General features: G+C 40.5%; 58 protein-coding genes and 1 riboswitch (1 of these 59 cut by a window edge). Of the genes, 21 read left to right on the top strand and 37 right to left on the bottom strand.

All coding sequences use genetic code 11. The features are described from left to right. The 4 genes from IEV27_RS09985 to IEV27_RS09970 all read right to left on the bottom strand — a co-directional run. Positions 1 to 486: the 5' portion of a glycoside hydrolase family 32 protein gene (locus tag IEV27_RS09985; RefSeq protein ID WP_188377313.1), read on the bottom strand. It extends 978 nt beyond the left edge of the window; only the first 486 of its 1,464 coding nucleotides appear in the window; it begins with the start codon at positions 484 to 486; the stop codon falls past the left edge of the window. 82 nt (positions 487 to 568) lie between these two features. After that, positions 569 to 1,063 (bottom strand): PTS sugar transporter subunit IIA, encoded by a 495-nt coding sequence (locus IEV27_RS09980; RefSeq protein ID WP_188377312.1) that lies wholly within the window; start codon positions 1,061 to 1,063, stop codon positions 569 to 571. A gap of 121 nt (positions 1,064 to 1,184) precedes the next feature. After that, positions 1,185 to 2,360, bottom strand: coding sequence for a methionine gamma-lyase (gene megL, locus IEV27_RS09975; RefSeq protein WP_188377311.1), 1,176 nt, complete (start codon positions 2,358 to 2,360; stop codon positions 1,185 to 1,187). Between the two features lie 292 nt (positions 2,361 to 2,652). Beyond that, a complete protein-coding gene (locus tag IEV27_RS09970) occupies positions 2,653 to 3,903 on the bottom strand; it encodes an EAL and HDOD domain-containing protein (RefSeq protein ID WP_188377310.1) in 1,251 nt (416 codons plus the stop codon). Between the two features lie 130 nt (positions 3,904 to 4,033). Between IEV27_RS09970 and IEV27_RS09965 the strand changes: the two genes are divergently transcribed. Together IEV27_RS09965 and rarD are read left to right on the top strand one after the other, a co-directional pair. Then, on the top strand, positions 4,034 to 5,626 hold the full coding sequence (locus IEV27_RS09965) for an FAD-dependent oxidoreductase (RefSeq protein ID WP_188377309.1): 1,593 nt from the start codon (positions 4,034 to 4,036) through the stop codon (positions 5,624 to 5,626). Positions 5,627 to 5,994: 368 nt separating this feature from the next. Continuing rightward, positions 5,995 to 6,897: an EamA family transporter RarD gene (gene rarD / locus IEV27_RS09960; RefSeq protein ID WP_188377308.1), complete on the top strand. Its 903-nt coding sequence runs from the start codon at positions 5,995 to 5,997 to the stop codon at positions 6,895 to 6,897. Positions 6,898 to 6,968: 71 nt separating this feature from the next. Here the strand turns inward: rarD and IEV27_RS09955 are convergent, their stop codons facing one another. From IEV27_RS09955 to IEV27_RS09945, 3 genes are all read right to left on the bottom strand, one after another. Next, on the bottom strand, positions 6,969 to 7,466 hold the full coding sequence (locus IEV27_RS09955; protein ID WP_188377307.1) for a lactoylglutathione lyase family protein: 498 nt from the start codon (positions 7,464 to 7,466) through the stop codon (positions 6,969 to 6,971). A gap of 73 nt (positions 7,467 to 7,539) precedes the next feature. Beyond that, positions 7,540 to 8,481 (bottom strand): NAD(P)/FAD-dependent oxidoreductase, encoded by a 942-nt coding sequence (locus IEV27_RS09950; protein WP_188377306.1) that lies wholly within the window; start codon positions 8,479 to 8,481, stop codon positions 7,540 to 7,542. A 42-nt stretch (positions 8,482 to 8,523) separates the two neighbouring features. After that, positions 8,524 to 8,736, bottom strand: a complete 213-nt coding sequence (locus IEV27_RS09945) for an efflux RND transporter permease subunit (protein ID WP_188377305.1) — start codon at positions 8,734 to 8,736, stop codon at positions 8,524 to 8,526. Between the two features lie 71 nt (positions 8,737 to 8,807). Here IEV27_RS09945 and IEV27_RS09940 point away from each other — a divergent pair, with 71 nt between their 5' ends. Further along, positions 8,808 to 9,653 (top strand): TetR/AcrR family transcriptional regulator, encoded by an 846-nt coding sequence (locus IEV27_RS09940; protein WP_188377304.1) that lies wholly within the window; start codon positions 8,808 to 8,810, stop codon positions 9,651 to 9,653. Positions 9,654 to 10,042: 389 nt separating this feature from the next. Here the strand turns inward: IEV27_RS09940 and IEV27_RS09935 are convergent, their stop codons facing one another. The 3 genes from IEV27_RS09935 to IEV27_RS09925 all read right to left on the bottom strand — a co-directional run bounded on the left by IEV27_RS09935 (position 10,043) and on the right by IEV27_RS09925 (position 12,016). Then, a complete protein-coding gene (locus IEV27_RS09935; protein ID WP_188377303.1) occupies positions 10,043 to 10,492 on the bottom strand; it encodes a hypothetical protein in 450 nt (149 codons plus the stop codon). 18 nt (positions 10,493 to 10,510) lie between these two features. After that, entirely contained in the window at positions 10,511 to 11,725 is a 1,215-nt protein-coding gene (locus IEV27_RS09930; protein WP_188377302.1) for an NAD(P)/FAD-dependent oxidoreductase, read from the bottom strand. Positions 11,726 to 11,818: 93 nt separating this feature from the next. Next, positions 11,819 to 12,016: a DUF2188 domain-containing protein gene (locus tag IEV27_RS09925; RefSeq protein WP_188377301.1), complete on the bottom strand. Its 198-nt coding sequence runs from the start codon at positions 12,014 to 12,016 to the stop codon at positions 11,819 to 11,821. A gap of 156 nt (positions 12,017 to 12,172) precedes the next feature. Continuing rightward, a riboswitch (SAM riboswitch) is annotated at positions 12,173 to 12,283 on the top strand. Positions 12,284 to 12,366: 83 nt separating this feature from the next. Between IEV27_RS09925 and metX the strand changes: the two genes are divergently transcribed. Beyond that, entirely contained in the window at positions 12,367 to 13,440 is a 1,074-nt protein-coding gene (gene metX, locus IEV27_RS09920) for a homoserine O-acetyltransferase MetX (RefSeq protein WP_188377300.1), read from the top strand. Beyond that, on the top strand, positions 13,430 to 14,401 hold the full coding sequence (locus tag IEV27_RS09915; RefSeq protein ID WP_229735085.1) for a homoserine dehydrogenase: 972 nt from the start codon (positions 13,430 to 13,432) through the stop codon (positions 14,399 to 14,401). Before metX ends, IEV27_RS09915 begins: the two co-directional genes overlap by 11 nt. A gap of 87 nt (positions 14,402 to 14,488) precedes the next feature. Here the strand turns inward: IEV27_RS09915 and IEV27_RS09910 are convergent, their stop codons facing one another. The 11 genes from IEV27_RS09910 to IEV27_RS09860 all read right to left on the bottom strand — a co-directional run bounded on the left by IEV27_RS09910 (position 14,489) and on the right by IEV27_RS09860 (position 24,203). Next, complete coding sequence (locus IEV27_RS09910; RefSeq protein WP_188377299.1) at positions 14,489 to 15,208, bottom strand: hypothetical protein; 720 nt, start codon at positions 15,206 to 15,208, stop codon at positions 14,489 to 14,491. A 100-nt stretch (positions 15,209 to 15,308) separates the two neighbouring features. Next, complete coding sequence (gene kynA / locus IEV27_RS09905; RefSeq protein ID WP_188377298.1) at positions 15,309 to 16,145, bottom strand: tryptophan 2,3-dioxygenase; 837 nt, start codon at positions 16,143 to 16,145, stop codon at positions 15,309 to 15,311. Positions 16,146 to 16,159: 14 nt separating this feature from the next. Beyond that, entirely contained in the window at positions 16,160 to 16,804 is a 645-nt protein-coding gene (locus IEV27_RS09900) for a DUF4166 domain-containing protein (protein WP_188377297.1), read from the bottom strand. A gap of 87 nt (positions 16,805 to 16,891) precedes the next feature. Further along, positions 16,892 to 18,418 carry an RQC-minor-2 family DNA-binding protein gene (locus IEV27_RS09895; protein WP_188377296.1) on the bottom strand — a complete coding sequence of 509 codons (1,527 nt, stop codon included), beginning with the start codon at positions 18,416 to 18,418 and terminating at the stop codon, positions 16,892 to 16,894. An 84-nt stretch (positions 18,419 to 18,502) separates the two neighbouring features. Then, positions 18,503 to 19,204, bottom strand: a complete 702-nt coding sequence (rpiA, locus tag IEV27_RS09890) for a ribose 5-phosphate isomerase A (protein WP_188377295.1) — start codon at positions 19,202 to 19,204, stop codon at positions 18,503 to 18,505. Between the two features lie 231 nt (positions 19,205 to 19,435). Next, the gene (locus IEV27_RS09885) at positions 19,436 to 20,068 is read right to left on the bottom strand and encodes a response regulator (protein ID WP_188377294.1); all 633 of its coding nucleotides are present in this window, start codon (positions 20,066 to 20,068) and stop codon (positions 19,436 to 19,438) included. Further along, positions 20,065 to 21,108, bottom strand: coding sequence for a sensor histidine kinase (locus IEV27_RS09880; RefSeq protein ID WP_188377293.1), 1,044 nt, complete (start codon positions 21,106 to 21,108; stop codon positions 20,065 to 20,067). The genes IEV27_RS09885 and IEV27_RS09880 overlap by 4 nt, the downstream gene beginning before the upstream one ends. Beyond that, on the bottom strand, positions 21,105 to 21,821 hold the full coding sequence (gene liaF, locus IEV27_RS09875) for a cell wall-active antibiotics response protein LiaF (RefSeq protein WP_188377292.1): 717 nt from the start codon (positions 21,819 to 21,821) through the stop codon (positions 21,105 to 21,107). The genes IEV27_RS09880 and liaF overlap by 4 nt, the downstream gene beginning before the upstream one ends. Before the next feature lie 80 nt (positions 21,822 to 21,901). Then, positions 21,902 to 22,546: a PspA/IM30 family protein gene (locus IEV27_RS09870; protein WP_188377291.1), complete on the bottom strand. Its 645-nt coding sequence runs from the start codon at positions 22,544 to 22,546 to the stop codon at positions 21,902 to 21,904. 15 nt (positions 22,547 to 22,561) lie between these two features. Then, positions 22,562 to 22,912, bottom strand: a complete 351-nt coding sequence (locus IEV27_RS09865) for a lmo0954 family membrane protein (RefSeq protein WP_188377290.1) — start codon at positions 22,910 to 22,912, stop codon at positions 22,562 to 22,564. A 190-nt stretch (positions 22,913 to 23,102) separates the two neighbouring features. After that, positions 23,103 to 24,203 (bottom strand): M24 family metallopeptidase, encoded by a 1,101-nt coding sequence (locus tag IEV27_RS09860; RefSeq protein ID WP_188377289.1) that lies wholly within the window; start codon positions 24,201 to 24,203, stop codon positions 23,103 to 23,105. A gap of 165 nt (positions 24,204 to 24,368) precedes the next feature. Here IEV27_RS09860 and IEV27_RS09855 point away from each other — a divergent pair, with 165 nt between their 5' ends. Further along, positions 24,369 to 24,767: a hypothetical protein gene (locus IEV27_RS09855; protein ID WP_188377288.1), complete on the top strand. Its 399-nt coding sequence runs from the start codon at positions 24,369 to 24,371 to the stop codon at positions 24,765 to 24,767. Positions 24,768 to 24,804: 37 nt separating this feature from the next. Here IEV27_RS09855 and IEV27_RS09850 read toward each other — a convergent pair whose 3' ends face one another. From IEV27_RS09850 to IEV27_RS09835, 4 genes are all read right to left on the bottom strand, one after another. Next, the gene (locus tag IEV27_RS09850) at positions 24,805 to 25,878 is read right to left on the bottom strand and encodes a PQQ-dependent sugar dehydrogenase (RefSeq protein WP_188377287.1); all 1,074 of its coding nucleotides are present in this window, start codon (positions 25,876 to 25,878) and stop codon (positions 24,805 to 24,807) included. A gap of 87 nt (positions 25,879 to 25,965) precedes the next feature. After that, positions 25,966 to 26,556 (bottom strand): biotin transporter BioY, encoded by a 591-nt coding sequence (locus IEV27_RS09845; RefSeq protein ID WP_188377286.1) that lies wholly within the window; start codon positions 26,554 to 26,556, stop codon positions 25,966 to 25,968. 85 nt (positions 26,557 to 26,641) lie between these two features. Continuing rightward, entirely contained in the window at positions 26,642 to 27,901 is a 1,260-nt protein-coding gene (locus IEV27_RS09840) for an L-lactate MFS transporter (RefSeq protein ID WP_245345375.1), read from the bottom strand. A gap of 181 nt (positions 27,902 to 28,082) precedes the next feature. After that, the gene (locus tag IEV27_RS09835) at positions 28,083 to 30,341 is read right to left on the bottom strand and encodes an ATP-dependent DNA helicase (protein ID WP_188377285.1); all 2,259 of its coding nucleotides are present in this window, start codon (positions 30,339 to 30,341) and stop codon (positions 28,083 to 28,085) included. 243 nt (positions 30,342 to 30,584) lie between these two features. Between IEV27_RS09835 and IEV27_RS09830 the strand changes: the two genes are divergently transcribed. The 3 genes from IEV27_RS09830 (at position 30,585) to cysK (ending at position 33,230) form a co-directional block, all read left to right on the top strand. Beyond that, positions 30,585 to 31,529 (top strand): SGNH/GDSL hydrolase family protein, encoded by a 945-nt coding sequence (locus IEV27_RS09830; protein ID WP_188377284.1) that lies wholly within the window; start codon positions 30,585 to 30,587, stop codon positions 31,527 to 31,529. 18 nt (positions 31,530 to 31,547) lie between these two features. Continuing rightward, positions 31,548 to 32,204 carry a YpmS family protein gene (locus IEV27_RS09825; protein ID WP_188377283.1) on the top strand — a complete coding sequence of 219 codons (657 nt, stop codon included), beginning with the start codon at positions 31,548 to 31,550 and terminating at the stop codon, positions 32,202 to 32,204. Positions 32,205 to 32,300: 96 nt separating this feature from the next. Beyond that, positions 32,301 to 33,230 (top strand): cysteine synthase A, encoded by a 930-nt coding sequence (cysK, locus tag IEV27_RS09820; RefSeq protein WP_188377282.1) that lies wholly within the window; start codon positions 32,301 to 32,303, stop codon positions 33,228 to 33,230. A gap of 35 nt (positions 33,231 to 33,265) precedes the next feature. On the opposite strand, the gene IEV27_RS09815 is transcribed toward cysK, so the two are convergent. Next, complete coding sequence (locus IEV27_RS09815; protein ID WP_188377281.1) at positions 33,266 to 33,877, bottom strand: trimeric intracellular cation channel family protein; 612 nt, start codon at positions 33,875 to 33,877, stop codon at positions 33,266 to 33,268. Between the two features lie 287 nt (positions 33,878 to 34,164). Here IEV27_RS09815 and IEV27_RS09810 point away from each other — a divergent pair, with 287 nt between their 5' ends. The 3 genes from IEV27_RS09810 to IEV27_RS09800 all read left to right on the top strand — a co-directional run bounded on the left by IEV27_RS09810 (position 34,165) and on the right by IEV27_RS09800 (position 35,939). Beyond that, the gene (locus tag IEV27_RS09810; RefSeq protein WP_188377280.1) at positions 34,165 to 34,692 is read left to right on the top strand and encodes a helix-turn-helix domain-containing protein; all 528 of its coding nucleotides are present in this window, start codon (positions 34,165 to 34,167) and stop codon (positions 34,690 to 34,692) included. A gap of 18 nt (positions 34,693 to 34,710) precedes the next feature. Further along, positions 34,711 to 34,866 carry a sporulation histidine kinase inhibitor Sda gene (gene sda, locus IEV27_RS09805; RefSeq protein ID WP_188377279.1) on the top strand — a complete coding sequence of 52 codons (156 nt, stop codon included), beginning with the start codon at positions 34,711 to 34,713 and terminating at the stop codon, positions 34,864 to 34,866. Between the two features lie 119 nt (positions 34,867 to 34,985). Continuing rightward, positions 34,986 to 35,939 carry a ring-cleaving dioxygenase gene (locus IEV27_RS09800; protein ID WP_188377278.1) on the top strand — a complete coding sequence of 318 codons (954 nt, stop codon included), beginning with the start codon at positions 34,986 to 34,988 and terminating at the stop codon, positions 35,937 to 35,939. A 36-nt stretch (positions 35,940 to 35,975) separates the two neighbouring features. Here IEV27_RS09800 and IEV27_RS09795 read toward each other — a convergent pair whose 3' ends face one another. Further along, complete coding sequence (locus IEV27_RS09795) at positions 35,976 to 37,925, bottom strand: aconitate hydratase (RefSeq protein ID WP_188377277.1); 1,950 nt, start codon at positions 37,923 to 37,925, stop codon at positions 35,976 to 35,978. Between the two features lie 341 nt (positions 37,926 to 38,266). On the opposite strand from IEV27_RS09795, the gene IEV27_RS09790 reads away from it, so the two are divergent. After that, positions 38,267 to 39,550: a helix-turn-helix domain-containing protein gene (locus IEV27_RS09790; RefSeq protein WP_188377276.1), complete on the top strand. Its 1,284-nt coding sequence runs from the start codon at positions 38,267 to 38,269 to the stop codon at positions 39,548 to 39,550. Positions 39,551 to 39,829: 279 nt separating this feature from the next. Here IEV27_RS09790 and IEV27_RS09785 read toward each other — a convergent pair whose 3' ends face one another. The 6 genes from IEV27_RS09785 to IEV27_RS09760 form a co-directional block, all read right to left on the bottom strand. After that, positions 39,830 to 41,236 (bottom strand): MBL fold metallo-hydrolase, encoded by a 1,407-nt coding sequence (locus IEV27_RS09785; RefSeq protein WP_188377275.1) that lies wholly within the window; start codon positions 41,234 to 41,236, stop codon positions 39,830 to 39,832. Between the two features lie 159 nt (positions 41,237 to 41,395). Further along, entirely contained in the window at positions 41,396 to 41,899 is a 504-nt protein-coding gene (locus IEV27_RS09780; RefSeq protein WP_188377274.1) for a DUF6933 domain-containing protein, read from the bottom strand. A 120-nt stretch (positions 41,900 to 42,019) separates the two neighbouring features. Further along, positions 42,020 to 42,733 (bottom strand): trehalose operon repressor, encoded by a 714-nt coding sequence (gene treR / locus IEV27_RS09775; RefSeq protein WP_188377273.1) that lies wholly within the window; start codon positions 42,731 to 42,733, stop codon positions 42,020 to 42,022. Positions 42,734 to 42,757: 24 nt separating this feature from the next. Further along, positions 42,758 to 44,443: an alpha,alpha-phosphotrehalase gene (gene treC, locus IEV27_RS09770; RefSeq protein ID WP_188377272.1), complete on the bottom strand. Its 1,686-nt coding sequence runs from the start codon at positions 44,441 to 44,443 to the stop codon at positions 42,758 to 42,760. Between the two features lie 27 nt (positions 44,444 to 44,470). Further along, positions 44,471 to 45,880: a PTS system trehalose-specific EIIBC component gene (gene treP, locus IEV27_RS09765; protein ID WP_188377271.1), complete on the bottom strand. Its 1,410-nt coding sequence runs from the start codon at positions 45,878 to 45,880 to the stop codon at positions 44,471 to 44,473. A 17-nt stretch (positions 45,881 to 45,897) separates the two neighbouring features. Next, positions 45,898 to 46,386, bottom strand: a complete 489-nt coding sequence (locus tag IEV27_RS09760) for a PTS sugar transporter subunit IIA (protein ID WP_188377270.1) — start codon at positions 46,384 to 46,386, stop codon at positions 45,898 to 45,900. Positions 46,387 to 46,665: 279 nt separating this feature from the next. Between IEV27_RS09760 and IEV27_RS09755 the strand changes: the two genes are divergently transcribed. From IEV27_RS09755 to trhO, 3 genes are all read left to right on the top strand, one after another. Then, complete coding sequence (locus IEV27_RS09755; RefSeq protein WP_188377269.1) at positions 46,666 to 47,850, top strand: MFS transporter; 1,185 nt, start codon at positions 46,666 to 46,668, stop codon at positions 47,848 to 47,850. 58 nt (positions 47,851 to 47,908) lie between these two features. After that, positions 47,909 to 48,457, top strand: coding sequence for a cysteine hydrolase family protein (locus IEV27_RS09750; protein WP_188377268.1), 549 nt, complete (start codon positions 47,909 to 47,911; stop codon positions 48,455 to 48,457). Between the two features lie 146 nt (positions 48,458 to 48,603). Beyond that, positions 48,604 to 49,545 carry an oxygen-dependent tRNA uridine(34) hydroxylase TrhO gene (gene trhO / locus IEV27_RS09745; RefSeq protein ID WP_188377267.1) on the top strand — a complete coding sequence of 314 codons (942 nt, stop codon included), beginning with the start codon at positions 48,604 to 48,606 and terminating at the stop codon, positions 49,543 to 49,545. 26 nt (positions 49,546 to 49,571) lie between these two features. On the opposite strand, the gene IEV27_RS09740 is transcribed toward trhO, so the two are convergent. The 3 genes from IEV27_RS09740 to thiD are packed head-to-tail and all read right to left on the bottom strand — an operon-like array spanning position 49,572 to position 51,510. Continuing rightward, positions 49,572 to 50,018 (bottom strand): regulatory YrvL family protein, encoded by a 447-nt coding sequence (locus tag IEV27_RS09740; protein WP_188377266.1) that lies wholly within the window; start codon positions 50,016 to 50,018, stop codon positions 49,572 to 49,574. A 5-nt stretch (positions 50,019 to 50,023) separates the two neighbouring features. After that, complete coding sequence (locus tag IEV27_RS09735; protein ID WP_188377265.1) at positions 50,024 to 50,689, bottom strand: Type 1 glutamine amidotransferase-like domain-containing protein; 666 nt, start codon at positions 50,687 to 50,689, stop codon at positions 50,024 to 50,026. Between the two features lie 17 nt (positions 50,690 to 50,706). After that, entirely contained in the window at positions 50,707 to 51,510 is an 804-nt protein-coding gene (gene thiD / locus IEV27_RS09730) for a bifunctional hydroxymethylpyrimidine kinase/phosphomethylpyrimidine kinase (protein WP_188377264.1), read from the bottom strand. A gap of 94 nt (positions 51,511 to 51,604) precedes the next feature. Between thiD and IEV27_RS09725 the strand changes: the two genes are divergently transcribed. The 4 genes from IEV27_RS09725 (at position 51,605) to IEV27_RS09710 (ending at position 55,023) form a co-directional block, all read left to right on the top strand. Beyond that, positions 51,605 to 51,907, top strand: a complete 303-nt coding sequence (locus IEV27_RS09725) for an MGMT family protein (RefSeq protein WP_188377263.1) — start codon at positions 51,605 to 51,607, stop codon at positions 51,905 to 51,907. 1 nt (position 51,908) lies between these two features. After that, a complete protein-coding gene (locus IEV27_RS09720; RefSeq protein ID WP_188377262.1) occupies positions 51,909 to 52,853 on the top strand; it encodes a PD-(D/E)XK nuclease family protein in 945 nt (314 codons plus the stop codon). 71 nt (positions 52,854 to 52,924) lie between these two features. Next, positions 52,925 to 53,557, top strand: coding sequence for an SDR family oxidoreductase (locus IEV27_RS09715; RefSeq protein ID WP_188377261.1), 633 nt, complete (start codon positions 52,925 to 52,927; stop codon positions 53,555 to 53,557). 203 nt (positions 53,558 to 53,760) lie between these two features. After that, positions 53,761 to 55,023 carry a helix-turn-helix transcriptional regulator gene (locus IEV27_RS09710; protein WP_188377260.1) on the top strand — a complete coding sequence of 421 codons (1,263 nt, stop codon included), beginning with the start codon at positions 53,761 to 53,763 and terminating at the stop codon, positions 55,021 to 55,023. A 33-nt stretch (positions 55,024 to 55,056) separates the two neighbouring features. Here IEV27_RS09710 and IEV27_RS09705 read toward each other — a convergent pair whose 3' ends face one another. Next, positions 55,057 to 55,935, bottom strand: coding sequence for a 5'-3' exonuclease (locus IEV27_RS09705; RefSeq protein WP_188377259.1), 879 nt, complete (start codon positions 55,933 to 55,935; stop codon positions 55,057 to 55,059). 199 nt (positions 55,936 to 56,134) lie between these two features. Between IEV27_RS09705 and exaC the strand changes: the two genes are divergently transcribed. Continuing rightward, positions 56,135 to 57,655: an acetaldehyde dehydrogenase ExaC gene (gene exaC / locus IEV27_RS09700; RefSeq protein ID WP_188377258.1), complete on the top strand. Its 1,521-nt coding sequence runs from the start codon at positions 56,135 to 56,137 to the stop codon at positions 57,653 to 57,655. Positions 57,656 to 57,671: the final 16 nt, after the last annotated feature.

Genomic DNA, 57,671 nt, shown 5'->3' with positions numbered 1-57,671 from the left:
ATCACGAAAATTACTCGTGTACCCTTCTGGCACATAGATGACCGGACCTTTTTTCTCAAAGTGAAGACCATCTTTAGACGTGGCTACACATTGGTATTCCTCTTGTTCCCCTTCTTCATTAAAAACATTTCCCGTGTAAAATAAATAGAGCTGATCTTCATGAATGATCGCACTGCCTGAATAACAACCATCTTTGTCATACCATTCAGATGGAGTAAGCGCTATTCGCTCGTGTCTCCAATTAACAAAGTCTTCCGATATGTAATGCCCCCAAAACTTCTCTCCGTGATCGGTCTTAAATGGCATCCACTGATAAAATAAATGATACTCGCCCTTCCATTGCACCAATCCATTAGGGTCATTCATTAAACCTACGGGCGGCATATGGTGAAAAGAAAGCCGGTAAGGATCTGCTTCCACTTGTTCTCGATGCTTTTCCACTTCCACAGCTGCCGCTTCTCTTAATTGCTCATCCCTCTTACTCAATGCTTTTCCTCCTTTAATATAGAAGTTACCCCTATTCTAAAAGAACCTAACGCGCTCATAACGTTAGGTCCTTTGGGTCTTATTATTTAGTTTGAAGAGTAATCACTGTTGTTTCCCCAGCATCTGCCGCATCACTATAAGACGCATCAAATTGTTCAACGATGTCATCATAGTTTGTGATCACAACGGGGGTAATTGTACTTTTGGCTTTTTCATTTACTAAATCTGTATCAAACGTAATCAGTGCATCTCCAGCTTTAACCGTATCGCCAGTAGTGACGTGACCCTCGAAGCCTTCCCCTTCCATAGCTACAGTTTCAAGACCGATGTGTACAAGTACTTCAACACCAGATTTTGTTTTAATACCTACCGCATGATTTGTAGGGAAAAGCTGAACAACTTCTCCGTCTACCGGACTTACCACTTTCCCATTGCTCGGTTCAATAGCAATGCCGTCTCCCATCATACGCTGACTAAACACAGGGTCTGGTACTTCATCAAGAGAAACGACCTTCCCGCTTAATGGGGCTACGATATTCTCCTCGACGCTCTTTTTGCCAAATAGTTTCTTTAACATGTGTATCCTCTTCCTTTCAATGGATTTCATTTATTCAAAGTTTAATGATACCATTCAATTTCCCTTATTCGATATCAGTAAACCTTATCATATGTAGGGCCGGAGATCTCATCCAGCCATCTTAGAGTCGATTTAAGGCCTGCTCCAAGTCTTTCCAAACATCTTCCCACGCTTCTAACCCAACTGATAAGCGTACCATAGAATCATTTACTCCCATTTTCTCTCGTTCACTAGGAGGAATGGTCGAATGAGTCATGGTGGCAGGGTGTTGAATTAATGTCTCAGCGTCTCCAAGACTAACAGCAATTTTTACTAAGTTCAAATGATTCATCATGCTCATCGCCTCTTTTTTAGAGCCTTTTATCGTAAATGTAACGACTCCCCCGCCTTCGGTCATTTGCTTCATAGCAATTGATTGATCTGGATGAGAAGCATCGGTCGGATAAAACACCTCTCGTATACGTTTATGCTGCTTTAATTGATCAACAATTTGTTTGGCATTGTAACAATGACGCTCCATACGAACATGAAGGGTTTTTAACCCTCTCAATAATAACCAAGCATCAAAAGGGGCCATCGTCCCTCCTCCATCTTTACGAACCGTCTTCCCTACTTCATCCATAAATGATTGCTTCCCAACAGCTACACCGCCGATGACATCTCCATGACCGTTTAAGTACTTCGTGGCACTATGAACAACTACGTCACACCCAAGGTTTAATGGCCGCTGTAAATAAGGGGAGGCAAACGTATTATCTACCACTACAGGTAAGTTATGTTCGTGAGCCAAATCAGCAATCATTTTTAGATCAATAATCCTCATCGTAGGATTAATAGGCGTTTCGATAAAAATACATGAGGTGTTAGGCTGAATTCGGTTTGCAATCTCCTGCGGTTCTCTCATATCCGAAAAATCATGAGTAATATTATATTTTTCCTTTAATAAACTTAACAAACCGTACGTGCAGCCGTAGATTCCGTTGGAACAAAGAATATGACTTCCTGCTTTCGTAAGCGATGTAAGAATAGCGGAAGTTGCCGCCATACCTGAAGCGAAGGCTAGTCCTTTTTCTCCCCCTTCTGCAGCGGCAATCCTTTCTTCTAAAGCTTGTACCGTTGGATTGCCTAAACGAGAGTAAATATAACCTTGTCCTTCACCAGCAAACCTCCTCTCACCTTCTTCTGCGGTCGAAAATGAAAAGGTAGATGTTTGATAAATAGGAAATGACAAGCTTCCATGAAACTCAGTGTGTTGAGCTTTTCCGTGAATATACAATGTTTCTGGATGATCTTTCACTTTAAATTCCTCCTTCCTCTACAACCTATGCAATTTTCTATATATGTACGCTTGATTCCTAATATAAAAAAAGTACACTTCTTTTAAGAAGAGTACTCAGGCTGTCGAAAAAGCTTAGACGAATATAATAGGGGACTATATGGTTGTTCCTTCATTTTGTCGGTAGAAAAGGAACAGGAAAAAGTGCCGCTTTCCGCGGGGCATGACGGAAAGCGGCACTTTTTCCGTTCCTTTATCCCAATGGGCTTTGGAACCACCATCGTATGAGTGCCCTGTTGCAAACTCTGTTATGCTAACCATGTACCTCTTCTAAGTGTAAATGACGATTATACAACTGCTCTGTCCAAGCAATAGCCTGCCCATAGATCTCTAATAGTTCACTTAAACGAAGGTCCATTTTTTCAAGAATAGGTTCCAGCCGATCAAAATCCGCCTGCTCAATCGCCACTACGATATCAAGGATAAAACGATGCATATTCTCTTCCCCATTCAACGCTTCGTGAATAGCTGCATCTAAAGGAAGAGTATTCATCACTTCCTCAGGAGAACACTGCATCATCACATCCACGGAAGATAATAAACCGGTGAGGAAATATTGTTCTCCTAAGCGATTGTGACCAATACTAATTCCAATTTGCTCACACATCTTTGCTCGTTGTAAACTCGATTTCATTGTTTCTTGAGACGCAGGAGCTGGGCTTTCTTCCTCCACCGTAAACACATACATCCATTTCTTTAAAGGTTCCACACCAAACAACTGTACAGCTTGTTTAATCGATTGCACAGGCATTGACAGCGTTGAGGAAAAATTAATTAAACGAAGAAGCTTATAGGTAAGAGCTAAATCCCCTTCAAAGATTTGAATGACTCGATCTAAATTAATGTGTTCCTCTTCAACAGAAAGCTCTTTAATAATTTGAAAGTAGGACGAACGATAAAGAGGAATGTCCACAGCTGAAACAATGACAGGACGGCTAATATAGTACCCTTGAAACAGCTCAAACCCTTCCTTCATACATTGATTAAACTCTTCTGCCGTTTCTACTTTTTCGGCTAGCAGAGTAATATTTTTGTCTTGTGCGATTTTCCCAATTTCTGCCCGGATCGTCTCCGATGATTGGCGAATATCTACTTTTAAAATATCTACATATGTAAGAAGTTCATGAATGTCCGTTTGCTCTATACTCATTACATCATCTAATGCGATAGAAAATCCCTTTTCTTTTAATTCACGGCAAACTTTGATTAAATCACCGTTCCAATTCACATCTTCTAAGATCTCCACGATTAATTTACTTGGATCGAAATATTCCGGTACCTTATCCATTAATAACTCTTCCGTGAAATTTATAAAGCAAGGATGATTTTGAGACAATCGTTCAAGACCAATTGTTAAAAAGCTGTTAATTAAAACCTCTCGTGTCGCTTTATTACCATCGGTCTGAGGGAATGTATTTTCTTTACTATTTCGATATAAAAGTTCATAACCACAAATATCATTACGCCCATCGACAATAGGCTGTCTAGCAACAAATACTTCCACTCATCATTCCCCCTTTAGTAGATGGCTTTTTTTATTAGTATACTACATTGAAAATCTGATGTTAATTTCACTTACATGAATTTCCTCCTATAGGACAAACTGAAAAAAAGCGATTATTAGGAGGTTGGTTATGGATAAAAAATTGGATTGGACTCACCCAGAACCTTTATGGACTAAAGAAGCATCTCTTCCCTCTTTCGACCAGTTAACTGAATCACTAGATACAGAAGTCGCCGTCATCGGTGGAGGGATAACAGGGATAACAACAGCCTACTTATTAGCAAAGGAAGGAAAAAGCGTTACACTCCTTGATGCCGATCGTATTCTAAATGGCACAAGTGGTCACACGACCGCAAAAGTAACCGCTCAACATGGATTAATCTATCACGAACTAATGAATCATTTCGGGGAAGACCACGCGGCCTTATATTATAAAGCCCAATCGGACGCCATGACTTCTATGGAAGAAACGATGAATGAATTAAATGCTCAATGTGAATGGTCTAAGCAGGATGCTTACCTTTATGCCACTACGAAGGAAGGGGCAAAAAAATTAGAAAGGGAGCGGGAAGCCTATGGGCGTTTAAATATTCCTCAAGCCTCTGATTCACCATTACCTTTTGATGGCGATTCGACAGCCGTTTTGTCTATGGCTGATCAAGCTCAATTTCATCCTCTTCTCTATTTATCGACGATCGTAGAGGAATTCTTAAACTTAGGAGGAACCGTTTACGAAAACACCACGGCTGTAAAAGTAAACGAAGGCGAACGAATTGAAGTAAGTACGAACCAAGATGCCACTCTCTCTTGTGACCAATTGGTTATTTGCACCCACTTCCCTTTTTATGATGGAAGAAGGTTATATTTCAGCAGGATGTATGCCGAACGCTCGTATGTGATAGCCATTGAACCGGAAAAAGAGTGGCAAGGAGGCATGTACTTATCGATTGATGAACCAAAGCGCTCCATTCGCTCAGCTAAATATCAAGGTAAGAACATTCTTCTTATAGGCGGAGAGAGTCACCGTACAGGTGAAGGCGGAGAAAGTTTATTCCATTACAACGCCCTAGAAGAGTTTGCTGCTCGGACGTTCGGGATTAAAGCAAAGCTTTTTCAATGGTCAGCACAGGATTTGACTACCTTAGACAAGGTCCCTTATATCGGCCCGATTCGTAAAAATGACAAACGTGTTTTTCTAGCCACTGGTTTTAGAAAATGGGGAATGACCAACAGTCGAGTTGCTGGTGAACTTTTAACCGACTACGTCATGGGACGTGACTCGCTTTATCAATCATTATTTACTCCATCCCGATTTAAAGCTGACCCAAGCATGAAGGAATTCCTAAAAAATAATTCAAATGTAGCCGCTCACCTAATGGAAGGAAAGATCGAACTCGTAGGAACACGTCCTGAAGCCTTATTAAAAGGCGAAGGTGCTGTTATTCAGTGGAAAGGTGAACGAGCGGGAGCTTACAAAGATGAGAACGGAGAGCTTCACGTATTAGATACAACCTGTACGCATATGGGGTGTGAAGTAGAATGGAACAGTGCCGAACATAGCTGGGACTGTCCGTGTCATGGATCACGTTTCTCGTTCGACGGAGAAGTTATGGAAGGACCCGCTAAGAAGCCGCTAAAGAAAATTGCTTACAGTGATACAGATGAAGTCCGTCACATCCCTTATGAGGACGAAAACTATGAAGAACCAACTGATCAACCGTAACAGGCTGGGACAAAACTGAATAAAGCATAAAATCATCCGAACGATTCTGTAGAAATCAGTTCGGATGATTTATATTCAAGAGAGAATTCACCCCCTCGCTCCGTCAGAATACTTCGTTTTCAATGGGCACGGCCTCAGCTCCCTCAGAAAGCAAAGAGCGCTTTCCTCCGGGATCTTCGACTCGCGCTGTTTCCACAGAAGTCTTAGATTTTGACTACGCTAATGATCTGGGGTTATACGATCGTTCGTTTTTTGACATCACTGCTTTACTTATGTCTCGGCCTTTTTCCATTTTAAAACATATCTCTTTCCATCTATGCTTTAGTTGGCTAAAATAGCATTAGAAATAAGAGAGAGGAATTTGGCTTATGCTCGAAGAAAATAAATTAGGGGTTCTATATACAACAGGAGCATATGTCTTATGGGGATTTCTTCCGATTTATTGGAAGCTTATGCAGCATATCCCCCCATTTGAGATCCTGGCTCATCGCATTATATGGTCAGCTGTTTTCATGACCTTGATTATTGTAGTGCTGAGGAAAAGACATCAATTCTTTGAAGAAGTGAAACAAGTTTGGAAGAAAAAGCGAAGTTTGATTGGAATTACGTTAGCTTCCATCATGATTAGTCTTAACTGGCTTACTTACATATGGGGAGTAAACAACGCACACGTCGTCGAAGCTAGTCTTGGCTACTACATTAATCCACTCGTCAGTATTTTACTTGGCATGATTGTCCTGAAGGAAACATTCAGCCGTCCTCAATGGATTGCTTTCGCATTAGCAGGAAGCGGGGTCGTTTATATGACGGTTCATTTCGGTTCTGTTCCCTGGATTGCCTTGTTGTTAGCTTTCAGTTTCGGCACCTACGGATTACTGAAAAAATTAGTACCACTAAACGCCATGTTTGGCCTCATGATCGAAACGTTAATTGTTTCTCCCATTGCTCTCATTTACTTAGTAGGTATACAGAAAACTTATGAACAAGTCGATTGGGTCTCATGGAATACGGTTCTCGTTTTCGGTGCTGGGGTGGCCACAGCTATTCCGCTACTGTTATTTGCAGCCGGAGCCAAACGTATTCCCCTATCGATGGTCGGTTTTTTACAATATTTCGCCCCAACGATCATGCTTATCTTAGGTGTTTTTCTTTACGAAGAACCTTTTACAGAAGTGCATGCTGTCTCCTTCACACTCATTTGGGCAGGGTTAGCTGTATACACTTTTTCGCGTATGAAACGATTAAGGAAATATGAAGCCCGTGCCAGTTAGTGATGGAAAGACCATTTCACCTCATTCATAGCAAAAGGCGGACATCTTGTAGATTAGATGGCCGCCTTTTATTAATAAGCTCCGTCAGAATACGTGAGCTCATAACTATGGCTGTAAATTTCAACTAAATTACCGAATGGGTCTTCGCAGTACACCATGCGGTACGGTTTTTCACCAGGGTAATATTCGCGTACCGGCATGCGCTGTTTGCCGCCATGAGCTTTAATTTTCTCGACCAGTCCTTCTAGATCTGGATCTTGGACGCAATAATGAAAAATACCCGTCTTCCAATATTCAAAATTATCCTCGGGATCTTCGTTATTAGGAAACTCAAATAATTCGATGCCAATTTTGTCTGATGTGGATAGGTGAGCAATTCTAAATTTCTCCCATCCCTTACCAAAAACATCCTTGCACATCACACCGATTGGACTGTCATCCTCCACAACCTCTGACGGCTCCATGATGACGTACCATCCCATGACTTCTTTGTAAAATTCAACCGCTTTATCTAAATCCGGGACCGAAAGCCCTATATGTGAAAATGAACGTGGGTAAGTATGACTCATATTTACATTCCTCCTATTTCAAGATTCCATGCAAGAGTATAATATAAAGCTCTCCCCTTTAATAAGATCATGCTCATTTCATTACAGCTTTCGCTACATCTATGCCTGAGATAAACGCACTTTCAAAACGCGTACGTCCCGAGGCATCATTCGGCCTTAAAAATGCATCTCCCGCTACAAAAACAGATCCCGTTACCGCTTTATAGGAACGAGAGTGTGTAGCAGCCGCCTGGGCATAGCGCCATTTTTTTAATTGCTCAGATACTGCGTCACCAAATGTAAGATACCCGTTTACGATTTCTTTAATACGGTCTAAAACGTCATTTTCCCCATAATGTTCGGTTGACCATTCAGCCGTCATGTACACACTGACCACAACGTCCTTCGAAATTCCTTTTTTGTAGTGGTCGACGATCCGCTCCACACCAGCCGGAAGTTGCTTGTCAATATGTCCTGTTGGAGGTAAGTTTGTAGGTTTTTCAAAATGAAAAATCCCCACGTACGTAGGTTGAAATGTTATTCTTTCTAACGCTCCCGCTTCAACTCCACTGTTTTCTAAAAGGGCTACAGCTTGAGGAACGGGAGTGGTAACAATGATTTTCTTGCTTCGCCATGTTGAGGAATCATTGGCTGTAATCGTGTATCCTTCACCGTATTCCCTCCAATGATCCACTTTTGTATGAGTTCTTACATTTAATCCATTCGCTATGTGCTTCGCTAAGCCATTCATTCCATCTATAGCGGTATAGCGAGGATAATCTTCTCCAAACCAATGTTTAATCCAACCATTTTTAATCCATTGATCAACTTCTTGTTGCAGCTCATTTGTTCGCACTGTAAAAAATTGAGCACCGTGATCAGCTTTTCCCTCCGCCACACGTCTCGTTGCTAACCGCCCCCCTACACTTCTTCCTTTATCAACGAGAAGTACATCTTTACCAGCAGAGTGAAATTTCCGGGCAGCTGTTAAGCCTGTTAAACCAGCCCCAATGATGGTGATATCGTAGTGATTCATTAAACGGGCCTCCTTTTTATTTCATTCAAGAACATTCCCTTTTTATCGAAAAAGAACACCTTCTATCACTTCTTTCAGAGTGGCTCCAGGGAACGTAGTGTTTGCAATGATTTCAGGAGACTCAATATCCGGAATTGTTTCTAATTTCATATTTAATCCTGCATATAAACCTGCTATGGTTATAATAATGGACATAAACCATATAACGAATATATTTTTCATTGAAAAATGAACGATTGATTTAATAACGGCCATCCCCTAATTAACCAAATAATCATAAGTCAAGGGATACCTTTTACTATGGAAAAAATGAAGGAGCTTTCACGATGGAAGATAAAAAAATAAATATCATACAACAAGCCATTAAACTGTTTGCCCAAAAAGGGTTTAGTACGACTTCTGTACAAGAGATCGCTAATGAATGCAATATCTCTAAGGGAGCTTTTTACCTTCATTTCAAATCGAAAGACGAATTACTGCTTGCTATCTTTACTCACTATTCTAAGGAAATCGAACAAAAAACTGCCGCCATTGAATCGATGGACCTAGATCCCCGCACTAAATTTGTAAAGCAGTTAACGGTTACCTATCAAGAAATCATTAAACATCGAGACTTTATTATTATGCAAATCCGGGAACAAGCCATCCCTTTTAACGAGGATATTGAATCCTTTCTTCAACACATGCGCTTCCACTCTTACTTATTCTATAAAAGAAGTCTTCTTGCCATCTATGGAAAAAAGATTGATCAAACCATATGGGAAGTGACGCTGTTAATGCAAGGCATGTTTAAAGCTTACATGGATCTCATCATTATCGAAGAAGTTGAATTTGATATTGAGAATCTGTGTAAAGCAATTTTAAAGCGAACAGACTATTTGGTTGAAGGATTTAACCGTAACGATGATCAACCAGTCATAACTGATCAATTAATGAATGAAATTATTCCTGGAGATTTTTATTACAACCAGCTCGACACCATAGTTCACACATTAGAAGAAATAAAAGAAAAAGCATCGGGCGATATTGAAGTCACAATTACTGTACTTCTTGAAGAGATTCAGAAACCCTCTGCTCGTCCTGCAGTTATAAAAGGGATGCTTTCTAACTTAGAGGAGGAAGAATCCTTTAAAGGGATCACAGGCCAAATCCGAACTTTTTTCCAGCTATAAAAAAGAAACCTCTTTTTCCAAAAGAAGGCCTCTCCAGGCTGTCGAAAAAGCTTAGTCGGATTTAATATGCGTCTATAGGATGGTTCCTTTCTATTGGTATGGAGAAATGGAACAGGAAAAAGCACCGCTTTCCGCGGGGCAAGACGGAAAATCTCCTCGGTCTGCGACCTGCGGGGCTTCTCCTGTCTGCTCGTCCCGCAGGAGTCGGCACGTCCTGTGCCAACATCGAACGCCCCCACGTCGTATGGGGCCATGAAAAGGGAGTCGTTATTTAAAACCATTTATTCTAACGAACGATAGAAACTTTCCCCTTCCTAAAAAATGTAGAGAAAAACAAGGTTTCTCTATAAGCCGAGAGACCTCTTTTTCAAAAAAGGAGGTCTCTCGTTTTATTCATCTTCCACAATTTCATCTAATAGAGGGTAAACGGACTCTACCCCTTCCTGTGCTACTAGACAGGCTACACCTAGTGTTGTCGTCCAAAAAGAATCAGGAATATACGGATTTTTTAAACCGGCTGGCTGAAAAAGGGCTCGATAAATTCGATTCAGATGCCTTTCTGTTTCGTTAGGATCGGTCTCCTTCTCTCCTCTGGCGATGAGAAATACATAGCGCATAGATTGGAACAGATTATCTCCTGGCATAAATGTATACTCTTTAAACAACTTAAGCTGCTTCTCCGCTTCCTCTTTCATTCCCTTCTTTACAGCCAAGTCATCTAAATGCTCGTAAAGATGCCGATAAACTTGCTGAAAGATTCTACGTTTCTCGTCCTGCATCACCTTATCGGTATAGATGTCTTGCAATTTAGCAAACGCTGTCTTTTTAGTCCAAGTCATAGATTTCCCCTCTTTCATTTAGTACTCAAAACCAAAACTCTTTGCTTCATGCTCCACTGATCCATACAGTTCAGGCATGTGTTGGGACTGCTGCTTAAGCAACTGAGGCAAATGGGGAACCACTTTATTCCACACCATTGGGTTTGCAGCCATCGCTTGAAACAAAGATTCTTCCTGTGACGTAAGCGCTCTGCGAGATTGAATATAGTCTAATGTTAAACGGTAGCCTGGACCTAAATTTTCATCCCTTTGCTTTTGAAAACGTTTGATGAGCTCGCGCCACGAGCCACCGTTATCCCAAGCCTCAATCGCTTCTGCTAAAAGGAAAGACTGCATCAGAGCGTCATTCATTCCTAAACCAGTACTCGGATCTTTACTATGAGCTGCGTCACCTACTAAGGCCCATCCGTTTCCTCCAGCCTCTCTATAGAAATTCGGCATACCCGTCGTACCAATGATCCTGCCTTGAAGCGAAGCTTGAGCTAACCGACTTTCCATTCCGTAAAACTGCCGGTAAATTTCTTCGAATCTTTCAGGGTTTTTCGCTATCTCAGAAAACTCATAGGGAAGTACTTCCAACCCTAAGCAGTCCACCCCCGGCTCCATAGGAAATAAAAATCCGATTCTTCCTTTATTTAAAAATATTTCTGTCGTCGGTTCCACTATAGGCTGCACATTATGATAGTATCCATAAAATACAGGGCGGACAGGAGACTGTTCGTTATATTTTTTGGCCCCCGCCTCTTGAGCGATGAATGAATTCTTCCCGTCTGCTCCTACGACAAGGGAGGCTTTAAATTCATGAACGTTTCCTTTTTTATCTTGTGCTTTAACACCTTGGACACGATCATGAGCTTTTAAAATATCGTTAACTATGTAGCCTTCCTTCAAATCGACGGTTGGATAAGATAATGCTTTCTTTACTAACACGTGATCAAATTGATCTCTTCTTGGAATCAGAGTATACGAAGCACGTGGCCCTTCTATAAAACTATCTCCTATGTAGGTACGCATACGGTTGATTTTTCGTAACCCTGAAGCTTCTACCTCTTCTAATACATCAAGTTTTTTTACATATTCAAGGTGAGAGAGATGATGAGTTGAAAGCGTATCGCTAGGAAAAGCTGCTTTATCTAACAATAAGACCTTCTTCCCCATTCTTCCTAATAAGATCGCAAGGCTTGCCCCAGCTACACGAGCCCCGACGATAATAACATCTGGATTTGAATTCATACGTTGCGCACACCCTTATCGTTGTTATCTTCAGCGTAACGCTTTTACTTCATTATTTCTATAAAAAAAACTCCCGCTTGGGAGCTTTTTTGACTAATATTTGATTTCTTCTTCTACTTCGTGATTCTGATCTAAAATTAAAAGACGGCTCGGCTTATTTTCTTGAGCCATTTCTTTAGCTTTTTCTACAGCTGTATCTCGCTCATCATATTCGTCCGTTGGAGCGATATCCTCAATTTTTACAATCCATCCTGTTACATCTTTATTTGGTGCTACACTATATTCCTTCATGATTGATTCTCTCCTTTTTTCTTGGTCTTGGTAAGTACTTTCCCAACGTCCTTCCCTTTCAAACGTACTAGTGGATTTTCACAAATAGTTTGACATTACGTACGTGTCATTCTATAATTCGTACCATACCTTTTAACGCAACGATTAATTAAATAACTCTTATCTAGAGTGGCAGAGGGACTAGGCCCTGTGACGCCCGGCAACCTTCAAGTAACGACTTGAAAAGGTGCTAATTCCTACAGATCTCACCGATCTGACAGATAAGAGGAGGAACCTAACGAACCGCCCTCTTCTTATTTCAGAAGAGGGCTTTTTTATATGCCGTCAATTTAGTAAGGAGGGCAACGTGCATGTCCATTAAAAACGTTATCAGTCAACAGGCCCATACGAAGGTTTCGATTGGAAGCTTCACTTTAGAGTCCGGTGAGACACTTCAAGACGTCGAGTTAGCGTATGAACGCTACGGCCCTGAGAATGCTCCAGTCATTCTTATTTGTCATGCCTTAACAGGAAACCAGCATGCCGTAGGTTCTTCAGAGAACCCAGGTTGGTGGAATGGTCTTGTTGGGGATGGTTGTGCCATTGATACGACAGCGTTTCAAGTCGTTACGTTCAATGTTCTAGGGGGTTGCCACGGTTCCACAGGCCCAGCCAGCATTAATCCGGAAACGAAAGAACCGTACCGTCTGAATTTCCCTAAAATAACGATTCGAGACATCGTGCACTCCCAATATGAAGCTTTAAAATTACTAGATATTCATGAAGTTCATGCCGTAGTCGGAGGGTCTTTAGGAGGCATGCAAACTCTTGAATGGGGACTTCTCTATCCTACATTCATGAAGCAGCTTTACGCTCTTGCCGCCACACCTTACTTAAGTGATTATGGCATCGCGTTTAATCATATTGGGGCCAGGGCGATTCAGGATGACCCTGCTTTTTCAAATGGAAACTATGATAAAAATGAGCAGCTTCATGGTTTCGAAATTGCTCGGATGGCTGGCATGGTCACCTATCGAAGCGGGACGCTATTTCAGAAGAGATTTGACCGACATCAAAGTGAATCATTGTATGATATTCAATCTTATATGGATTATCAAGGGGAGAAAATTAAAGAGCGATTTGATGCCAATAGCTATCTTTATTTACTAGAAGCGATGAACCATCACGATATCCGTCGAAGTCGCGGCACCCTGCAAGAAGCTGCCACACAATACCAAGTTCCGCTTTTCACAGTGAGCTTCGAGCATGACTTACTCTATCCAAAAGAGCTCATTAAACCGTTTAGTCAGTTAGCCGCAAACAGTGAGCATCTGCACGTCCAGACCGATTATGGGCACGATGGATTTTTAGTCGAATTCAATCAGTGGGGATCGTGGCTTTACCATAAACTTAACGAAGGAGCAGTGAATCATCATGACAATTAAAGCAGCAATCCTAGGCTTCGGCACCGTGGGGCAAGGGATTTATCAAATTTTACAGACAAAGAGCAGCCAGCTTCATAAGCTGCTTGGTGACGAAGTAGAAGTAACAAGTGTACTCGTCCACAATATTCATAAAGAAAGGTTCTTACCTGAGGATGTTTATGTCACCGACCGTTTTGACGACGTTTTAAATCATAACCCAGACGTCATCTTTGAAGCTACCGTCGGAGTAGAACCAAGTTATTCCTATTTAAAACAGGCCATTGATCAACACATACATGTCGTTACCGCCAACAAGGTAATGTTTGCGGCCTACGGTCACGAGCTAATAAAACGTGCAGGGCAAGGGACCGGTGTTGGTTACGAAGCTACTACAGCTGCAGGTATCCCTATTATTGGTACACTCACTACCCTACTGCAAACGAATAATATAACAAAAGTACAGGGGATATTAAACGGCACGAGCAATTATATTTTGACAGCCATGCAAGAACAAAATAAATCGTTCTCTGAAGCGCTTCAGGAAGCTCAAACAAAAGGCTATGCGGAAGCAGATCCTACGAACGATATAGAGGGACATGACGCTTTTTATAAACTAATGATTTTAAGCCAATTGCTTTACGAAAAGCAGCCAGAATGGTCAGAGGTTCCATTAACAGGAATATCAAATCTTACCGAAAGCGATTTGAAGTCCGCGAAAGATAAAGGAGAGAAAATTCGCCATGTCGCTACTCTAGAGCTCGTGGATGGAGAATTAAAAGGGACAGTCAAGCCCCTTTCCCTTCCACCTACACATGGATTATTCGGAATAGAAGAAGTAGACAATGCCATTAACGTAACGGGAGACTTAGTTGGGTCCATAACCTTAAGGGGGCCTGGCGCTGGTCAATTACCAACCGCAAGTGCCATGATTGAAGACTTTGTTCAAATTTGGCAGACAGCTCCTATAAAACAATTCATATAACTTTCAAGACACACAAAAAAGCCTAAGCTTCTCTTATTGTAATCCTGATACAGGAAAACGCAAGAAACGCTTAGGCTTTTATTATAATTATTCGTCGACCCACGAACTACGAATTTCGGCATAACGTGGTCTCATCATATCTTCTAAGTCTGTTTTAGAAATGAAAATGCGATCCGACTCCGCTCCTACCTTTTCTTGTTCTTGAGGCGTTAAGTGTACTTCTATTCGATTCCCTTTTAGAGCAAGATTCCGAAAATTATCTTCAGCTGTAGATTCTTCAAAACTTCCTTTTACTTTTTCATTAGCCAGCTTTGTTAATGTTTCTAAATACTGAGCGTCTTCAGTGAAGATGTGATTGAGATCTAATCGCTTACCGTTTGATTTATCAAAATTCAATACCGTTTGCGATTCCCGAGAAACATTCTCACCCATCTCCATTACTTCTGTAAACTTCACAACAAAAACTTGCTCGTCCTCAAACAGCACGTCATAGCCCACAGCTAAACTATGCTTTTGGTGGTTATTTCGATTCACTTTGGCTTCATAACTTTCTTTTTTAAACGTATCTTTTAATTGATTCACATAATCGATAATGGATTGATCAATTTGATCATTTGGCGTTTGAGGAAATTCAATAGAATATTGATATTCCTCAATATCTTTCATCTCTTTTTTACTTGTAACCGAGTAAGGCTCCTGTTTATTTGAACTGGAATCTTGTGCGTCATTAGCATCTGCAATCATAAATGAACAAGCCGTCAGCAATACTACACTAAGGATTGATAAATATATATTAAATGAATTCATTTCTATTCCCTCATCATTCTCTATCTATTCACATTCATCACATAGTGTAACACAAATGTAACAATCGATTAATACATTTGTTATAAAGAATCGAATTTTTTTATATTTTCGTTCTTACCTCCCATAATTCTGGGAAAAAACGGTGATCCAAAACTTTTTTCAAATAGCCAACTCCTGATGAGCCACCCGTTCCAACCTTGTGACCTATAATCCGCTCGACCGTTTTCATGTGACGAAATCTCCATTGTTGGAGCCAATCTTCAATATCTACGAGCTTCTCTGCCAATTGATACAAATCCCAATAATCGTCTACGTTTTTATAGACTTTAGCCCATGCTGCTTCGACCGAAGGATCTGCTTCATATACCTTTGTATAATCCCGCTCCAACAGCTGTGGATTAATAGAAAAGCCAGCTTCCATTAACTTCTCAATGGCTGCGTCATAAATACTAGGTGATTCGTAGGCTTCCTTCAACTGATGATGCAGCTCAGGATCCTTTTCATAAATTTTTAACACATGAGGCGTTTTATATCCTAATGCAAACTCTACCATTCGATATTGATAAGACTGGAACCCGGAAGCCTGCCCCAGCTTATCCCTAAATTGTATATATTCAGCAGGTGTTAATGTAGACAGCACATCCCACCCATGGATGATTTGAGTTTGGATGTTGGAGACCCTTGACAGCATCTTAAACGCTTCTTGCATTTCTCCTTTACGAATCGATTCGACAGCCGCCCATAATTCATGAAGAATAAGCTTCATCCATAATTCGCTTACTTGATGAATAATAATAAACAGCATTTCATCATGATGATCAGACAAGCGTTTCTGTGCAGATAATAATTGATCCAGGCCCAAGTATTCTCCATACGTCATTCTTTCTTTAAAATCCGTGTGAACATGTTCATTTCCCTTTGACTCTTGCTCTGACATTTCACTCACCTCGCTTAGGATAAGATGCCTCGATCTGGAATATTAGAAAAAGTGATGGGTAAAAATTCTGCATAAACAAGCCCCTCATACATTATAAGTGTTCCTAACCAAGGGTGCTCGACGTGCACGTGAACCCTAAACGCTTCTTCCTTTTCATCGTAATGTTCATAAAAGGAAGTAGTAGGCTCTGACAACGTCCACTTATTTTTGACGTTCATCTCCCTGGATTGCAGCAACAGCCCGCCTTCTTTAGACACATCTACATCTAAAACTGTGGTTATAGAAGCAGTTTTTCCTAAACTGTCAACAATCGCTTGCTTTTCTTCATCGTAATGCATCGCTGCATCAAAACCTCTAATCGCGTATGGAAAAAAGAATCGGCGTACGTAACTGATGGCTTCTTGCCCTTGTTCATCTACGTAAGAATAGTTTTCTAACGTAAAAGGAACATCCTTGCCTCTTTCAGCAAAGATTAAATGATCCTTCGCTCCAATATTTAAAAAAGGTCGCAGCCATAAAGGGGTGCCTCGGATTTCTGTCATCCTCCCTTGCCCTAAGATCATCACTTTTTGACTGCTAGTCATTCCAAACTTTTTTTGTAATTCCGGGTGTAAATCATGAAATTTATCACCGAGTGCGCGATGAAAGATTGATTTCATAATAAAGTCCTCCTTGGTGATTCCTCATAGTCTATCCTTATGTAACTCAGGGCTTGTTTTAAGAGCCCTGATTTTAATTGGTTCGTATCACATGACTTCTTCAGCAAATTGACTAATTGAATACCCCTTTTGCTGCTTCATCAGCCATCCTTTTTTCTCCAGCTGATTGAACAGTCGTTGAATATGTTTTTCAGGCCAATCCGCCAGCAGTCCAAACCAACGCGTCTCATGAAGACGGAGCCTTCGCAGCTTGTTCGTTGATTTTCCGGCTAGTACTTGTACAAGCGTGTGAGCTGGGTAGTCTGTACCGTAGTAATAAATTAAATCCAATACATGCTGGACGGAGTAATAATCCAAAGCCCGCCCTTTGATGGTAATAATAATATCATCATCCTGATACGCTACTTCATTTAAACGTTCCTTTAACTCTTGGAGCAATTTTTCTAAAGCCATGTCCATATCTTCTGGTATATTCTCCAGCCACTCCTCCACTTGTTTTACCATGGTGACATCAGCAAGCTGGATGTGGGAGAGCCAAATGAGATTGGATTCAAATGAGTCAATGGGCAGCGTGGATCGAGAAAGCTTCTTATGCATCTCAAGCAGCGGGTAAGCATCTAACAATGGTTCGTCAACCTTGTAACGTTCAATTTGCTCGGCCAGCTGCAAGGCTTCAGACAGCTTAGGTAAATATGGATGAAATCTTTCCTTTAGAAAAGAAAGCTGCCGTAATTGGTAAAGTAAATCGGTATTCTGATCAGCCACTTCATTAAATTGTTCGTGTACAGTGTTCACACGTTTACGAGCTTTAAGAACATCGAATTCTTCTTCAAGAAGGACTTCATTTCCTTCAGTGAAGTAATAAAATCGACGATCACACGTTTCACATGCACATTGAATCATGGATTGATTGGAGATGAACTGTAGTTCCTTTTTATGGGGACAGCTGCTGTTCCTGTCTTTGACCCACAATTGCGGAAGCGTTCTAAAGGGTCGCATCACAATATCAACACGATTTCGCCAAAAGGATACATCTTCTGGATATTTCAATAAAGAAAGCAAAGCAGATTGATTCATCGTCTCGATTGAAGAAATCGTATGTTTCTTTTCATGCATCAAATCTACAATCGGGTGTTGATGGAAACTTTTCGTAATTCGCTCTAGCCATTCATCCCTTGATTGTAAACTGATCGCTGCCACAAATATATAATCATCAATGACTTGGCGTATATGCCGATCCAATTGTTCAGACGACAGCCTTGTAATATCCGTTTCATATCTATACTCTGCCTTTAACGGTAAGCCGTGCTCAGCAGAATAATCTTTCCATAAAAAGAATTCAGGCTTAAGCAAATGGGGATGCAGTGTATCATCTTTTGAAAAAGAAACAGGCAGTATAGCTTCTCCTTCTATGTTTAAAAAAGATTGAATCATCCTCACATTTATTTTTTGCTCTACAACATAATCAGAGATCGCTTCATTTACGCGTGAAAGAATGCCTCTTTCGAATTTGTGGCCAATCGAACGAATCTGTTTGTTTTTCTTCCCTATTGGAGTAAGAATAATGTACGGGTAACGTTCATCGTGGTACGTTAGACTAGCTGGAAGTCCCATAGTGATTCCCCTTTGTGATGGAAGGATATACTACTATTATAGAAAAAGAATGAAAACATACCAATGATTATTGAAGAAATGGGCTTACGAAGTTAAAATTTCCACTGAATACCCAAGAAACAACCCTGTTTCAACAACTCCGGGTATGGCTTTGACTTCATACTCCATTTTATGATTTAAATTTTGAAATTTAACGTCGAATATGACATTTCCTGATTCTGTGATGACAGGTCCGTCTTTAGATACGGCCATTCTTAATTGAACGGACTCTACGTGGAAGGATTTTATCAGCTCTGTCTCAACCAAATGAATGGCTCGTGGATCCACTTCGATGGGAACGGAACTTTTTTCTCCCAGCTTTTTTACGAACTTTCGGCTATCCACTAGAATGTAAGTAAGCGGAGAACTTGCCATCACTAACTTTTCAGCAAGAAGTGCCCCGCCTCGTCCTTTTATTAAGTTCCTCTCCCCATCGACTTCATCTGCACCATCAAACCCCCAGCTGGGCCTTTCATCTGTTAATGTTGTAGTCGGAACTCCAAAATAAGCGCAATTTAAAGCAGCCTCTTTAGATGTTGGGATAGCCTTCACTTCCATGGCTTCTTCCCTTACTCTCCGGCCAATAGCTTCAAGCGCTAATAGAGACGTTGAACCTGAACCCACGCCAATAATATCCCCGTTTGAAACTTTTTTGCTTACGGTTTTTGCTGCCTTTTCCTTCTCTTGCCGATTATCGATCTCTCCAGACCAGCTCAGCGTATTATACAAAGGATTTTCCCATTTCATAGCCATCACCCCTTCTTTTTGTTATTCCCCAAATGGAAGAAAACAAGCGCTCTATTCATCGAACAATCTTCTCATACATAAAATGCAGTAAGTCGAGGTCCCAAAAGCACCTATAGAGAAGGTGAATACATGCGAAAACTTTATATGAAGTTAATGATTTTCTACCTTGTGTTATTTCTAGGGCTGTTGTTTGTAATGTTAGAAAAATAGCCTCCACCTTTAACGTGGAGGCTATTGGATCAAGTTATGTTTAAACGCATAAATCACGGCTTGTGTTCGATCATGAACATCTAATTTTCCTAAAATATTGCTGACATGCACTTTCACCGTTTTTAAAGCGATAAATAATTCTTCAGAAATTTCTTGGTTCGTTTTCCCTTCTGACATAAGCATTAAGATTTCTTTTTCACGAGCGGTCAACTGCTCATGCAATGGAGTCCTCTGTGGGGTCCGCATTTTATTCATAATCTTCCCAGTCACTTCGGGTTCAAGAATAGATTGCCCAGCATACGTTTCACGTATCGCTTTAGCAATTTCTTCAGCTTTTGAGGTTTTTAACATATAGCTGGTTGCTCCCGCTTCTAAAGCTGGATACACTTTTTCGTCATCAAGAAAGCTGGTAACAATAATAATTTTAGCATCAGACCATTGGTCAATAATTTTCTTCGTCGCTTCAATTCCATCCATTTCCTTCATGACAAGATCCATTAAAATAATATCCGGACGATGCTTTAACGCTAACTCCACGGCATCCGTGCCATCATTAGCTTCCGCGATGACATCAATGTCTTTTTGTGAAGAAAGATAAGCTGACACACCAATTCGCACCATTTCATGATCATCCGCAAAAAGTACTGTAATCAAGACGTTTTCCCTCCCTTAGATAAAATAGGTACTTTCACTTCTAGTCTTGTTCCTTGTCCCTCTAAGCTTATTACTTTGAAAACTCCTCCAACCTCGATCGTTCTTTCCCTCATATTTTGCAATCCATAAGAGCTCGTTTTTGACTCTTCTACATTAAACCCAATACCATCATCCACTACTCTTAAAATAATATGGTGATCACGCTCAATTAACATCACATGAAGGGAGTCTGCTTTAGCGTGTCTCAACGTATTGGAAACCGCTTCTTGCAAAATTCGAAACAGCTGGTCCTCGATTCCTTTATCCAGGGATAATGGTTCTACCGTCCAATCAACCTCCATAGGCACTTTTTGCGTTAGCTCAGCTAAAAGCTCCTCTGACCCTTCTGATAAAGTTTTTCCTTTTAGAGCTACAGGACGCAAGTGCAGCAGTAAAGCTCTCATCTCAAGCTGAGATTGATGAATCATATTTTCAACCATCGATAATTGATGCTTCAGCTCAGCTTCCTCTTCAAGCTTACGATTTTCATTAATGGCAGACATGAGCATGGAAGCTGCAAATAACTGCTGACTGACTGAGTCATGAAGCTCCCTTGCTAATCGGTTCCTTTCTTGGATCACTACTTCTTGAAGACTCTTCTCTCGCTCTTGGGCACGTTCAGAAGCAAGCCGTTGAGCCATTTCTGCTTGTGAGGAGAATTTCTCTTCAATTTTTTTCATTCTCTCTTCTATGCTGGACAATTCTTTGTTCTCTTCATTTTCATATACAAGTGACTGACCCTTCACTATTTCTTCGAGCTGGTGTTCAATATAATGGAGCTTTCGACGCGTCAACCAGGCCTGCCCTCCTCCAATAAACGCACCAGTCGAGACAGACAAAAGCATAATAAATACTACATAGGGAAGATCCAGCACTTTTGTCGTCCATAACTCTCCCCAGTTCTGCAGGGGAAAAGCCACTAAAGTCAGGCTTAAAATAATACAAGCTAAAAGGACGCACGTAATAATACTGATGATCAGCTGCCTTTTCCACGTACTCATATGCGCTTCACCTCAATATCACCAGATCCTACAGAGGTCACAATTTTTACACGAGGCTTGCGCGTTACATAATCAGACGTTTGATAACTGACCGTTTGATTCATTAATTTTGTATTTCGATATTGAAAAATGGTCGATCGACCAAAGATTGCACTATGCTGAATCGATACTTCCACTTCATAAGGAACATAGATATAAAGGTTGCCGACGAAATGTCTAATGGAGATCACGGCTTCATCATTAGGTAAAACCGTATTACTTAAATCAACGATCCGCTCTCCAAACCCTCCATGAATATTAATATCCTGCCACTTATACGCGTGGTCAGGTGTTGAATCATCTCCAAAGAACTTCTGGCGAAGGACCGGCTCTCCTCCCCCACTCTCCATTTCTTCATAAATGACAGGTTCTATCAGCTCAGGTTCATTTTTCGAGCGATAATAGTGCCTTATCACTAAGGCAAGAACGGCGATGATAAGAAAGCGTACGGCCATCATATTTATAATGGTGGCAAATAAGCTTATCGCTCCAATCCAGAAAATAACCTTGGCCCAAAGCTTGCTATAACTTTTCCAGCCAAAATAAATGAGTAACCCTGAAAACACAACGGAAACAATTAATCCACCATTGAAGAATGCGACTTCTAAAACGAGAAGAATCGCTCCGATAAGCAATATAATATTTACTGTATCTGTAGACATTCGCCTTAACATAGCGATTCCCCCTTTCACGTCGCCTTGTCTTTCTTCTATGTAAAAAGGCGCAGCACACTGCGCCTTCTATCATATCATGATTACGATTGAGCCGGAATATTCTCTCTTTCCTTCATATCCTTCTCAAGCTGCGCCACCTTGCTGTCAAACGTATTTCGATAGTATGAACTATTGACTTTATATTCTAAATCTTCGATATAACGATCCATTTCTGCAAATTTTGAATAGGGCTTGTCCGCCGTATCTTCAATAACCTGATTCATTCGATGATGGGCACGAGCAATATTCTCTCTTCCCATCAGCTCCATACGCTTTAGATGCATGTCTTTTAGCTTGTGTTTCATTTCTTCATACTTTTGTTCAAGAACTTCCAATTGTTCGATCGCTTCTAAGCGAGAAGCCTTCAAACGTTCGGCACGCGCTTCATACTCATGCTGCTCTTTCACTGCGAATTCATACATCGTTTCTTCTCCAGCTTTTTGAGCCACTTCAGCTTGACGCTTACGCTTTTCGCTCATATCCTGAGCCCTGTGGGACTCCCGAGCAAATTCATCTCTTAATCGGTACTGACGCTCCACGAGCTTACGAACCTTTTCCGTTTCCTTTTCACTTTCACGAAGATACTGATTTAACATCGCAATCGGATTCTTTTTCTCCTTTTGATCTAGAGCCTCATGAAAATCTGCTGAAATCGTATCCTTCAATCGTGTAAATAAATTAGCCATCCTTGATCTCTCCTTTTAAGAATTGTTTAATTCAGACCACTGTTTTTCAAAGTTTGTAAATGGATCATTCGACTGTGTCACCGCCGGCTCCTTATCGCGGCCTGTCCAATTTTTAACGATAAGGTAAATCGCATAAGCTGCCGCTAATCCAATGACAGCATAGATATTAGATACCGCTATACTTAAAATGATCAGCCCTAGAATAACCCAGCCAATTTTACCGGCTGTTGAATCGCTCTTCATAAATTGCTTAAAGACGATATAAAGCAGCCAAACACTTACCCCTAAAAGAATCATTGGTCCAAGGTTAGCAAGCAAAACAGCTAGAGCTACTAACGCGGCAAGGAAAAGTAAAAACTTCTTCATTACCAAAACTCCCTCCTTCTTTAGAACTTACATTCATCTTACCGTCAAACCCAAGAAACCATAATGAGCCGGAGATATATTTTCTTATAGGACTTGAGACGTATTTGTACCTGGTACCGAGAGAAAAAAGAAAAAAAGGTGAACGAACGAAAAAAGCCTGAAATCAGCTGATCTGATTTCAGGCTTTGGATTATTTAATAATTCTCAATTCAGTGGGTGTTTTTGTTAGTGTTTCATAGCCGTCTTTGGTGATGAGCACATCTTCTTCTAAGCGCACCCCGCCTATGCTTGGGTCGTAAATTCCCGGTTCTATTGTATAAGTCATGCCTTCTTTTAGGACGCCATTATTTAAGTGACTCATGGATGGGAATTCATGAACATTAATCCCGAGCCCGTGACCAATGCGATGAGGAAAGAGCTTGCCGTATCCTGCTTTATCAATTACATCTCTAGCAGCTTGATCGAGATCTCCTATACGGGTGCCTGGTTTACTTAACGCTAAGGATGACTCCAGGGCTTCCCTTACCTTTTCATACATTTGACGCTGTTCTTCCGATATCGATTGAAAAGCGAAGGTCCGTGTAATATCTGATGTATACCCTTTCCAAACGACTCCGAGGTCGAACAGCACAAAATCTCCTGGCTTTAGCTTTCGGTCCTCTGGATTTCCGTGAGGCTGTCCCGATTTTTCTCCGAAAAGCACCATTGTCGAAAAAGACATCTCAGCGACACCTTTTTTCTTTAACTCATACTCAATTTGGGCTAACACTTCCATTTCCATGATACCTTCTTCTAATGCTTCAACCCCAACTTGCACACCGAAGTCTGCCAGTTCAGCTGCCTCTCGCATAATGCTGACTTCGTGCTCATCTTTCACGACACGCATCTCGTTTAACTGATCCTCCACATCGATTACTTGTGGCTGATCACATATCTGAAGCAGTGATTCACTTCGGCCAAAGGTTAAAACTTGCTTTTCTATTCCCACTTTTTGAACAGGTGGAATACCTTTCTCGTTTAAGCTTTTTTTCACCAACGCCCAAGGGTCCTCGTGATCGGCATACCCAATAACTTCAAAAGACCATCCCGCTTCTCGAATTTGCCCGGCTTCCATTCCTGGCAAAACAACGATAGGATCGGCGTCAGGGAACACGAGTAACCCTAGTAACCGCTCATGAGGATCAGTTAAAAATCCTGTTAAATAAAAAACATTCTCTGGTGAATTTATAAACGCCGCATCAATCGAGTGTTGTCGTAAATATGTAGAAAAATCGTTCAATCTTTGTTGCATGTGTCTATCGCCCCTTTCTTCTACACTTAATCATATAGGAAAAGATAACTCTTTCCAAACCAACAGGAATTATGAACCTTTTCCGACATTTTGTCAGGTAGATTTCTTTTCGAAATGACTTTCTGTATAATAGCGGGAGAATCTATAGTTATGGAGGTTATTCCATTGGATCGTACGCGATTTTTTGTAAGAGTGTCCGCGATTTATGCATTAATTGGAGCGTTTATGGGTTCTCATATGGCAGGAGGAGGCGGCTATCAACTAAGTGCTATTCATGCTCACATTCTAGTCGTTGGGTGGCTATCCTTATTTGCTTTCGCTATTTTTTATAAAATGTTCTCAATTCCAAAAACGTCAAAGCTTGCCAGCTTCCATGTATGGAGCTCCTTTATCGGAGTATTCGGGCTGACTGTTGGAATGTGGCTTTATTATACACAGCCTTTTGGGGGACTAGGGGTCTTTAACACGCTCTTTTTTATTGTGGGGGGCACCATTTTACTTTTTGCTTTTATCAGTTTCGCAATTCTTGTCTTTGTCCAAGGGAAACATATTTCAGAAGCGTAAAAAAGAGCCAGGACTTTGCAAATGTCCTGGCTCCTTTTTATGGATAAAAACGAACAAGCTTGTCATCTTCACCTTCTGGATTTCCTCTTCCATCCGTGTTATTCGTTATGAAATATAGTTCCTCATCAACCAATTCCACATCCCGCAGTCTGCCGTAATCACTAGTTACAACTTCAGGCTGTTCCCCGTCTGTATCAAGCTTCATTAAGGCTTCTCCATTTAAAGCAGCTACATACAACTGGTCGTTATATACAGTCATTCCCGAAGGAGCCCACGTATCATTGCCTGTTTGAAAAAGAGGCTTCTGATACCCATCTTGTGATTCCTCTCCCACTATTTCAGGCCATCCGTAATTCGCACCAGGCTCAATCTTGTTCACTTCGTCGTGGTTGGTAGGCCCGTGCTCAGTTGCAAACAATGTACCATCTTCGGTCCAATCCATACCTTGCGGGTTACGGTGCCCTAAGCTATATATATAAGAATTGTCTATTGGATTATCTTCAGGAATATTTCCTTCTACATCCATGCGGAGGATCTTCCCAGCTAAACTCTCTTCCTCTTGAGCAAGCTGTTCACTTTGAGCATCCCCTGTCGTAACGTAAAGGTGATCATCTGGTCCGATCTCGATTCTGCCGCCGTTATGGAAATTATTGCCCGGAATGTTTTCTAGTAAACTCTCCTCTTCCCGCCATTCTCCTTCTGTGTAACGCAGCTGTATAACTCTGTTCTTAATTTCTCCTGCTTCTTCGTAAGTATGATAAGCAAAGGCTAACTGATTATTTTCAAATTCAGGGTCCAGCTTTAAGCCAAGCAGCCCACCTTCACCAATTTGAGAGATCTCTTTATCCGTTAATACTTGTTCTCTTTGAACTTGATCATCGCTTGAGATCCGTGCAATGGTGCCTCCCCGTTCACTGATTAGAAATAATCCATCATCTTCTTCAATATCCCAAGGAGACTCAAGGTTTGAAGCCACTTCATAAAATTTTTCATCATTTTCTATCTGACCCTGCTCGTTCGCTTCGGGCTGAGTTTCACTTCCGCCCCCCTCCTCACCAGCCTGACAAGCTGCAAGTAAAAAGAAGAGCATCATCCATACGATTCTACTCATCCGGTTCCCCCCACGTTTTCAGCTTACTAGTATTGTACAAGTTTATCGGAAGACAAACAAAAAAACCGGCCCATTAAAGGACCAGTTTTAAACGGCTTGCCTAAGAGGTGTCCGGTGCAAAATACCTTTTTCTAGACGATAGGCAAAAGCACCTGCTAATAAAGCTAGAGCGAAATCCTTTATTAAGAAAGGCATCATGCTTGTCCAAGCTAAAGCATAGCTTATACCTGCCCCTTCGCCCATCCAAAAGTTTAACGCGGCATACATCCCATTAACGCCAATAAAATAATTGATTATTACTCCTATAATAGAAGCTGTCATGTACATTGAAAATCTTCTGTTGTTTTCCACTATTTTTCCAACGATAAACGCTAACACAATAAAAGATAAGACAAAACCGAACGTTGGGGAAATGATTGTAGACACCCCTCCGGAAAACTCTGCAAAGACTGGAGCTCCAACAATTCCTAATGCGGCATATACGAATATGGCGAATCCGCCCAAGCGGCTGCCAAGCACGATACCTGCTAATATGGCAAAAAAGGTTTGCAATGTAAGAGGTACATTCATAATAGATAAAAACGGAGCTACCGCAGTAATGTTAGCCCCTACTGCCATTAACGCAACAAACATAGCACCTATTGTCATATCATAAGCGGAGGTGCGTGATCGTTTCATAAAAAACCCCTCCCGAATATCACTGGTTTTAAAGATATCGGAAGGGAAATAACTGTGTCAACCTATTTTTCGTTCAGGTTTACCTTTATCCGGTAGACTGCGCTTCTCTCATTGCAGATTGTTTCTTCTTTATGTCCATCTTCGTTAGGATAGACACCACTAAAGCCACAATAAATAATGCACCAAAATAAATCATGCTATTCGCATAACTGCCAGTTAAATCATTCATGATCGCCGCAAATTGAGGACCGGCTAAGCCAGCAGCTGCCCATGCGGTAAGAATGTAACCATGAATAGCGCCTAGTTCTTTTGTTCCGAACAAGTCACCAATAAATGCAGGCAGGGTGGCGAATCCTCCTCCATAGCAGGTGTAAATAATACCAAAGAAAATGACAAATAGAGTAACAGATGTTGTGATAGGCAACAGCATAAATAATGGAATTTGCAAGACGAAAAAGATAATATATGTGTTGGATCTGCCTATATAATCGGAAGCAGAAGCCCAGCCAATTCGACCAAGCCCGTTAAAAACTCCCATGACACCCACAAGAGTTGCGGCAGCCCCAGCACTCATGCCTACGCTATTTTCAGCAAGAGGCTTAGCTGCCGAAATTACGGCAATTCCACAAGTGATATTAATAAACAACATGATCCATAAGTAATAAAAACGCTTGGTTTTTAACGATTCTTTTGCTCTGATATTCGCCAAATCTTGTGATTTCACATCTTTTTCTTCATCTGGATTATACCCTTTTGGCGTCCAACCTTCAGGCGGCCGTGATAAGTTTAATGAAGACAATATCATTATTGTGAAATAACTAATTCCTAATATAAAGAAGGTCATTGCAATTCCTACAGAACCGATTAACCAATCCATGACCGGACTTGCTACTGCAGCAGCAAATCCAAAACCCATGATGGCCATACCTGTAGCTAACCCTCTTCGGTCAGGAAACCATTTTACTAGTGTGGAGACAGGAGCAATATATCCAACACCCAGTCCTATCCCACCTAAAACACCATAAAAGAAATATAAAGCCCATAAGGATTCCCATTGAATGGCAAACCCGGAACCAAACACACCAACTCCAAAGAATATGGCTGCGGTAATACCAGCTACTCGCGGTCCATATTTTTCAACAAACCAACCTAAAAATGCTGCCGATAATCCTAAAAATAGAATGGCTAAGCTGAATGTCAACTGAACTTGTTGTGAAGTCCAGCCAAACTCTTCACCCAGGGGGCCAGTGAAGTTACTCCACGCATAGACAGACCCAATTGAAATATGTATTCCAACTGCTCCTAATGCAATCAGCCACCTATTTTTCACTTTTCGTTCTGACATAAGCTATCCTCCTATATTTTTTTACTATTCTGTAAAGAGATAACCTAAATGCCTTACGTTCAAACTTTTATTCCTTCACAAATTCGACAAAAAATAAATAGGAACTCCTCACCATTAGTGAGAACTTCCTATCATAGAGCTTTCTTTCGACATAATTATTTTTTATTTCCCAGGAAATGATTTATTTCTCAATCCTATAATTTTGCCATTCTACAGGCAGTAATTTTTGATAGGTTGGTTGTAGAAATCTGTCGTCAACAAGCTGAATGACGCCATGATCTTCCTCAGACCTAATAAGACGTCCACCTGCCTGCAGCACCTTATTCATTCCCGGATATATATAGGCATAATTGTAGCCATTTTTACCGCGGTTAGTAAAATAGTTCTTTATTAGCTCTTTTTCAAAACTACGAGGTGCTAAGCCGATTCCAACTACAGCCACTCCGTTTAGACGATTCCCTCGTAAATCAACGCCTTCTGAGAAAACACCGCCAAGAACTGCAAAACCTACGAGTGATCCCCCCGGAACAAATTGGGCTAAAAATTCGTCTCTTCTTTCTTCTGTCATTCCGAATTCTTGTTCTACAGTATCTACATCTACAAACTTCTTAAAGGCTTGGTAGACCATATTCATGTATTGATAAGACGGGAAGAAAAACAAATGATTCCCTTCCTGATTCTTTACTTGCTTATATAGAAGCTCTGCTAATTTATCAACGTTCTGTTCCCTATCTTTAAAACGAGTAGATAAGGGTGCAATGGTTACTTTAATTTGATCTGCGTCGTATGGGGAGGGAAGTTTTAAAATGTAGTCGTCTTCTTGTCCCCCCAGCATCTCCTTATAATAAGCAAATGGAGATAAAGTGGCTGAAAAATATATGCTGGACCGAAACATTTCTGTGACCTTTCTTAATACAAATGAAGGGTCTACGCAATAAAGTTTTAAAGCATCTTTGGAGGTAATAATTTTATAATGTTCGTCTAACAAACTAAAAATTTTCACGAAATTTTGACTAGAAAAATAGCATTCAAGTAAGGATTCGGTCTCTTCCCCATCTTGTTCTTCCCTTAACACACCTTCTGCGCGCTCCATAAACCGTTCTAAGTTCTCTTCAAGCTCTCCAGGAATTTCTGTAATTGTCGATTCCTCTTCACTATTCAAGCGATGCAAATCTTTACGTACGGCTTGAGCCGACTGCGCTAATTTATGATCCTTTTCTCCCCACTCTTCTTCTACTTGCCAATACGAATTGCGGAAAATTGTCGCAGAATACATTTCTCGCGCCCGTTCTACTAAGTTATGGGCTTCATCAATTAAAAGAGATGTTTTCTTTTTATGCTCTGGCATGAGTCGTTTTAACGCTACTCTTGGATCAAAAACGTAATTATAGTCTCCAATAATAACGTCCACGACATCTGTTAAATCTAAAGAGAATTCAAACGGACAGATACGATGCTTTCGAGCATACTTTTCGACGACGGGTCTTGTGATTTGTGTTTCGTTTTTCAACACGTCTATAATAGCTCCATTAATTCGGTCGTAATACCCATCAGCGAATTCACAATAATCAGGCTGACAGATCGTTTCTTCTTTAAAACATATCTTATCTTTCGCAGTTAGCGTAACCGAGCGCAATCGTAACCCGCTCTTTTCCATTAATGCTAATCCTTCCTCAGCAGTCAGTCTCGTCACAGTTTTTGCTGTTAAATAAAAGATTCGCTCCTGCTTTCCTTCTTCCATGGATTTAATAGCCGGAAAAAGGGTGGAAATCGTTTTCCCAATACCCGTAGGAGCTTGGGCAAATAAGTTTCTTTTCTCTTGTGAAGTTCGATAAACGGCTCCAGCTAAATATCTTTGCCCATTACGATAATGTGGAAAAGGGAATTTTAAATCGGGAATAGATTCCTCTTTTTCCTTCTTAATATACGATAGTACTTTAGCGTAGGACATATATTCTACTATTGTTTCTTCCATAAAGTCTTCTAGTTGTTTCATGGAAAAATTAAACAAAAATTGCTTCTTTTCTTTCGTCCGTTTTTGCACATAGGTAAGCTGCACCTTTATTTCTTCTAAATCCTCATTTTTCGCATAAATATAAGCATACCCCTTCGCTTGTGCCCAATAGACTGGATAGCTCGCCTCCGTTATGTCTTCAAGATCTTGAGTGGTAGATTTTATTTCATCTATGATTTTACCCTCTGGAGTCTTTAGCAACCCGTCACAACGCCCGTGTATCTTTACATCTATCTCTGCCGTTTTATAATCCCATTTCATGAAAACTTCACTTTCATCTTCATCCTCGTATTCTTTTTGAACCGATTGGTGAATCGCTGTGCCTTCAAGCATGGATGTATTTGACCGAAATCGATCATCTATACTACCTCTTCTATATACATATTCCATCAATTCGCGCACAGAAATACTCACTTTTTCCGACATGACTGAGCACCCCCTTATGTATTTCTTTTAACCTCTTACCGTCACCTCTAAATCAAGAATTTCGAATGTCTATTTTATAGTTTTAAGTGCTATAATATAGGTTACAAGGTATTTAATACATTTATAAAAGTTCTTTTAAATAAGTGATTGCCATCCTTTAAAATCACTTATTTTTATCCCTAAATATGGGTACGATCCATATACTAATCATAACTCATAATACAACAACAGGTGTGATCATAAATGAAAAAAGCAAAGTGGCTATTCCTCCTCGTCTTCTCCCTTATATTTCTAGCTCTTATTGTATTCACATTTGTTACGAATCCTGTAGACGATCACCAAAGCGACTCCGGACCAGTGAGCGAGGAAAATTCAGAGAATGAGAGCAATATCAACGATGGAAATGAGGACCCAGAAGAAGAGGAAAACCCTGAAAATGAAGATTCAGATGCGTCTGAAGAGGAAGAAGGCAGTGTGAGTGATGGACTTCGAGAAGTATTCTCCGGAGTCATTGAGAATGCACGTAACCTCTTTATTCGAGATGATTTAGAAGTAGTAGCCATGGGCGATTCCCTTACCCAAGGAGTTGGAGATGGCACGGAAAACGGCGGTTATGTCGGGATACTTGAAGATAACATTAACGATAATAATGAAACAGCAAACTTTACGATTGACAATTTTGGCAAACGCGGAGATCGTACGGATCAGCTGCTCGCTAGAATGGAATCTGAGGAAATCTCATCTTCAGTTGAAAAAGCAGACTTGGTGCTGATCACAATCGGGGCAAATAATGTGGTACAAGTGATAGAAGATAATTTTACCAGTCTCAGCTATGACGATTTCTCTCCAGCTCGTGAACAATATCGTGATGAATTAAATGAGATTTTAACAGAAGTTGAACGTTCGAACCCTGATGCTTCCATTTATTTAATTGGATTATATAATCCTTTTAATCAATATTTCGATAATATTCCTGCGCTTGCACAAATTATGAATGAATGGAACACGGTTAGTGAAGAAGTTATAGAGGAATACCCAACCGCTTCATTTATCCCTATTAATGATGTGTTTGAAGGGAATGAAAGTGAACTGTTGTGGGAGGAAGACCATTTCCATCCGAATGAGGAAGGCTATAAACAAATGGCCAAACGCGTGTTAGAATATATTAGAGATGAAATAGAGGAATAATACAGGTGGAGTGCATTTATGCTAAAGCGTATGTTTTTAAAGAATCGTTGGAAAACGTCTTTTTTTATACTTGCGATTATTAATGTTGCGATTATTGCGTGGATTTTATCTTTGGTTTTTCTACCAAGCTCATATACGCTTGTTAACGTGGATAGAGAAAAACAAGATTCTGAAGCAGAGTTTACTGTCGTTTCCACGAAAGAGAATTTAGAGCAGTTAGCGAATGAGTATTTAAGTGAGATTTCGACTCAAACCGTGTTTGATTACTCCATTTCCCTCGACCGAAATGTTACATTAGCAGGGAACATTCGAGCTTTTGAACAAACCATTCCCATTAAGGTGGAGCTTAACCCCGTCGTTCAAGAGAATGGAGATTTAGTGTTAGAACAAGAGCGAATATCGCTTGGACAGCTTCCACTTCCAAATAAAAAAGTTATGGAGTTCGTAGCTGAAAATTATCAATTCCCAGAATGGGTAACGGTGAACCCCAATGATGAGAATATTTATGTTGCTGTAACTCAAATGGAGACAGAGAGTAATATTGATATTGAAGTGGACCGATTCAACCTTAATTCCAATCAATTAGCTTTTAAGATCTCGTTCCCAGAACGATCGTTCAGCTTTGCAGAAGCTTTAGTTGAGGATGAATTTCCAGAAGAAAACTCTTCAAATTAATAGAAGACTGATTCTTGCTTTTTAAGCACAGTATTTCTGTATGAATAAGCAGTTATGATAAACTTTTGAATAAAGAATAACAAAGGAAGTGACTTCATGCGTGTCGTTGACAACATTGCTGACTTAATAGGCGATACACCACTCGTAAAACTAAATCGGTTAGCTCCTAAAGGCGGGGCTGATATTTACATGAAATTAGAAAAATACAATCCTAGCGGAAGCGTGAAAGACCGCGCCGCGTATAATATGATTGTACAAGCAGAAAATGACGGTTATTTAAAAGAAGGCTCAACGATTATCGAGCCAACCAGCGGCAATACGGGAATAGGAATTGCTATGAACGCTGCCGCTCGCGGCTATAAAGCAATCCTTGTTATGCCTGATACTATGACACAAGAACGAATCAATTTATTAAAAGCTTACGGGGCTGAAATCGTATTAACCCCGGGCGATGAAAAAATGCCGGGTGCTATTGCTAAGGCCAAAGAACTTGTAGAAGAAGTAGATGGCGCGTTCATGCCCATGCAGTTTGAAAATGCTGCCAATCCTGACGCGCACCGTCACACCACTGCTTCAGAAATCGTTGAAGCAATGAACGAGCTGGGGAAACCTTTATCAGCTTTTGTTTCAACAGCAGGAACAGGAGGAACGGTTACCGGAACAGGAGAAGAACTAAAAAAACATTATGAACAACTGACGGTACACGTAGCAGAACCAGCAGGTTCTCCTGTTCTTTCAGGAGGTAAGCCGGGAAAACACAAATTAGTTGGGACGAGTCCGGGATTCATTCCTTCTATTTTGAACCAAGAAGTTTACGATGAAATTTTACAAGTTACCGATGAGGACGCTTATGATATTACGCGTCGTTTGGCTCGCGAGGAAGGCTTACTATTAGGTACATCTTGCGGCGCTGCCTGCTGGGCAGGTATAGAAGTAGCCAAGAAAAAGCAACCTGGAGAAGTTGTGGTCGTCATTGCTCCAGATACAGGAGAACGTTACCTTTCTGGTGACCTTTTCCGTCAATAACCCACACAAAAACCGCGTGTTTTCACGCGGTTTTTTTATAGCCGATAGAGGTCTCTAAAGCGTAAATGCCACCCTAAATGGTAAGACAACACGCGGCAGCCAATGATCAAAATAAATAAGATGTAATATTGAACTTCACTTTGAACGTCGATCATCCCAATGCCAACCATCAACCCAGACAACATAGCCCACACGGCATAAATTTCCTGATGAAGAACCATGGGTTTGCGCTGGGCAAGTACATCTCGAGTCACTCCTCCGCCTACTCCAGTTAAAATAGCTGCAAATATGATGCCTCCTAATGGAAAGCCTTGGGCCACTGCAAACACAGCCCCTTGCAGCGCAAAAGCAGATAGACCGATCGCGTCTAAATAGATATTCCACCGATCCCAAAACATGATCCAGCTTTTAGGGAATACATACACAATACTTATCGTTATAAGAGCTACGTAGAGTAAATACCCCTGCTCCCACACATGTACAACAGGGACATCTAAAGCCATGTTTCTTATAATCCCACCTGCGAAGGCCGTAGCTATTCCCAAAATAAACGTACCAAATATATCGTATCTTTCACTAAGAGCCACAATCGCTCCGCTAAAAGCAAAAGCGCTCACAGCAATTACATTTAATATTTCTAAAGACATACAAATTCCCCTATCTATAGCATGTTGAAAAACTTTAATTCTCCAACCTGATTTATCATAGCAGAAATTCCTACTATTGATTAGCATAAAAGAATCATTTACCTTATAAAATGACGGACAAACCTTTCTATAACGCCTATCACAATAAGGGCAATGAAGGAATATTTTTTTTGAAATGGGGAATATAAAATCATGGACTAATTTTGTTGCAAACTGCCACAAGGATACTAAGTGCAGGACTGCGAATATGTTAAGTAGGACAATAGACATATTGGGTGTGATGAATAATGAGAGACTGGCTCATTCAACTTAGAAAAGAAAGAAAACTTACACAGCAGCAAATTGCAGAGGGCGCTCATATTGATCGTGCCTACTATGCTCAAATAGAGAGCGGGACTAGAAACCCGAGCATGGCAGTAGCTTCACAAATTGCCAGCTTTTTAAACATTAATACCTTTCTCTTTTTCCCTGAACATCTTAGCGAACCTTTCACTACAGCGCTAAGAAACTCCCCGATCATCGTCGCTCATTGTGACTTAGAATTAAGGTACACATGGATGTTTAACCCTCACCCTGACTTCAACACAGATGTTATCATCGGCAAAAGAGATGACGAGCTCGATCACAACGAAGGAACCATCGGCCTAATGAAAATTAAGCGGAAAGTGATTGAGACTAAAAAGCCGATCAGACAATACGTTTCTTTCCCATTATCAGATGGTCTCATCACTTATGACGTTTTCGCACAGCCTATATATAATGATGGGAATCAACTGATTGGTGTAGCTACAGTTTCGACTGAACTTCTAACATAGAGTAAGGGGGTCCTCCCAATGAATTTAGAGCACCTTCCTCTTCGAATTCTCATGATTACTTATCGAAGAGCAGTAGAATTAGATTTGGATGAGGAGTTCATCCAGTGGATACGTAAAGAGATCCTAGAAAGAGAGAGCGAAAAAGAGGAACGCAGCAAAAAAGCGAACTTATAATGTTCGCTTTTTTATTTGTGTATGAAAGTTCACTTCTTGAAATTGACAATTTTCTAACCCTGCTGTATTATTATCTTGAATTCGAGATTATTTACAATTAATCTTCAGGAGGGGTTACCATGCATATTAAAGGGATACATCACGTCTCCGCTATAACGGCTAATGCAAAAAAGAATTATGATTTTTATACAAATGTACTCGGTATGCGTCTAGTAAAAAAGACGGTAAACCAAGATGATACATCTATGTACCACCTATTTTACGCTGATGAAAAAGGCAACCCGGGCACAGATTTCACTTTCTTTGAGATACCGAGAGCCGGAAATACTTACCCCGGTACTCATAGTATTTCCACTACCTCATTAAGGGTGAAAAATGATGAAACGTTACGTTTTTGGCAAGAACGGTTCAAGCAATTAAACGTAGATCAAGATCCTATCAAAGAGTACGCTAATCGAAAAACGTTACCATTCAGGGATCCAGAAGGACAGAGGCTTATGCTTGTCTCCGATGAAAATAATAAAGGTGTAGCGTCAGGTCAGCCTTGGGGGAAAAGTGTCATCCCACTAAATCGTGGGATTACCGGACTAGGGCCGGTTCATTTAACTGTTGCTAATTTAGCTCCTACGAAGCAGGTACTTACTGAAATATTAGGCTTCAGAGAAGTAGGTCGATTCGACAACAAGCTCGTACTTGAAACAGGCGAAGGCGGCACAGGAGCTGAAGTTCATATTGAGGAACGCACGGATTTGTCTCGTGAACGACCAGGTCGAGGAAGCGTCCACCACGTAGCTTTTCGTGTCGAAGATGAACAAGAACTTGAGCAATGGAGGCTAATCATCCAAAAAGCCGGTTTTCCAAATTCCGGACTTGTTGATCGTTTTTATTTCAAATCGCTCTACTTTAGAGAACCTAATCACATTCTATTCGAACTTGCTACAGACGGTCCTGGTTTCGCTACAGATGAAGACATGGATCATTTAGGAGAAAGCCTTTCCCTTCCTCCCTTTTTAGAAGCTCAACGTGAGGAAATTGAACAAAGTTTAACACCATTAGACACAAATCGCTCATAAATAAAACCTACGGCTGGGAGGCCGTAGGTTTCTTTGTTACTCGTCTAAACGATCTTTTAACCAATTGATTAGTCCGCCTTTCTCCATCATTTCCAATTGTCGAGGAGATAGGGCATGTTCTACTTGTATCGTTTGATTCTTACCTTTAAGTTCTACTTCAAATCCATCCTTACTGTGGATTTTCTTCCGGAGATCTTTAAATAAAAGTGTATCTCCTTGCTCAATCTTCTCAAAATCATCTTCATTAGAAAAGGTTAATGGCAAGATCCCAAAATTAACTAAGTTCTGCCAATGAATCCTCGCAAAGTCTTTGACAATCGCAATTCTTAATCCCATATACCGAGGGGCTAAAGCGGCATGTTCCCGACTGGAGCCTTGACCGTAGTTTGTACCTCCAACGATCACATGACCTCCGTCTTCTTTTTGCTTCATCGCCCGGTCATAATAGGTATCATCAACAATTTCAAAAGTAAACTTACTGATCTCTGGAAGGTTGCTTCGATAAGGAAGGACTCTTGCTCCTCCGGCTAAGATTTCATCCGTTGAAATGTCATCTCCTACTTTTAATAAGATCGGCAATTCCATATCATTAGGAAGTTCATCCATTTTAGGGATAGAGGCAATATTAGGTCCTTTCACTAGTTCCACTTGTTCAGCTTCTTCTTGAGGCAATGGAGCATCAAGAAGGTCCGTATCAATCGTAGGTTGTTCTAACTCTTGAACCTTAGGATAATCAAATCCTGCATTTCTTGGGTCGGTAATTTTACCTGTTAACGCTGAAACCGCAGCAGTTTCAGGGCTGCATAAAAACACGCTATCCTCTTTTGTACCAGAACGGCCGGGGAAGTTTCGCGGTGTTGTACGCAAACTATTTCGTCCTGAGGCGGGTGCCTGCCCCATTCCTATACAACCATTACATCCCGCTTGGTGTAATCGTGCACCTGCTTGAAGAAAATTAGCAATGTGACCTTGCTGGGAAAGATCGATGAGCATTTGCCTTGAAGTTGGGTTCAAATCAAATGATAAACCATTAGCAATGTGTCGCCCTTCGACAATCTTTGAGGCTATGGCAAAATCTCGATAGCCTGGATTAGCTGAAGAACCAATGTAAGACTGGTAGATCTCTTCACCCTCTACTTCTCTTACAGGAACGACGTTACCAGGACTGGATGGCTTAGCAATCATTGGTTCTAGGCTGGATAAATCAAGTTCATCATGACGATCATACGCAGCACCATCATCTACCGTTAACTCTTTCCATTCATCTTCTCGACCCTGAAGCTTCATGTATTTTCTAGTTTCCTCATCTGAAGGAAAAACCGTAGCAGTGGCTCCTAATTCAGCTCCCATATTCGCAATAACATGGCGGTCCATCGCTGACAAATTCTTTAAACCTGGTCCATAATACTCAAAAATATGATTAACTCCGCCTTTTACTCCATGGCGGCGAAGCATTTCTAAAATAGCATCCTTGGCACTTACCCACTCAGGGAATTCTCCTGTTACCTTCACTCCCCATACTTTAGGCATTTTCACATAGAAAGGCTCTCCAGCAATTGCCATCGCTACATCAATTCCTCCGGCCCCCATAGCAAGCATTCCCATACAACCGTTCGCACACGTATGACTGTCAGATCCTAGCAGGGTTTGACCCGGTTTAGCTAACCTCTGCATATGAACGGGATGGCTTACTCCATTTCCTGGACGACTAAAATAAAGTCCAAATTTCTTAGCTGCACTCTCTAAAAACAAATGATCATCAGGGTTTTTGCTGTCCTCTTGTATTAAATTATGATCAACATACTGAGCGGAGGCTTCTGTCTTGGCACGATCAATACCCATCGCTTCAAGCTCAAGCATAACCATCGTTCCTGTCGCATCTTGCGTTAACGTTTGATCAATCTTTAATCCTATTTCCGAACCAGGAGTCATTTCTCCTTTGACTAAATGATCCTTAATTAACTTTTGAGTGACATTATATCCCATTTTGTTTTCCTCCCTCTTTACATCGTACAATCAAAAAAAGCGATCCTATACCATTTATACCCTTTTATTGGGGAGTTTACTCATAACCCAATTAAGGTATAATTGGAAAATAGCGTCATATATTGGACTTGTTTATCAATTTTCTAAAAGATAAACCTCTTTTATAGAATAAAATCTGTGAAAGTTGGTCCTTTTTAACCCCTCTTAAGCTATGAAAAAAGACTGACTTGGGAAACTAGGGAATATAGTTGAAAAAATTTCATCGAACGTGTATTCTGAAAATAGATTTGAAAGCGCAACATTTAATCAAATCGACAGTTGATCAACTAGGTGTGTGAATAATGGAATATGGTAAAGCGCTTCGATTTCATCGAGTTAAACAAGGTTTAACTCAGAACCAGCTAGCTGATGGCATCATTTCGGCAGCCTATCTTTCGAAGATCGAAAACGATCAGACGGTTCCGGCCATTGAAGTGCTTGAATTGCTTTACGAGAGGCTTGGAATTGACTTTAATGAATCAAATTTCAACCACCCTTCCAAGGAAAAATTGAGGGAATGGTATGAAGCTATTGTTTTCAAGCAGAAAGATGTTGCAAGAAGGTTAAGAGATGAACTCCATCAGCAGAAAAACACGCTGGATAACCATCAATTGTATATTTTCTATGAATTGTTTCGCATTCGCTATCTCTTGTTAGAAAACGAGGTAGAGAAGGCTTACGAAACATGGGAAGATTTAAAGCAGCACAAAGATACTTTTGATGAAGAAATGGAGTTTTATTTTCATTTAATCTCAGGCTTAGTTAAATACTATAAAGGCGATTTCAATGATGCATTTCAAGAGTTGATGGAGGCTAAGAACTATAGTTTTACTGTAGAAATCGAGAAATGGGAGACAAGTGATCTCTATTACTTACTTGCACTAAGTACTAGTCAAGCCAATCATATATCGGCTTCTAACTATTACGCTGATCACGCTCTAGAAATTTACCAATCACATTATGATCTTTCTAAGAGTGCTGATTGTCATATAGTTCTCGGTATTAACTTTAGTCGCCTTAAAAATTATGCTAAATCACTTGAAAATTACCATTTAGCAAGAAAAATTGCTTTGCAAACTAATGATTTTCAACAGTTGAAATTAGTATACATTAATATTGGAGTACTAGAATCACGCTTAGATAACCACCAAGCCGCTATAACTAATTATAAGAAAAGTCTAGAGTATTCAGGGGATTCAGATTCCTCCCCAAACTCTTTTGAATTACTAAATAGTATTCATGGTCTTATAACTGAGCATTACAAACTTGGCGATTGGGATGGTTGTAAACAGTGGGTGAGTAAAGGGAAAGCATGTTTAGATGAGCATCCTTCAAAAACTCACCAATTACATTTTGAATTTTATGATAAGTTGCTCAATGATACACCTGATATACAAGATTTCCTGGAACATGAGGTTATTCCATATTTCCAAGAAAGGAAAAATCATACTTATATCATTCGCTACTCTATGTTTTTAGCAGATCAATTAGAAACACAAAGAATGTATAAGAAATCATCTACTTACCTTAGGTTAGCAATTCAATTGTTAAATAAACATTCTCATTTAGGAGGGATACTCTTATGAAGAAATTAGTAGCTGTATTTGCTTTAGTGACACTATTAGCTTCTGCTGCTGCACCCATTGTTTATGACACAGCAGAGGACACTTGGCCAAGACCCTTAGTGGTTGAGCAAGTTTAAGTTAGATTGTTTTAATTGTTAGTTTTACTTTAGTGTTTTAATGAACACTCCCCTAATCCTATACCTATAAATTTCTTAGTCCTTACCCTTGTGGTAAGGATATTTTTTTATTCCAGAATAAAAGCGTTGAACAGTTTATCGCTGAACAACGCTTTTTCTTTACTTATGCTACTTTTCCTCCGTATTCTTTCCAAGCGCTGAACCCGCCTTTAAGGTTCAGTACATCTTTATATCCATAGGCTTGCAGCACGCTTGTTGCGATTGCTGAACGAATACCGGATTGACAATGGACAATTGGTGTCTTTCCTTCTGGTATTTCATCTAGACGGTCGGGAAGTGTGCCAAGCATAACATGGAAAGCTCCTTCCATATGCTCTTCATCCCACTCTGATTGATTTCGTACATCGACGATAATATAATCTTCGTGGTCTTTGAACTTCTCGGCTAACTGGTCGGCTGTTATGCTTTCATACGTTTCTAAATTGTCTTTTTGATCTACATCATCTTGGTTTACAAATCCGACAAGGCGATCTAGCCCGATGGATTGTAAAGCAATTTGAATATCTTCTACTTCAGACTCATCGCTAATTAATACAATATCTTGGTCATAACTAATTAACCATCCGGCCCAGTTTGCGAATGCTTTATTAAATGGGAGGTTAATCGTACCTGGTAAGTGACCTTTAGCGAAATCTTCTTTCGACCTTGTATCTATGACTGCGTTTCCTTGTTCCACTGCTTTTTGAGTTTGTTCAATATTCATTTTTTCTACCGATTGATGATCATCCAACAAGGCTGGACCTTCTTTGTTTAACTTTTTCATCATAGTAAAATACTTAGGAGGCTCTGGCTGCCCCTCTAATAGTTCATCAATAAATGAAGCTTCTTCCTCATAAGATAATGCCCAGTTATTGATTTTTTCGTACCCAACCGTAGATGATGGCACTGCTCCTAACGATTTGCCGCAGGCGCTTCCTGCTCCGTGACCAGGCCATACTTGTACATAATCAGGCAGTTCTTTAAATCGTTGCAAGGACTTAAACATGTCTTTAGCCCCTACTTCTGAGCTTCCGGATGCACCAGCTGCTTTCTCCAGTAAGTCCGGACGGCCTACGTCACCGACAAACACGAAGTCTCCTGTAAAAATACCCATTGGTACACTGGAGCCGCCGCCTTCATCGGTTAATAGATAAGATAAACTCTCCGGGGTATGACCAGGAGTATGAAGAACGTCTAGTTTAACGTTTCCTACATAAAAATGATCGCCACCTTTAAGCCATTGGTAGGAATACTCTTTAGCAAATCCATACTTCCAATCATCATCACCTTCATCTGACAGATAGAGCTTCCCGCCCGTTTTTTCCGCGAGCTCTCTTGCTCCAGATAAATAATCAGCGTGAATGTGAGTTTCTGTAATACTCGTAATGTCGAATCCTTCTTTTTTTGCTGTAGTCAAGTAAGGAGTTATATCTCTTGCAGGATCAATAACTAAAGCTTCTCCCGTCTTTTGGCAACCGACCATATAAGACATTTGTGCTAAGTTTTCATCAAAGAATGATTTAAAAAACATTTGTGATCCCTCCGTAATTTATTTCATTTACACATAGAATTATATACCCCTGTAGGTATTTTGTAAACATATACACGTTGTTTTATTAATACCCTATTCACAAGCCGTTATCACTTAAACCTTCAAACCAAAAAAACCGCACCCGAAATGGGTGCGGTTTTATTTATCGAAGTATTCGCGCAATGCTTCAACAGGCGGTTTGCCTATAGGTGTAAATAAAAGCTCGGCATTGCTGACATAATTGATCTCAGATGCGTCAATGGCTTCATAATCTAATCCGTCAGTAGCATCTTCTACTAAAGATTGAACTTGATTCATCATCCCGAGGATTTGGCGATTCTCTGTTTTTGTATAAACGACAGGCTCAGCTTCTTTCAATAATTCGTTGATAACCTCTTCTTCCACTTTCACTAGCTGGAGTAATTGCTTTAGTGACCCTTTAATCACGCTGTTTAAGTTTTCAAACTGCTGTTTTTGAAGGCCAAATAAAATAAGGTTGATCCCTGTTTCATTGTTCATAATGATTAAGCACTTTCTACGATTAACTGTAATCAAGTTGGCATGCCACTTATAGATCGCAGGAATATCCTTATACTGATCAGGTGCTTCTAGTTCTTTATTGATTTCTTTCGTTAGTTTTTGCGTTGCTCCAATGACAAACATCCAGTTCCACCTCTTGTTGATTTCTTTCCCCTAGTGTAACAGGTCCAAACGATTTCACATACTCATATCCATTTTCTTATCTTATACAAAAAACAGCCTATGATTATAAATCATAGGCTGTTATTTTGTTCGCCTTGCGAAATCAACAAATTGAAACTTATCCGGCCTGTGTCTAGATTCTGTAAATTGGAATAATGTCGCGTCTGCAAGATAGACATAGCTTCGTATAACGACGACTTGCGAATGTTCTTCTACATCTAAATACTTTTGATCTTCTTCCGTTACTTGTTCAACGACGATTTCTTTTTTAGCAAAACTGATATCTAATCCTAATTCGTTTTCAATGTATTCATATATCGAGGCTTCAGCTATTGATTTCGTCAAGTTAGGTACAATGTCTTCTCGGATGTAGTCTTTATCAAGAATAACGCGTTCCCCATTAATTTCTCTAGAACGGGATACTTTCCAAATCTTTACGTTTCTCTCACAATTTAACCTGGAGCGCAATCGATTATCAGCGGTTTCTACGAACACTTCGTGCACATGTGTTTTAAAGTTTTGGCCAAGCTGATCGGATAGTTCTTTAAAACTTGTGAGCCCGGAAACAGGAAATTCAAACTTATTTTGATCTAATACGACTGATCCCTTCCCTCTCACTTTTTGGATGTATCCATTTTGAGATAAAAGGTTTAACGATTTACGTATCGTTTCTCTTGAGGTAGAAAATTGTTGGGAGAGATCATGTTCAGAAGGCAATGTATCCCCTGCCATGAACTCCCCTTGCTGAATCATCTGAACTAAGTCGTTGTAGATGACAAGATATTTATTTTTCATGTTCACATCACCGCTACTATCCTATCACTTCGCGTTAAAATGGTAAACGATGGATTCATATGGACGCAGTTTCACTTGACGATAGTCCGTCGATGGCTGTTCATAGTTGTTGATCAACACTTCCGGCTCACCTTGAAGCTTTAGGTTTTGTGGCAGTTCAAACACGGTTTCTTCTCCATAGAAATTGTTCACCACAAGAAGCGTTTCATCATTCCACTGTCTCATATAAGCAAAGACCTGCTCGTCCTTTTGATCGATCCACTGGTAATCTCCATGAGTAATGATGTCATGAGTTTTACGAAGCTCGTTTAATTTCTGATAATGAGTAAAAATCGAGTCTTCTTTTTTCATCACTTTCTTTGCATTTACTTCTGGATAATTACTCGCTACAGGAATCCAAGGTGTGCCAGTTGTAAATCCAGCCTCTTGTTCATCATTCCATTGAACTGGAGTACGTGAGTTATCGCGTGACTTTTGTTTTAATATTTCTAGGATCTCCGCTTCGTCCATCCCTTTTTCCTTCAGAAGCTTAAAGGCATTCAATGATTCAATATCCCTGTACTGGGAAATTGATTCAAATTTAGGGTTCGTCATACCAAACTCTTCTCCTTGATAAATATAAGGGGTTCCCTGCATCATGTGAATGGTCGTCGCCAGCATTTTGCCTGATTCTTCAGGGTAATTTACATCATCCCCAAATCTGGATAGTACTCGAGGCTGATCGTGGTTACACCAGAATAAAGCATTCCATCCACTGCCTTCATTCATCTTTTCCTGCCATGTGGAAAGAATTTGTTTTAGCTGCTGAAAATCAAACGGGGCTTTCGTCCATTTTTCTCCGTTTGGATAGTCAACCTTTAAATGATGGAAGTTGAAAGTCATACTTAGTTCCTTACGTTCAGGAGCAGTGTAACGAATGCAGTGTTCAATTGTCGTTGAGGACATTTCTCCTACAGTCATTAAGTCGTAAGGCGTAAATACTTCTCGATTCATTTCCTTCATATATTCATGAACCTTGGGCCCGTCAGTATAAAATTTACGTCCGTCACCTGGGGCGACGCTTCCGTCATCGTTTGGAAAATCTTGATCTTTAGAAATTAAGTTGATGACATCCAGACGGAAACCATCGACTCCTTTTTCTCCCCAGAAACGCATCATCTCATAAAGCTTTTCTCTTACTTCATCGTTTTCCCAGTTGAGATCGGCTTGAGTAACATCAAATAAGTGTAAATAATATTGACCTGTCTTCTCGTCATACTCCCAAGCATTCCCGCCAAATTTAGACTGCCAGTTGTTTGGAGGTCCCCCGTCGACTGGGTCCTTCCAAATATAATAGTCACGGTAAGGGTTATCTTTTGATTTCTTCGCTTCTTGAAACCATTCATGTTCAGTAGATGTGTGATTAATGACAATATCCATAATCAACTTCATCCCGCGTTTATGCGTTTCCTCGAGAAGCCTTTCAAAATCTTGCATTGTTCCATATTCATCGTGAATATCGTAATAATCACTAATATCATACCCGTTATCATTCTGCGGGGATTTGTACATCGGGGTGAGCCAAAGGACATCGACCCCGAGTGTTTTAAGGTAGTCTAACTTTTCAATGATACCTTGGATGTCGCCCACACCATTTCCTGTTGTATCATTAAAGCTTTTAGGATAAATCTGATAAACGACAGCTTTTTTCCACCATGGTTGTGCGGTCATATGAGCTTCCTCCATTTCGATAATTTCTTAAACGTCACGTTTGCGTTTTGCATATAGATAAGTGGCTATAATTGGTAGAACGATAACGATCACCATTCCAATAATAAAGTCAAACCAGTACTGAGTGACGATGGAGAATATTCCTGGCACACCACCGACACCAATAGAGTTAGCTAATACGCCTTGAGAAGAGATATAAAGCCCTGCAATAGCAGAAGACGAAATTGCAATGATAAATGGGTACTTAAATCGTAAGTTTACCCCGAATAAAGCAGGTTCTGTTACACCTAACCAAGCAGATATACCTGAGGATAGCCCTAAACCTTTGAGCTTCTCATCACGTGAAGCAAGCATTATGGCAAACGCGGCAGAACCTTGGGCAATGTTTGATAGTGCCAGCATTGGCCACAGGAATGTTGTATTCGTGCTGCCAATTAATTGAATATCTACAGCTAAGAAAGTATGGTGCATACCTGTGATTACCATTACTCCATACAAACCACCATAAATTAAACCACCAAGAGCTGCAGCTGCATCAAAGATGCCAACAAGTCCGTCTGTAATAAAGTTACCAATAGCAAACGTTACAGGTCCAATTAGAATGAAAGTTAAGAAACCAGTAACAAGCAAAGCAACAGGTGCAACAACCAAGAGCTGAATCGCATCTGGGGTCCGTTTCTGCATAAAGAGTTCAATCTTCGTCATCACCCAGGCAGCGACAAGTACGGGTAATACCTGTCCTTGATAGCCGATCTTATCAATTTCCAAGCCAAATAAATTCCATACCGGTACGGATCCTTCTTCTACAGCATCACCGTAAGACCACGCGCTAAGTAAATCTGGGTGTACAAGAGCAAGTCCTAACACAATACCGAGAAGCGGGTTGCCGCCAAATCTCTTAACAGCCGACCACCCTATTAAGCCTGGTAAAAAGGCGAAGGCGGTATTAGCGATAATGAAAATCATGTTTGCTATGCCTTCCCATTGAGGATAGACATCAATAATAGATTCTTCATCAAAAAAGATTCCTGGACCTGTTAATATGTTGTTAATCCCTAATAGCAAACCAGCTGTAACGATGGCAGGTAAAATAGGAATAAAAATATCAGCTAACGTTTTAATGCCTCGCTGAAGCGGATTCATTTTCTTGGCAGAAGCTTCTTTCACTTCTTCTTTAGAAGACTCGCCAATTCCCGCAATAGCTACTAATTCTTTATAAACTTTATCTACCGTCCCTTGGCCTATTACAATTTGGAACTGACCATTTGTAGAAAAAGACCCTTTCACGGCTTCAATATCATTCAACTTTTGATCATCGACAATGCCTTCATCATTTAACGCTAACCGAAGACGTGTAACACAGTGAGTGGCAGCATTAATATTTTCTTTACCACCAATAGCCTCAAGTATTAATTCGGCTTGTTTTTTGTGATTCATATTCTTCCCTCCTCAATTTATTCGCTATGCACATTCATAAGTACGGTTGTACCAGCTGCGGCTTTCGTCTCTTCTTTTACTTCAACGTTAACATCGTTGCTATTCGTAATTATAATCGGTGTTACCGTACTCTTTGCTTTCTCTTCGACAAGACCTTTCTCAAAGGAAATTAGTTTGTCTCCAGCTCTCACCTTATCTCCTTGGGATATGTGGGCAGTAAACCCTTCACCCTCCATGCTTACAGTTTCTAAGCCGATGTGAATGAGAACTTCAACACCGCTTTTTGTTTTCAATCCTACAGCATGGTTTGTAGGGAAAAGCTGAACGACTTCCCCGTTTACCGGGCTCACTACTTCTCCGTCTGCCGGCTTAATCGCTAATCCCTCACCCATCATTTTTTCTGCAAAAACAGGGTCGGGCACTTTTTTTAAGTCAACGATTTCGCCATTAACCGGGGCAACCACCTCCACTGTTTTCTCTCTATGTCCAAAAAGTTTCTTTAACATGAAGACTTCCTCCTTAACCGCTTACACTTACATTCAACCAACTTGTATATACAAAATTCATCTACGATTATAATTTGTATATACAAGTTTTGCAAGCGTTTTATAACTAGAATTTTTTTATTAATTATAGATTCCCTGATGTGGAAGATTTACACTAGTTTGTTTACTTTATACGTGAGCAACTAGTATGGTATAAGTATTTAGTGTAACGAAATACCGGAGGAAGAAGGGGTTGCTATCCTTACTCAAGAGCAAAGAGCCAAACGTAACGTTTGGATTATGTGGTTCGCAAACTTTTTTATTGCGGGCAGCATTACAATGGTATTGCCTTTTTTATCGTTATATATAGATGATCTCGGTGATTTTTCTAGTTCGTATGTCCAGACTTGGTCGGGGTGGGTATTTGGTATTACGTTTGTAACGGCTTTTCTCTTCTCTCCTATCTGGGGGAAAATAGGAGACCGTTATGGAAGAAAAAACATCTTAATTATTTCCTCTACCGGGTTAGCCTTATCAGTTTTACTTATGGGCTTTGCTTCATCTGTGTGGGAACTATTTTTCCTGCGTTTTTTTATGGGGATTTTCACAGGTTTTATTCCAATGTCACAAGCGTTAATTGCTACCCAAACACCTAAACATATGGCTGGACGTGTACTTGGAACGCTGCAAACAGGAAGTATTACAGGGACGCTTCTTGGACCGATGATGGGAGGAGTTATCGCGGATTCCATTGGATATGGCATGACTTTTCAAATTGTTTCGATATTCGTCTTTATTTCGGCGTTTATCGTCTTCTTCGGAATTCGCGAACAACAAATAGATAAAGAAGAAGATGAAAAATCAAGTTATACATCAAAAGAAGTCATTGCTCACATCGTAAAGAACCCTGTATTACTTGTCGTTATGGTGATTTCATTATTTATACAAGTAGCGCACTTTAGTATTCAGCCGATCCTTTCCTTATACGTAGAAGATTTACACGGCCCGGAAAACTTAGCTCTGTTTTCGGGGATTGCTTTTTCAGCGGCAGGGTTGGGGAATTTGATGATGGCCAGACGTTGGGGAACCATCGCTGATCATCAAGGCTATATAAGGATCCTTATTTTTCTATTATTTATGGCGGGCCTTGTCTACTTCCCTGCGGCTTTCGTAACAAATATTTGGCAATTAGTCATTTTACGTTTCCTTCTTGGTATATCCATCGGCGGAATCATTCCTGTCCGAACGGCTTATATCCGCCAGCAAGCCCCCATCGCTATGCAGGGAGAAGTTCTTGGTTATAACACAAGCTTGCGCTTCCTCGGCAACATTATCGGCCCTGCCCTGGGAGGGATGCTTTCTGGGTGGTATGGCTTTTCGTCAGTCTTTTTTGTGACAAGCGCGCTTCTTGTTCTATGCGGGATTGTCTTAGTGATTGCCGTTCGTAAAGATACGAGTATAAATGCAAATGCATCTTCTACCTAACCATGCTCCCTTATGTTAAGATAAGTGTATATACAGTGCATAAGGGGTGTGGCATGGAATGAATAAAGCATTGATTGTAATTGATTACACCTATGATTTTGTTGCAGATGATGGAGCGCTGACTTGTGGAGAGCCAGGACAGAGTATCGAAGACAATATCACTCAGTTAACGAAAGAATTTATTAAACAAGAAGATTATGTTGTCTTTGCTGTGGATGTTCACGAAGAAGGCGATCCTTACCATCCAGAAACGAAGCTTTTTCCACCTCATAACATTCGAGGAACGCACGGCCGAGACCTTTACGGTGAACTAGCCAATGTTTATAACGAGCACCAGTTGAAACCGAACATTTTTTACATGGATAAAACAAGATACAGCGCTTTTAGCGGTACAAAGTTAGACATTAAATTACGCGAGCGAGGAATCACCGAACTGCACTTAGTTGGTGTTTGCACCGATATATGCGTCCTGCACACGGCGGTGGAAGCTTACAATCTCGGTTATCAAATCGTCGTTCATAAAAATGCTGTAGCCAGCTTTAATCAAACAGGGCATGAGTGGGCTCTTGGGCATTTTGAAAGTGTACTTGGAGCTTCAGTTAAATAGAATTGAGCGCACCACGTGAACCAGCGGTGCGTTTTTATTTTGTTCAAAAAACTGCCATTTGCTATTCTTGAAAAAATCGAATATGATGGTTTATGGACATTTATGTTTTTATATATAAGCAGGAATTTATATAGGAGGAATCACCCATGAGCTCACAAGATTACCGAGTTCTTTTGTACTACAAGTACGTTGATCTGCCTGACTACGAAGAATATTGCCAAAACCATTTAAAATACTGTAAAGATTTAGGCCTGCGTGGTCGTATTATTGTTTCCCCAGAAGGCATAAACGGGACTGTTTCTGGTACCGTTGAACAAGTTGAACAATATATGGACTACGTGCGTTCAGATGAGCGTTTTGCTGACATACACTTTAAAATTGATGAGCATGAAGGACATGCATTCAAAAAAATGCACTGCCGCGTTAAACCTGAGCTTGTCAATTGGAGCATAGAAGAAGACGATATCGATCCTAAAGAATTTGGCGGAAAGCATTTGAAGCCAAAAGAATTCTACGAAATGCTTAAAGATGAAGATACGATCGTCATTGATGGTCGAAACGAGTATGAGTACCGCATCGGCCACTTCCGTAATGCGATTCAACCAGGAGTGGATCACTCTCGTGAGTTCCCTGAATGGATTGCTGAAAATGCCGATCAGTGGAAGGATAAGAAAGTCCTTACCTATTGTACAGGTGGTATTCGTTGTGAGAAGTTAACAGGTATCCTTATGAAGAATGGTGTAGAAGATGTGTATCAGCTTGAAGGCGGTATTACCACTTACGGAAAAGATCCCGAAGTCCAAGGGGAACTTTTTGATGGTAAAATGTACGTCTTTGATGAGCGCATAGCCGTTCCTGTTAATCAGGTTGAAGATAAAATAGTTGCTGAATGTGAACATTGCGGCAAAAAAGAAGATCGCATGATTAACTGCAGCAATCCGATTTGTAACCGTCAATATGTATGCTGTAAAGAGTGTGAGATCGAACAGCATGCTGCTTGTACAACAGAATGTAAAGAGCATCCAGAAAACCGTTGGGATGCTGAACGACAAAAACAAATTGATAAATATGACCGAATCTCCGGTTAATCCAATAACTCGCTTAGGCCTCATGCCTAAGCGAGTTTTTCGTTTCTTATTTTTCGATCATCAAATGCATAGTCTATGGCGACTAACAGTAAAGCAAAGATCCATTGTGACCACATGTGCATCGCGACGCTTACAATCAGTTCATCGACGATGTACACTGTGAACCAAGTAAATAGTATGTCAATCCCTACTCTAACGTGAAGGTGGGCTTTTTTCACGTTTATGATTTGAGCCTTAACGAGCTTCGCCAACACTTCAAATAGAAAACCTAATGTAAGCACGAGTAATCCAAAGAAAACAAGAGAGCGATTGGACTCATAAGTGACTCCTAAAAGTTGAAACAACCCTACCATCCCTAAGAAGAATATTCCCAGGATTATAAATAAGCCTAATAAAACGAGAAAAGACAAAATAACAATCACAATGAGTTTGGTTTTTCGGTCTAATTCATTAAACGGCTTCTTTTTAGACATGTCGTTTATCCTTTTCCTTCCCTTACACAAGACAGCCTCTCCATGTATACATACCCCTCTATTGCTTTAAGCCCCTTCTCCGTAATATAAATACCAGATTGGTCGTCCACCCCATATCCGACTCCCACCTTTAAATTCCGTACGATTTGTCTTAAATGAGACTGATCTTGCCACCTTAAATAATGAGCGGATAGAGCTATGTTTTCGATTAAACCAAGCCCTTCCTTATATAAGATGATCCCTTCCGCATTATCCTTCGCAGAAATCGCACATGTTTCCGGAGCAATCAGCGCTCCGGCTGAGTATCCAGCAATTGGAACCCCTTGCTTGTGCAGACCTCTAATAACTGGAGCAAGATCGGTATCGACAATATTACGCTGATACTTTACCGTATCCCCTCCGCCAATCATTACAGCACCAGCCGATTTAAGTGTGTCCAGCTCGTCTTTGGAATAATGCTCCTTTATCGAGATATAGGAAAAGGCAGCATGAGGCGAATAAGATAAAATCGGCTCGGTGTAAGCCGAAGCATACTTTTCAATTTCTACCCCTTCTCTTGGTGAATAAAGTAATACAACGGGTCCTTCCTCTTTCAAATGAGCAAAGCTCTTTGCAAGCAGGTTTGGCATTGGGGGGCCACTACCGATAAGAAACAAATGGGTGTTCCTCATGGATTCCCTCCTCTACTCTATTTATGATATTTACGATAAGCTGCATGATAAGTGGAACCAATTCCTCTATTAAAGTTGAGTGCGTATTTAATAGCTGTAGTTACAAACGCTTTTGCTGTTCTAACAGCCTCCTCTACCGGCTTCCCCTTAGCAAGTTCTGCTGTTATCGCAGCAGAATACGTACACCCCGCTCCACTCGTATGAATAGTGGGGAAACGTTCGGATTGGAGATAAATCATTTCTTCTCCGTCATAGAGAATATCGATGGCTGGATAATCCTTTAGAGAACCACCTTTCACTAATACGTACTGAGCGCCTGTTTCGTGAAGCTCACGGGCGGCCTTCTCCATTGCTGAAGGTGAATCAGGAGTGGATACGTTTAATAGACGTGCCGCTTCTTCTAAATTGGGCGTGATGATCGTTGCTGTCGGCAGCAGGTGTTTCGTTAGCGCTTCGATCGCTTCATCCAAGAGAAGCTGAGAACCCATTTTGCCAATCATCACTGGGTCGACCACCACATTTTTTATTCCATAATAAGAGATCAATTCGCTTGTTCGATCTATGATTTCTTCAGTAAATAACATTCCCGTTTTAAGTGCTTGCGGTTCTACGTGTTCAAAAGAGGCGTGTATTTGGGCTTCTATGGCTTGCACGGGCTGAGTGAAAATTCCTTGTTCTGTTGTTGAGTTATTAGCTACAATGGCTGTAACAGCACTCATTCCGTAAACGTCTAGTTCTTGAAACGTTTTGAGATCGGCCTGGATGCCTGCACTTCCCTGGGCCGCGGAACCAGCGATGGTTAATGCTCGTGGTATACTCATACATAAATCTCCGTTCTCTAATTGTTTAGCTGAATTGTACCAAATTTTGTTACCTTTCGGCTATTGATGTGAACGAAGGAGAGGAGCTTTTCCTATGAATCCTTTTACTGAAAGGGTATTGAAGACGATTCGTTCGATTCCACCCGGTGGGGTTATGACGTACGGTCAAGTAGCTCGTGAGGCTGGCAACCCTCGTGCCGCCAGACAAGTTGCTCGTATCCTTCATTCGATGAGTCAAAAACACCACCTCCCTTGGCATCGAGTGATAAATGCAAAAGGAGAAATCGCTATTAAAGATGATGAAACTGCATTAGAGCAGCAGTTGGAGCTTGAGGATGAAGGGGTCGTCGTTATAAACAAGAAAGTAAATTTACAAGATTTCCAATGGAGGATATAGAATGTTTGAGGTTAGAAATTACCCGGAAATGTCATGGTCTTTGTCAAGACATAAGACCATGCTGACCTGTCTAAGAAAATACGCTTATGATTATTACGCTTCCCATAATGGCTGGCTTCACAACGCTGATTCACTCGCTCGACAAACCTATCGTTTAAAGAAGATTACGAACTTAGAAATGCATTTCGGAAGTGTGGTGCACGAGTTAATCTATCAAATTATTCAACGAGTCCTGAAAAATCAAGAGATTCCTAGTGAAGAGGCTGTGGTAGATGAAATTCGGCACCAACTCAATCGCAGCTTTATTGAATCAACAAAGAAAGAGCATTTATGGCAGCACCGGCCAAAACACTACACAATGCTGCATGAGATCTATTACAGTCAGACGAACCAACTGCCCAAAGGTAAAATTGACAAAATTACGGATCGACTTCACACGACCGTAAGCAACTTCTTTGCCAGCCGCTCGTTTTCCGATGTACTTAACAAAAGTGAGATGCGGTTCATGGAGTCAGAGAAGTTCCGATACATGAAAGTCGATGGGATAAAAATATTCATTGTCATGGACTTGCTTTATAAAGATTTAACACAAGGAAACTGGGTTATTGTCGATTGGAAAACCGGAAAATCCTCTGAAGAAGATCGTAATCAGCTGGCCCTATATGCTTTGTATTTGCAGCAAAAGCATAACATTGACTCCCTGGATGACATCGTAATCCGAAACGAATATTTACTTGATGGTACTCATGTTGATCATCAACTGAAAGAACAAGATTTAGTCAACGTGCAGCGTTTATATGGAATAAGCTTGGAGCAAATGCAGAACTTACTGATCAATCCTAATGAGAACATCCCTAAACCAATTGAGCAGTTTTCGATGCAGGAAGATCCACGTATATGTGCACGCTGCAATTACCAAGAGCTATGCTTCCCTTCCACACCCTAATGTTTAAGACGAATCTGAATCGGATACATATTAGGTGGATGCAGATTTATGCGAAGGGAGTTTTGTGAGTTATGAAAGTACTAGTAGCAGGAGCTAATGGAAACACAGGACGTTTACTCATACAAAATTTAAAAGAAGACGGCCACGAACCTTATGGTATGGTACGTAAAGAGGAACAAAAAAGTACAATTGAAAACCTGGGCGGAACTCCAGTCCTGGCAGATCTAACGAAGGATGTTGGTCATGCGATTAAAGGGATGGATGCAGTTATTTTCGCTGCTGGTTCAGGCTCTAGCACAGGACCGGAACAAACTAAAGCAGTGGATCGAGACGGTGCGATCAATCTAATTAAACACACTGAGAATCTTGGTATTAAGAAGTTTGTTATGCTAAGTGCGATGAATGCAGATGATTCAAGCGAAGCATCTGGAAACTTTAAAGTTTATCTAGATATGAAACGTGAAGCTGATGAATATTTACGAGGTACTGAGCTCGACTATACGATTGTCCGCCCTGGGGCCTTAACAGATGATGAAGCAACCACTAAAATTAAAGTGGGAGAAAAAGTGGAACGAGGCGAAGTTCCACGTGCGGATGTAGCGAAGACAATGATAACATGTATGCAATATCAAAACGCCTATCATAAAACTTTTGAGATGATCTCAGGCGATACGCAAATCGAAGACGCATTAAAAACATTATAATGAATACAAAAACACGGGCAGAGCTGATGGAGCTTCACCCGTGTTTTTTTAGTGCTGCCTCTTCTACTCTTTTTTTATGAAAAATATGTCAAAATACCCAATTTTATTACTCTGTTTAACGATAGTTTGATATAATGCAAGGTAGTTTCAATTATTAAGAGCTCGGGCACGATAAGTTATTTGTTGATGAAGAGGTGAGAGTTTTGAAGGGCCAATTAATTAAGCAGCATCGTAAGTTTAAAAACATGACATTAGAAGAATTAGCAGACGGAATTTGCTCCGTTTCATATCTTAGCAAAATTGAACATAATACGATGATTGCGAGTGATGAGATCTACCGTCTTTTGGGCAAGAGATTAAATATTCGATTAGAAAACTTAAATGAAGAGTTCGATGAGGAGATTTATAAGGAAATCCTTAACTGGCACGAAGCCATTCAATTAAAGGATTTTCCTCTTATGGATGAATTACAGGAGAAATGCAGGCTTCACCTTCATAAAAATCAAAACATTGATTTATCCAACTTATATAAAGTGGTGCACTCCAGGTACCAATTGACCAAAACTCATAAACCTCTATCAAAAAAAATAACAAAAGAGCTTGGTGACGTGCTGTCTCAATCTTCGAATGAATTTCGTTTTCTTTATTATAAAACGATCGGTATTCATCACTTCTTAAGTTTGGAATACAAAAAAACCATTCATCATTTTCAATGTGCTGAAAAAATGATGGAAAAGCTCCCACACCACGATAGTGAGCTTTACTATCATTTTTCCCTCACGTATACACGCCTCCGAATGTATGTTGAATCTAACTACTACGCTAACCTTGCCCTAGAAGAATACCAGAAATCGCTTACCTACTCTAAAATCACGGACTGTTACATGATGCTTGCGATTAACTATAACTTCTTAGGTGTTCATGATGTAGCTGAGCGCCTATTCCATAAATTATTAAAAGGATCCAAAGAACACTTAAGTGTAATAGATGAAGGAAGGATCTATCACAACCTGGGCTATATCTATAACAATCAAAAAGAATATGACCTTGCCGTTGACCATTTACTCTTTGCCTTAAAGCTAAAAGAAAGAGAAAAGCTTTCCATTGTAAGTACTTTATATTTGCTCGCTGAGACGTATCATCACCTGGAAGACAAACAGGCCAGCCGGGACTACTTATCCAAAGGAGAAGAAGTAGCCAACCAACATAAAGATGTGAAGTATCAACACAAATTTTACGTCTTAAAGCACAAAATGAATCAAACAATGAATGATGATACATTTATTGAAATGCTAGAGAAGACCATTATTCCTGATGCACTTTCGCTAAACGAATATAATGATCACAAAAATTATTTAGAGCTGTTAGCTGAGCTCTACTATGAGCGAAGAATGTATAAAAAATGTTCGATGCTCTTTATAGAAGCCAGCCGCTATAAATCAACTCAAATTAAAGAGATCCTTTAAAAAAGACGATCGGCTCTTAGGCCGATCGTCTTTTTACATTCGCACAATATTTTTCTGCCAGTTTTTAAATTCTAATTCATCAAATTTGCTCGCCATACGTTCTTCGTCGATATAAAATAAAGCCTCATCGAGGGAACAATTAACGTCCGCTTCGCAATGAATTTGAGCAAGCTTTCTCGATAAATGCAGCATTTCTAAATCCTGCTCAATCTTAGCTCGCTGCCCTTTCGTGAGTTGCTCTATATTTTCTAAAATGCCTTCAATCGTTTTGTGCTCCATCAATAATTTTAATGCTGTTTTTTCACCAATGCCGCGAACCCCAGGATAATTATCACTGCTGTCCCCCATCAATGCCTTTAAGTCGACCATTTGTTGAGGAGTAATTCCTTTTTCATCGTAAAAGGAATCTTCGTGATATTCAGCATAATTCCCGTACCCTTTTTTCAATAAAACGACGGAGATATTCGGCTTCAGCAGCTGCAGCATATCTTGATCTCCCGTCAAAATAAATACTTGAGAATGTTCACTATACCCCTGGCTTAACGTGCCCATGCAGTCATCAGCCTCATATCCAACTGTGCCTATGTTCGGGATATTCAATGATTCCACTACTTCTTTAGCTAAATCAAATTGAGGAATCAATTCTTCAGGTGGTGCCCCACGATTTGCTTTATAATCTGGAAACAGGTCATTTCTAAAGGTTTTGCTCCCCATATCCCAGCAGCAGACCACGTGAGTAGGCTGATAGGTTTCAATAGCAGTAAATAGGTGCTTCATCATTCCATATACGCCATTCGTGGGCATGCCTTTGCTATTGACCATATAATAATTGCTCATAGCTGTGGCGTAGAATGCTCTAAATAACAGCGCCATCCCATCTACGAGCATAATGCGATTCGTTGTCGTCGTCATAAATTCTATCCTTTCTATCATAAAGATGAATCTATTATAACAAATTTAATAGACGACGCGAGCCTTTGTCCCCGCCAACATTATCTAATAATTGACAAAATTCAGATACAGTGATACTTTCGAATTAAGTGCAGCTTTTCTTTCGTTGAATTTTGTAAGCGCTTGCACTTAAAAGAATATTTCGGGAGGAATCTAACACATGGTCTACGCATTTCCAAACACAGAAGGATCAATTGTACAATTTAAGGACCGATACGACAACTTTATTGACGGCAAATGGACAGCCCCCGTCAAAGGACAATACTTTAATAACGTTTCACCTGTAACTGGAAAAAATTTCTGCCAGGTGGCTCGTTCTACAGAAGAAGACGTTGAACTTGCCATTGATGCTGCTCATAAAGCGAAAGATGCGTGGGGTAAGACGTCTGTGACAGAAAGATCATTAATTTTAAATCGGATTGCTGATCGTATGGAGGAAAATCTGGAACAGCTCGCTGTTGCGGAGACATGGGAAAATGGAAAAGCTGTTCGTGAAACATTAAATGCTGATATCCCTTTGGCTATCGATCACTTCCGCTACTTTGCTTCCGTTATTCGTTCAGAAGAAGGTACAATTGGAGAAATTGATAACGATACGGTTGCCTATCATTTTAAAGAGCCGCTAGGTGTTGTCGGACAAATTATTCCTTGGAACTTCCCTATACTTATGGCAACTTGGAAGGTCGCGCCTGCGCTTGCCGCCGGAAATGCCATCGTACTAAAACCTGCAGAACAAACACCTGCATCTATTCTATACTTACTCGAAATGATTGAAGACTTACTTCCAGCCGGCGTTTTAAATGTAGTGAACGGGTTCGGTTTAGAAGCGGGTAAACCACTCGCCCAGAATCCTCGCATTAATAAAGTAGCCTTTACCGGGGAAACTACAACGGGTCGAATGATTATGCAATATGCATCTCAAAACATCATCCCAGTTACATTGGAGCTTGGAGGGAAATCTCCAAACATTTTCTTCGAAGACGTGATGGCAGAGGATGATGACTTCTTAGATAAAACAATTGAAGGGATGGTAATGTTTGCCTTAAACCAAGGTGAAGTTTGTACCTGTCCTTCCCGAGCTCTTATTCACGAATCCATTTACGACAAGTTTATGGAAAGAGTGATTGAACGTGTTAAGGCAATCAAAACAGGTAACCCATTAGACCCAGAGGTGATGATGGGAGCTCAAGCTTCTTCAGAACAGCTGGATAAAATCCTTTCTTACTTAAATATTGGTAAAGAAGAAGGAGCTGAATGCTTGGTTGGTGGAGAACGTAATCAAATGGATGGCGACTTTGCTGATGGATATTACGTACAGCCTACGATGTTTAAAGGGAATAACCAGATGAGAATCTTCCAAGAAGAAATTTTTGGTCCAGTCCTATCTGTTACTACTTTTAAAGATCATGAAGAAGCTATGAACATTGCCAATGATACGTTATACGGCCTTGGTGCAGGTGTTTGGACTCGAGACATGAATACAGCTTATCGCTTCGGACGCGGCATCGAAGCAGGCCGAGTATGGACAAACTGCTATCACTCATACCCAGCTCATGCAGCATTTGGCGGTTACAAAATGTCGGGTGTCGGCCGTGAAAACCATAAGATGATGCTGGATCATTATCAACAAACGAAAAACCTACTTGTCAGCTACAGCCCGCAGAAGCTAGGATTCTTTTAGAATAGAAAAGCAGCAT

It is taken from the genome of Halobacillus andaensis, assembly GCF_014636475.1.
In the GTDB taxonomy this organism is placed as follows: Bacteria; Bacillota; Bacilli; order Bacillales; family Halobacillaceae; genus Halobacillus_A; species Halobacillus_A andaensis.
Note: the sequence above shows the minus strand (reverse complement) of the source record. Positions and strands in the feature narration are given on the sequence as shown.

Coding starts and splice junctions, on each gene's coding strand:
- treC (WP_188377272.1), bottom strand. CDS start 44,443: ATGACCGCACAACCATGGTGGAAAAAAGCTGTCGTTTATCAGATTTAT.
- liaF (WP_188377292.1), bottom strand. CDS start 21,821: ATGTTAAGGCGAATGTCTACAGATACAGTAAATATTATATTGCTTATC.
- IEV27_RS09815 (WP_188377281.1), bottom strand. CDS start 33,877: ATGTCTTTAGAAATATTAAATGTAATTGCTGTGAGCGCTTTTGCTTTT.
- IEV27_RS09835 (WP_188377285.1), bottom strand. CDS start 30,341: ATGTCGGAAAAAGTGAGTATTTCTGTGCGCGAATTGATGGAATATGTA.
- IEV27_RS09870 (WP_188377291.1), bottom strand. CDS start 22,546: ATGGCTAATTTATTTACACGATTGAAGGATACGATTTCAGCAGATTTT.
- IEV27_RS09940 (WP_188377304.1), top strand. CDS start 8,808: ATGGAAGATAAAAAAATAAATATCATACAACAAGCCATTAAACTGTTT.
- IEV27_RS09955 (WP_188377307.1), bottom strand. CDS start 7,466: ATGAGTCATACTTACCCACGTTCATTTTCACATATAGGGCTTTCGGTC.
- IEV27_RS09935 (WP_188377303.1), bottom strand. CDS start 10,492: ATGACTTGGACTAAAAAGACAGCGTTTGCTAAATTGCAAGACATCTAT.
- trhO (WP_188377267.1), top strand. CDS start 48,604: ATGAGCTCACAAGATTACCGAGTTCTTTTGTACTACAAGTACGTTGAT.
- IEV27_RS09705 (WP_188377259.1), bottom strand. CDS start 55,935: ATGACGACGACAACGAATCGCATTATGCTCGTAGATGGGATGGCGCTG.
- IEV27_RS09760 (WP_188377270.1), bottom strand. CDS start 46,386: ATGTTAAAGAAACTTTTTGGACATAGAGAGAAAACAGTGGAGGTGGTT.
- IEV27_RS09750 (WP_188377268.1), top strand. CDS start 47,909: ATGAATAAAGCATTGATTGTAATTGATTACACCTATGATTTTGTTGCA.
- thiD (WP_188377264.1), bottom strand. CDS start 51,510: ATGAGTATACCACGAGCATTAACCATCGCTGGTTCCGCGGCCCAGGGA.
- treR (WP_188377273.1), bottom strand. CDS start 42,733: ATGAAAAATAAATATCTTGTCATCTACAACGACTTAGTTCAGATGATT.
- IEV27_RS09950 (WP_188377306.1), bottom strand. CDS start 8,481: ATGAATCACTACGATATCACCATCATTGGGGCTGGTTTAACAGGCTTA.
- IEV27_RS09795 (WP_188377277.1), bottom strand. CDS start 37,925: ATGGGATATAATGTCACTCAAAAGTTAATTAAGGATCATTTAGTCAAA.
- rarD (WP_188377308.1), top strand. CDS start 5,995: ATGCTCGAAGAAAATAAATTAGGGGTTCTATATACAACAGGAGCATAT.
- IEV27_RS09850 (WP_188377287.1), bottom strand. CDS start 25,878: ATGAGTAGAATCGTATGGATGATGCTCTTCTTTTTACTTGCAGCTTGT.
- treP (WP_188377271.1), bottom strand. CDS start 45,880: ATGAATCACAAAAAACAAGCCGAATTAATACTTGAGGCTATTGGTGGT.
- IEV27_RS09900 (WP_188377297.1), bottom strand. CDS start 16,804: ATGAAATCAATCTTTCATCGCGCACTCGGTGATAAATTTCATGATTTA.
- IEV27_RS09735 (WP_188377265.1), bottom strand. CDS start 50,689: ATGAGGAACACCCATTTGTTTCTTATCGGTAGTGGCCCCCCAATGCCA.
- IEV27_RS09800 (WP_188377278.1), top strand. CDS start 34,986: ATGCATATTAAAGGGATACATCACGTCTCCGCTATAACGGCTAATGCA.
- IEV27_RS09945 (WP_188377305.1), bottom strand. CDS start 8,736: ATGGCCGTTATTAAATCAATCGTTCATTTTTCAATGAAAAATATATTC.
- IEV27_RS09925 (WP_188377301.1), bottom strand. CDS start 12,016: ATGAAGGAATATAGTGTAGCACCAAATAAAGATGTAACAGGATGGATT.
- IEV27_RS09880 (WP_188377293.1), bottom strand. CDS start 21,108: ATGAGTACGTGGAAAAGGCAGCTGATCATCAGTATTATTACGTGCGTC.
- IEV27_RS09780 (WP_188377274.1), bottom strand. CDS start 41,899: ATGTTTGTCATTGGAGCAACGCAAAAACTAACGAAAGAAATCAATAAA.
- cysK (WP_188377282.1), top strand. CDS start 32,301: ATGCGTGTCGTTGACAACATTGCTGACTTAATAGGCGATACACCACTC.
- IEV27_RS09720 (WP_188377262.1), top strand. CDS start 51,909: ATGTTTGAGGTTAGAAATTACCCGGAAATGTCATGGTCTTTGTCAAGA.
- exaC (WP_188377258.1), top strand. CDS start 56,135: ATGGTCTACGCATTTCCAAACACAGAAGGATCAATTGTACAATTTAAG.
- kynA (WP_188377298.1), bottom strand. CDS start 16,145: ATGTCAGAGCAAGAGTCAAAGGGAAATGAACATGTTCACACGGATTTT.
- IEV27_RS09980 (WP_188377312.1), bottom strand. CDS start 1,063: ATGTTAAAGAAACTATTTGGCAAAAAGAGCGTCGAGGAGAATATCGTA.
- IEV27_RS09715 (WP_188377261.1), top strand. CDS start 52,925: ATGAAAGTACTAGTAGCAGGAGCTAATGGAAACACAGGACGTTTACTC.
- IEV27_RS09910 (WP_188377299.1), bottom strand. CDS start 15,208: ATGAATTCATTTAATATATATTTATCAATCCTTAGTGTAGTATTGCTG.
- IEV27_RS09840 (WP_245345375.1), bottom strand. CDS start 27,901: ATGTCAGAACGAAAAGTGAAAAATAGGTGGCTGATTGCATTAGGAGCA.
- metX (WP_188377300.1), top strand. CDS start 12,367: ATGTCCATTAAAAACGTTATCAGTCAACAGGCCCATACGAAGGTTTCG.
- IEV27_RS09810 (WP_188377280.1), top strand. CDS start 34,165: ATGAGAGACTGGCTCATTCAACTTAGAAAAGAAAGAAAACTTACACAG.
- IEV27_RS09790 (WP_188377276.1), top strand. CDS start 38,267: ATGGAATATGGTAAAGCGCTTCGATTTCATCGAGTTAAACAAGGTTTA.
- IEV27_RS09930 (WP_188377302.1), bottom strand. CDS start 11,725: ATGAATTCAAATCCAGATGTTATTATCGTCGGGGCTCGTGTAGCTGGG.
- IEV27_RS09860 (WP_188377289.1), bottom strand. CDS start 24,203: ATGCAACAAAGATTGAACGATTTTTCTACATATTTACGACAACACTCG.
- IEV27_RS09845 (WP_188377286.1), bottom strand. CDS start 26,556: ATGAAACGATCACGCACCTCCGCTTATGATATGACAATAGGTGCTATG.
- IEV27_RS09725 (WP_188377263.1), top strand. CDS start 51,605: ATGAATCCTTTTACTGAAAGGGTATTGAAGACGATTCGTTCGATTCCA.
- IEV27_RS09830 (WP_188377284.1), top strand. CDS start 30,585: ATGAAAAAAGCAAAGTGGCTATTCCTCCTCGTCTTCTCCCTTATATTT.
- IEV27_RS09825 (WP_188377283.1), top strand. CDS start 31,548: ATGCTAAAGCGTATGTTTTTAAAGAATCGTTGGAAAACGTCTTTTTTT.
- IEV27_RS09865 (WP_188377290.1), bottom strand. CDS start 22,912: ATGAAGAAGTTTTTACTTTTCCTTGCCGCGTTAGTAGCTCTAGCTGTT.
- IEV27_RS09895 (WP_188377296.1), bottom strand. CDS start 18,418: ATGGGACTTCCAGCTAGTCTAACGTACCACGATGAACGTTACCCGTAC.
- rpiA (WP_188377295.1), bottom strand. CDS start 19,204: ATGAAATGGGAAAATCCTTTGTATAATACGCTGAGCTGGTCTGGAGAG.
- IEV27_RS09740 (WP_188377266.1), bottom strand. CDS start 50,018: ATGTCTAAAAAGAAGCCGTTTAATGAATTAGACCGAAAAACCAAACTC.
- sda (WP_188377279.1), top strand. CDS start 34,711: ATGAATTTAGAGCACCTTCCTCTTCGAATTCTCATGATTACTTATCGA.
- IEV27_RS09755 (WP_188377269.1), top strand. CDS start 46,666: ATGTGGTTCGCAAACTTTTTTATTGCGGGCAGCATTACAATGGTATTG.
- IEV27_RS09915 (WP_229735085.1), top strand. CDS start 13,430: ATGACAATTAAAGCAGCAATCCTAGGCTTCGGCACCGTGGGGCAAGGG.
- IEV27_RS09965 (WP_188377309.1), top strand. CDS start 4,034: ATGGATAAAAAATTGGATTGGACTCACCCAGAACCTTTATGGACTAAA.
- IEV27_RS09785 (WP_188377275.1), bottom strand. CDS start 41,236: ATGTTTTTTAAATCATTCTTTGATGAAAACTTAGCACAAATGTCTTAT.